The sequence below is a fragment of the Streptomyces hyaluromycini genome (assembly GCF_002217755.1).
GTDB classification, from domain to species: domain Bacteria; phylum Actinomycetota; class Actinomycetes; order Streptomycetales; family Streptomycetaceae; genus Streptomyces; species Streptomyces hyaluromycini.
The window spans coordinates 911906-969576 of record NZ_BCFL01000018.1; the positions used below are offsets into that span (position 1 = coordinate 911906).

44 protein-coding genes and 1 pseudogene (1 of these 45 cut by a window edge) are annotated in these 57671 nt (G+C 73.3%); 22 read left to right on the plus strand and 23 right to left on the minus strand.

From position 1 onward, the window contains the following. Nucleotides 1-80: 80 nt before the first annotated feature. Genes SSP29_RS55715 through SSP29_RS17140 form a run of 3 tightly spaced genes read left to right on the plus strand, consistent with a single transcriptional unit; the run spans nucleotide 81 to nucleotide 3329 of the window. Nucleotides 81-704, plus strand: coding sequence for a toxin-antitoxin system, toxin component family protein (locus SSP29_RS55715; RefSeq protein WP_089101492.1), 624 nt, complete (start codon nucleotides 81-83; stop codon nucleotides 702-704). Further along, nucleotides 701-1942, plus strand: a complete 1242-nt coding sequence (locus SSP29_RS17135; protein WP_089101493.1) for an MAB_1171c family putative transporter — start codon at nucleotides 701-703, stop codon at nucleotides 1940-1942. Before SSP29_RS55715 ends, SSP29_RS17135 begins: the two co-directional genes overlap by 4 nt. After that, nucleotides 1935-3329 carry an NAD(P)/FAD-dependent oxidoreductase gene (locus SSP29_RS17140; protein WP_089101494.1) on the plus strand — a complete coding sequence of 465 codons (1395 nt, stop codon included), beginning with the start codon at nucleotides 1935-1937 and terminating at the stop codon, nucleotides 3327-3329. The genes SSP29_RS17135 and SSP29_RS17140 overlap by 8 nt, the downstream gene beginning before the upstream one ends. 116 nt (nucleotides 3330-3445) lie before the next feature. Here the strand turns inward: SSP29_RS17140 and SSP29_RS17145 are convergent, their stop codons facing one another. Next, nucleotides 3446-4297 carry an SMP-30/gluconolactonase/LRE family protein gene (locus tag SSP29_RS17145; protein ID WP_089101495.1) on the minus strand — a complete coding sequence of 284 codons (852 nt, stop codon included), beginning with the start codon at nucleotides 4295-4297 and terminating at the stop codon, nucleotides 3446-3448. Continuing rightward, nucleotides 4294-5067, minus strand: coding sequence for an IclR family transcriptional regulator (locus tag SSP29_RS17150; RefSeq protein ID WP_089101496.1), 774 nt, complete (start codon nucleotides 5065-5067; stop codon nucleotides 4294-4296). The genes SSP29_RS17145 and SSP29_RS17150 overlap by 4 nt, the downstream gene beginning before the upstream one ends. Nucleotides 5068-5265: 198 nt before the next feature. Here SSP29_RS17150 and SSP29_RS17155 point away from each other — a divergent pair, with 198 nt between their 5' ends. Further along, nucleotides 5266-5820, plus strand: coding sequence for a hypothetical protein (locus tag SSP29_RS17155; RefSeq protein ID WP_150134341.1), 555 nt, complete (start codon nucleotides 5266-5268; stop codon nucleotides 5818-5820). Here SSP29_RS17155 and SSP29_RS17160 read toward each other — a convergent pair. Continuing rightward, nucleotides 5801-6706 (minus strand): ATP-grasp domain-containing protein, encoded by a 906-nt coding sequence (locus SSP29_RS17160; RefSeq protein ID WP_089101498.1) that lies wholly within the window; start codon nucleotides 6704-6706, stop codon nucleotides 5801-5803. The genes SSP29_RS17155 and SSP29_RS17160 overlap by 20 nt on opposite strands. A 136-nt stretch (nucleotides 6707-6842) precedes the next feature. On the opposite strand from SSP29_RS17160, the gene SSP29_RS17165 reads away from it, so the two are divergent. The 6 genes from SSP29_RS17165 to SSP29_RS17190 all read left to right on the plus strand — a co-directional run bounded on the left by SSP29_RS17165 (nucleotide 6843) and on the right by SSP29_RS17190 (nucleotide 13548). Beyond that, nucleotides 6843-7922: a MerR family transcriptional regulator gene (locus SSP29_RS17165; protein WP_089101499.1), complete on the plus strand. Its 1080-nt coding sequence runs from the start codon at nucleotides 6843-6845 to the stop codon at nucleotides 7920-7922. 207 nt (nucleotides 7923-8129) lie between these two features. Then, entirely contained in the window at nucleotides 8130-8741 is a 612-nt protein-coding gene (locus tag SSP29_RS17170; protein WP_089101500.1) for a class I SAM-dependent methyltransferase, read from the plus strand. Between the two features lie 114 nt (nucleotides 8742-8855). Further along, nucleotides 8856-10298, plus strand: coding sequence for an acyl-CoA synthetase (locus SSP29_RS17175; RefSeq protein WP_089101501.1), 1443 nt, complete (start codon nucleotides 8856-8858; stop codon nucleotides 10296-10298). Next, complete coding sequence (locus SSP29_RS17180; RefSeq protein WP_089101502.1) at nucleotides 10291-11694, plus strand: carboxyl transferase domain-containing protein; 1404 nt, start codon at nucleotides 10291-10293, stop codon at nucleotides 11692-11694. The genes SSP29_RS17175 and SSP29_RS17180 overlap by 8 nt, the downstream gene beginning before the upstream one ends. A 157-nt stretch (nucleotides 11695-11851) precedes the next feature. Further along, entirely contained in the window at nucleotides 11852-12889 is a 1038-nt protein-coding gene (locus SSP29_RS17185; RefSeq protein ID WP_089101503.1) for a rod shape-determining protein, read from the plus strand. Between the two features lie 122 nt (nucleotides 12890-13011). Next, the gene (locus SSP29_RS17190; RefSeq protein ID WP_150134345.1) at nucleotides 13012-13548 is read left to right on the plus strand and encodes a hypothetical protein; all 537 of its coding nucleotides are present in this window, start codon (nucleotides 13012-13014) and stop codon (nucleotides 13546-13548) included. Nucleotides 13549-13590: 42 nt separating this feature from the next. Here the strand turns inward: SSP29_RS17190 and SSP29_RS17195 are convergent, their stop codons facing one another. Then, the gene (locus tag SSP29_RS17195) at nucleotides 13591-14472 is read right to left on the minus strand and encodes a DUF4231 domain-containing protein (protein WP_438363795.1); all 882 of its coding nucleotides are present in this window, start codon (nucleotides 14470-14472) and stop codon (nucleotides 13591-13593) included. A gap of 547 nt (nucleotides 14473-15019) precedes the next feature. Between SSP29_RS17195 and fxsBH the strand changes: the two genes are divergently transcribed. The 3 genes and pseudogenes from fxsBH to SSP29_RS58470 all read left to right on the plus strand — a co-directional run bounded on the left by fxsBH (nucleotide 15020) and on the right by SSP29_RS58470 (nucleotide 18231). Then, complete coding sequence (gene fxsBH / locus SSP29_RS17200) at nucleotides 15020-17143, plus strand: radical SAM/SPASM protein FxsBH, inactivated beta-hydroxylase extension form (protein WP_245883128.1); 2124 nt, start codon at nucleotides 15020-15022, stop codon at nucleotides 17141-17143. A gap of 349 nt (nucleotides 17144-17492) precedes the next feature. After that, nucleotides 17493-18026: pseudogene (locus SSP29_RS55720) on the plus strand (KGGVGR-motif variant AAA ATPase); the annotation flags it as partial. A gap of 31 nt (nucleotides 18027-18057) precedes the next feature. Beyond that, complete coding sequence (locus SSP29_RS58470; protein WP_167449914.1) at nucleotides 18058-18231, plus strand: hypothetical protein; 174 nt, start codon at nucleotides 18058-18060, stop codon at nucleotides 18229-18231. A 318-nt stretch (nucleotides 18232-18549) separates the two neighbouring features. Here SSP29_RS58470 and SSP29_RS58475 read toward each other — a convergent pair whose 3' ends face one another. Then, entirely contained in the window at nucleotides 18550-18690 is a 141-nt protein-coding gene (locus SSP29_RS58475; RefSeq protein ID WP_167449929.1) for a hypothetical protein, read from the minus strand. 74 nt (nucleotides 18691-18764) lie between these two features. Here SSP29_RS58475 and SSP29_RS17210 point away from each other — a divergent pair, with 74 nt between their 5' ends. Then, nucleotides 18765-19928, plus strand: a complete 1164-nt coding sequence (locus tag SSP29_RS17210) for an FG-GAP repeat domain-containing protein (protein ID WP_089101506.1) — start codon at nucleotides 18765-18767, stop codon at nucleotides 19926-19928. A 9-nt stretch (nucleotides 19929-19937) separates the two neighbouring features. On the opposite strand, the gene SSP29_RS17215 is transcribed toward SSP29_RS17210, so the two are convergent. The 4 genes from SSP29_RS17215 to SSP29_RS52330 form a co-directional block, all read right to left on the minus strand. Continuing rightward, nucleotides 19938-21734 (minus strand): HEXXH motif domain-containing protein, encoded by a 1797-nt coding sequence (locus SSP29_RS17215; protein WP_167449930.1) that lies wholly within the window; start codon nucleotides 21732-21734, stop codon nucleotides 19938-19940. Nucleotides 21735-21756: 22 nt separating this feature from the next. Further along, nucleotides 21757-21927, minus strand: coding sequence for a hypothetical protein (locus tag SSP29_RS58480; RefSeq protein WP_167449931.1), 171 nt, complete (start codon nucleotides 21925-21927; stop codon nucleotides 21757-21759). An 85-nt stretch (nucleotides 21928-22012) separates the two neighbouring features. Continuing rightward, on the minus strand, nucleotides 22013-23122 hold the full coding sequence (locus SSP29_RS17220; protein ID WP_089101508.1) for an effector-associated domain 2-containing protein: 1110 nt from the start codon (nucleotides 23120-23122) through the stop codon (nucleotides 22013-22015). Continuing rightward, nucleotides 23119-24177, minus strand: a complete 1059-nt coding sequence (locus SSP29_RS52330) for an RBBP9/YdeN family alpha/beta hydrolase (RefSeq protein ID WP_150134346.1) — start codon at nucleotides 24175-24177, stop codon at nucleotides 23119-23121. The genes SSP29_RS17220 and SSP29_RS52330 overlap by 4 nt, the downstream gene beginning before the upstream one ends. 294 nt (nucleotides 24178-24471) lie before the next feature. Here SSP29_RS52330 and SSP29_RS17230 point away from each other — a divergent pair, with 294 nt between their 5' ends. After that, nucleotides 24472-25812, plus strand: coding sequence for a cation:proton antiporter (locus tag SSP29_RS17230; RefSeq protein ID WP_167449932.1), 1341 nt, complete (start codon nucleotides 24472-24474; stop codon nucleotides 25810-25812). Between the two features lie 84 nt (nucleotides 25813-25896). On the opposite strand, the gene fxsT is transcribed toward SSP29_RS17230, so the two are convergent. From fxsT to SSP29_RS17250, 4 genes are read right to left on the minus strand one after another with little or no spacing between them, the layout of a single operon-like run. After that, nucleotides 25897-30450 carry an FxSxx-COOH system tetratricopeptide repeat protein gene (gene fxsT, locus SSP29_RS60905; RefSeq protein ID WP_089101510.1) on the minus strand — a complete coding sequence of 1518 codons (4554 nt, stop codon included), beginning with the start codon at nucleotides 30448-30450 and terminating at the stop codon, nucleotides 25897-25899. Beyond that, complete coding sequence (locus SSP29_RS17240; RefSeq protein WP_089101511.1) at nucleotides 30450-31568, minus strand: AAA family ATPase; 1119 nt, start codon at nucleotides 31566-31568, stop codon at nucleotides 30450-30452. Before SSP29_RS17240 ends, fxsT begins: the two co-directional genes overlap by 1 nt. Then, a complete protein-coding gene (locus SSP29_RS17245) occupies nucleotides 31565-33211 on the minus strand; it encodes a VMAP-C domain-containing protein (RefSeq protein ID WP_368669241.1) in 1647 nt (548 codons plus the stop codon). Before SSP29_RS17245 ends, SSP29_RS17240 begins: the two co-directional genes overlap by 4 nt. Before the next feature lie 3 nt (nucleotides 33212-33214). Next, nucleotides 33215-33766, minus strand: coding sequence for a hypothetical protein (locus tag SSP29_RS17250; protein WP_089101513.1), 552 nt, complete (start codon nucleotides 33764-33766; stop codon nucleotides 33215-33217). A gap of 128 nt (nucleotides 33767-33894) precedes the next feature. Here SSP29_RS17250 and SSP29_RS17255 point away from each other — a divergent pair, with 128 nt between their 5' ends. After that, entirely contained in the window at nucleotides 33895-35619 is a 1725-nt protein-coding gene (locus SSP29_RS17255; protein WP_150134347.1) for a dolichyl-phosphate-mannose--protein mannosyltransferase, read from the plus strand. A gap of 28 nt (nucleotides 35620-35647) precedes the next feature. Here SSP29_RS17255 and SSP29_RS17260 read toward each other — a convergent pair whose 3' ends face one another. Beyond that, nucleotides 35648-36967, minus strand: coding sequence for an alpha/beta hydrolase (locus tag SSP29_RS17260; protein ID WP_089101514.1), 1320 nt, complete (start codon nucleotides 36965-36967; stop codon nucleotides 35648-35650). 196 nt (nucleotides 36968-37163) lie between these two features. On the opposite strand from SSP29_RS17260, the gene SSP29_RS17265 reads away from it, so the two are divergent. Together SSP29_RS17265 and SSP29_RS17270 are read left to right on the plus strand one after the other, a co-directional pair. Continuing rightward, nucleotides 37164-40187: a helix-turn-helix transcriptional regulator gene (locus SSP29_RS17265; protein ID WP_150134348.1), complete on the plus strand. Its 3024-nt coding sequence runs from the start codon at nucleotides 37164-37166 to the stop codon at nucleotides 40185-40187. Nucleotides 40188-40326: 139 nt separating this feature from the next. Then, nucleotides 40327-41952: a S53 family peptidase gene (locus SSP29_RS17270; protein ID WP_089101515.1), complete on the plus strand. Its 1626-nt coding sequence runs from the start codon at nucleotides 40327-40329 to the stop codon at nucleotides 41950-41952. A 104-nt stretch (nucleotides 41953-42056) separates the two neighbouring features. Here SSP29_RS17270 and SSP29_RS17275 read toward each other — a convergent pair whose 3' ends face one another. Together SSP29_RS17275 and SSP29_RS17280 are read right to left on the minus strand one after the other, a co-directional pair. After that, the gene (locus tag SSP29_RS17275; RefSeq protein ID WP_089101516.1) at nucleotides 42057-42857 is read right to left on the minus strand and encodes a hypothetical protein; all 801 of its coding nucleotides are present in this window, start codon (nucleotides 42855-42857) and stop codon (nucleotides 42057-42059) included. Nucleotides 42858-43042: 185 nt separating this feature from the next. Further along, nucleotides 43043-44929, minus strand: a complete 1887-nt coding sequence (locus tag SSP29_RS17280; protein WP_089101517.1) for a hypothetical protein — start codon at nucleotides 44927-44929, stop codon at nucleotides 43043-43045. A 431-nt stretch (nucleotides 44930-45360) separates the two neighbouring features. Here SSP29_RS17280 and SSP29_RS52530 point away from each other — a divergent pair, with 431 nt between their 5' ends. Then, nucleotides 45361-45828: a hypothetical protein gene (locus tag SSP29_RS52530; protein WP_145968907.1), complete on the plus strand. Its 468-nt coding sequence runs from the start codon at nucleotides 45361-45363 to the stop codon at nucleotides 45826-45828. Beyond that, the gene (locus tag SSP29_RS17285) at nucleotides 45815-48616 is read left to right on the plus strand and encodes a tetratricopeptide repeat protein (RefSeq protein WP_089101518.1); all 2802 of its coding nucleotides are present in this window, start codon (nucleotides 45815-45817) and stop codon (nucleotides 48614-48616) included. Before SSP29_RS52530 ends, SSP29_RS17285 begins: the two co-directional genes overlap by 14 nt. Nucleotides 48617-48645: 29 nt before the next feature. Here the strand turns inward: SSP29_RS17285 and SSP29_RS17290 are convergent, their stop codons facing one another. Further along, the gene (locus tag SSP29_RS17290; RefSeq protein WP_089101519.1) at nucleotides 48646-49617 is read right to left on the minus strand and encodes an alpha/beta hydrolase family protein; all 972 of its coding nucleotides are present in this window, start codon (nucleotides 49615-49617) and stop codon (nucleotides 48646-48648) included. Between the two features lie 191 nt (nucleotides 49618-49808). Next, nucleotides 49809-50918 carry a PP2C family protein-serine/threonine phosphatase gene (locus SSP29_RS17295; RefSeq protein WP_089101520.1) on the minus strand — a complete coding sequence of 370 codons (1110 nt, stop codon included), beginning with the start codon at nucleotides 50916-50918 and terminating at the stop codon, nucleotides 49809-49811. 208 nt (nucleotides 50919-51126) lie between these two features. On the opposite strand from SSP29_RS17295, the gene SSP29_RS17300 reads away from it, so the two are divergent. Then, nucleotides 51127-52059 carry an alpha/beta hydrolase gene (locus SSP29_RS17300; RefSeq protein ID WP_167449933.1) on the plus strand — a complete coding sequence of 311 codons (933 nt, stop codon included), beginning with the start codon at nucleotides 51127-51129 and terminating at the stop codon, nucleotides 52057-52059. Here SSP29_RS17300 and SSP29_RS17305 read toward each other — a convergent pair. Beyond that, nucleotides 52048-53010 (minus strand): helix-turn-helix transcriptional regulator, encoded by a 963-nt coding sequence (locus SSP29_RS17305; RefSeq protein ID WP_089101522.1) that lies wholly within the window; start codon nucleotides 53008-53010, stop codon nucleotides 52048-52050. The two genes, SSP29_RS17300 and SSP29_RS17305, sit on opposite strands and share 12 nt — an antisense overlap. Before the next feature lie 208 nt (nucleotides 53011-53218). Between SSP29_RS17305 and SSP29_RS17310 the strand changes: the two genes are divergently transcribed. Beyond that, nucleotides 53219-54253, plus strand: a complete 1035-nt coding sequence (locus tag SSP29_RS17310) for a zinc-binding dehydrogenase (protein ID WP_089101523.1) — start codon at nucleotides 53219-53221, stop codon at nucleotides 54251-54253. A gap of 10 nt (nucleotides 54254-54263) precedes the next feature. On the opposite strand, the gene SSP29_RS17315 is transcribed toward SSP29_RS17310, so the two are convergent. The 4 genes from SSP29_RS17315 to SSP29_RS17330 form a co-directional block, all read right to left on the minus strand. Further along, a complete protein-coding gene (locus SSP29_RS17315) occupies nucleotides 54264-55160 on the minus strand; it encodes a helix-turn-helix transcriptional regulator (protein ID WP_089101665.1) in 897 nt (298 codons plus the stop codon). A gap of 131 nt (nucleotides 55161-55291) precedes the next feature. Further along, entirely contained in the window at nucleotides 55292-56182 is an 891-nt protein-coding gene (locus tag SSP29_RS17320) for a COG4705 family protein (RefSeq protein WP_245883115.1), read from the minus strand. A 214-nt stretch (nucleotides 56183-56396) separates the two neighbouring features. After that, nucleotides 56397-57479: a sensor histidine kinase gene (locus SSP29_RS17325; protein ID WP_150134351.1), complete on the minus strand. Its 1083-nt coding sequence runs from the start codon at nucleotides 57477-57479 to the stop codon at nucleotides 56397-56399. A 5-nt stretch (nucleotides 57480-57484) separates the two neighbouring features. Further along, nucleotides 57485-57671 carry the 3' portion of a response regulator transcription factor gene (locus SSP29_RS17330; protein WP_089101524.1) on the minus strand. Its footprint extends 542 nt past the window's final position, so only the last 187 of its 729 coding nucleotides appear in the window; its start codon lies beyond the right edge, outside the window; the stop codon is at nucleotides 57485-57487.

Sequence of the window (57671 nt, forward strand, 5' to 3'; positions counted from 1 at the left end):
ACTGGCGCCCCCGGACGCGTAGTCTCGGACGGGCCGACGCAGCGCGGTGACCGCCGTCGGGGCGGTGCGAAGGGGGAGCGATGGACTTGGCCGGCGCGCGGCACCGGTGGGCCCGGATCGCCGCGAGGCTGCGGCGCTCCCGGCCGGACACGGGGGCACGACGCCCCCGGCCGACCTCGGAGATGCGCCGGCTCGCCGCCGGCCTCACCGCCGCCGTCCGCGCCAGACCCCGGACGCCCGCCGACGTACGGGAGTTGTGCGGGGCGCTGTGCGCGGAGATGAGCCTCAGACGCGAGGGCCGGCCCGTCGAGCTGCGTTTCGAGCGGTTCCCCGACGGGATCGAGGTCACCGGACTGTGGGTGGAGTTCCAGGACTTCGACCTGGTGATCGTCGAGGAGCGGGCCGAGGCCGTCCAGCAACTGGTCATCCTGGGCCATGAGCTGTGGCACATGCACGCGCGTCACGCGCATCATCACGCGGCCGCGGCGAACGCCTTCGCCGGGCGGCCGGGCTGGGACTCCGTCGCCCTGACCGTGGCCGCCCGCAACGGCTCCCGGGAGGCCGACGAGGCCGAGGCCGACGACTTCGGGCACCGGCTCGCGGCCGCACTCCGGTCCTTCCTGCCCGGACGGGGCGGCGAGGCTCCGCCCGATCCGGTGCAGCGGTCCCTCGGCTACCGCGGGCACGGTGGAGCGGCACGGTGACGCCAACCTCGTCCGCGCTGGAACCCGCGCGGTTCCTCAGCGACTTCTACATCTCCTTCTGGATCCCCACCGCGGTGCTGACCACCGCCCTGGTGATCAAGCTGCCCACCATCATCCGACTCTGGCGCGACCCGCTGCTGCGCGCGGTCGGCGGCCTGCTGCTGCTCGCCTGCGGGGTGTTCGTGTTCTGCACCCCGTCGACGATCGCCGCCGTGAACCGGTGGACCGGCGTCCCCAACATCTCGGCGCCCTGGTGCTATTCGTTGATCACGGCGTTCTGCGGCTCCTGTCTGCTGCTGATCATCGCCTGGCGCAACGGCCTCTCCGACCGCTCGGCCGCCACCCGGCGGGCGATGCGCTGGGTGGTCGCCGTCTACTCCGGGGTGATCGCCGCCCTGTGGCTGCTCTTCGCGCTCGCCGACGCGCCCGTGGAGCGACTACAGGACCTGGACACGTACTACGCCAACACCCCGTTCATGCGCGAGGAGATCCTGCTCTACCTCGTCGCCCACTCGATCGCCTGCTTGATCACCTCATGGCTGATCTGGAACTGGGTACGCACCGAGGGCCTCGACGCCTGGCTGCGCTGGGGACTGAAACTGCTCGGCGTCGGCTACGTCCTGAACCTGATGTTCGACGCGGTCAAGCTGGTCGCGGTCGGCGCCCGTTGGTGCGGCCGCGATCTGGACTGGCTCAGCACCGACCTGGCCCCGCCCGTCGCTGCCCTGTCCGCGATCAACATCGCTGTCGGCTTCATCCTCCCGCACGCCGGCCAGTACCTGCACGACCGCTGGCGGGTCCGGCTCGCCCACCGCGAGCTGCGGCCGCTGTACCAGCTGACCCGGACCGTGCATGGCGACGGCGTCCCCTTCGTCCTCCGCGCCACGCCCGAGCTGCGGCTGACCAGGCGCGAGACCTTCATCCGGGACGTCCTTCTGCCCCTCACCCGGCACATCGACGGGGACCTCGCCCGGCGCTCCTACGACGCCGCGGTCGACCTCGGCCACCCGCCCGACCGGGCCCGGGCGCTGGCCTCCGCGGTCAGCATCCTGGACGCCGTCGACACCCGGGGCCACACCCCTGAGCCCGCCGACACGGCCGGCGGCCCGGACGCCACCCACCTCCTCAAGGAGATCGGGGCGGTGTCCCAAGTCCTGCGCCACCCCGACGAGATCGAGGCGGTCCGCATGCGTGCGGCCGTCACAGCCATCCCCGCAGAGAGCGCCGTCCATGAGTAATCGCACCGCCGTCGTCCTCGGCGGCTCCCTCGCCGGCCTGCTGGCTGCCCACGCCCTCGTGCCGTTCGCGGACCGGGTCGTGGTCGTCGAACGGGACGCACTGTCCGCCGGCCCCGAGCCGCGCAAGGGGCTCCCGCAAGCCCGGCACGTCCACCACCTGTGGTCCGGCGGGGCACGCGCCCTGGAGGGGCTGCTGCCCGGCACTGTCGAGCGGCTGCGGGCGGCGGGCGTGCGGCGGCTGCCGGTGACCACGGACATGGTGGCGCTGTCCCCGCAGGGCTGGTTCCGGCGCTGGGACGAGTCGGCGTTCGTGCTGCCGTGCAGCCGGGACCTGCTGGACTCGGTGGTACGCGAGCAGGTGCTGGCCGACGACCGGATCGAACTGCTGGCACGCACCGAGGCGGTGGCGCTGACCGGCACGCACCTCGCGGTGACAGGGGTACGGCTACGAGCGCTCGACGGCGGCGAGGAGCGGGAGCTGGCCGCCGGGCTGGTCGTCGACGCGACCGGCCGCGGCTCCCGCACGCCGGCCTGGCTGACCGAACTCGGGCTGCCCGCACCCGCGTTCCGCGAGGTCGACTCCGGTATCGCCTACGCCAGCCGGCTGTTCCGGGCCCCGGAGGAGGCCACCCGGACCAGTTTCCCCATCGTCCACCTCCAGGGCAGCCCGCAGGGCAGCCGTCCGGGCCGCGGCGGCGTCCTGATGCCGATCGAGAACGGCCGGTGGCTGGTCACCCTGTACGGCCGCCGGGACGGCGCACCGGGCGCGGACGCCGACGACTTCCTGAGGTACGCCCGGGAGGAACTGGCCCACCCCGTCATCGCTGAACTCCTCACGAACGCCCAACCGTTGACCGGAGTCACGGTGACGCGCACGACGGCCAACCGGCGCCACTTCTACGAGCGCATGCAGGCCTGGCCGGAGAACCTCGTCGTACTCGGTGACGCGGTGTGCGCGCTGAATCCGGTGTACGGGCACGGGATGTCGGTGGCAGCGCAAGGGGCGCTGGCGGTAAGAAATGTGATCCAGCGTCAGGGCTGGGCCTCACCCGGACTCGCTTCCTCGCTCCAGAAGGCGGTGAGTCGGCCGGTGCGGGCGGCGTGGGATCTGTCGACGGGGCTGGACGTGTTCTACCCAGGCGCGACGGAGGGTGGGCCGACGCTGCGGGAGCGGTTGGCGCAGGCGTACGTGGGGCGACTGATGTACACGGCGACCGGGAACGGGCGGATCGCGCGGCGGGTGACGGATGTGACGGCGCTGGAGCGGGGGGCGGAGGTGTTGATGGCGCCGAGTGTGGTGCTGGCGACGGTGATGGGGCCGCTGAAACCGGCTTTGACCGGACCTCCGTTGACCGCGGAGGAGCTGAAGGCGGCGGGGGTTCTGTAGCGCCGGCAGGCTGCCGCCGCGAGGCACGGCGGGCGAAGCGCCCCGCAAGGGGCGCGGGGAACTGCGCGACCAGCCCCCCACGCACCCGCAGACGAAGAACGACCCCCAGGCAACCGCTAGCCTTGGAACGCCGGTTGGGCCACGCCCTTCCCGGCGCCCGGGATCACCAGCAGGGAACCCGCCGTCGGATGCGGCCGCTCCAGCCCCACCCGAGCCGTGGTGACGTACAGGTCCGTCAGATCGGCGCCCCCGAACGCGCAGGCCGTCGTCAGCGATGCCGGCAGGCTGATCACACGGTCCAGCTCGCCGTCAGGCGTGTAGCGGCGTACCGCTCCCCCACCCCACAGCGCCACCCACACACAACCGTCCGCGTCGACCGTCAGACCGTCGGGGAAGCCGGCGCTCTCCTCGATCGTCACCAACGGGCGGCGGTCGACCGGGAGTCCGTCGGTGTAGTCGAAGACGTCCACCCGGCGGGTCGGCGTGTCGACGTAGTAGACGCGACGGCCGTCCGGGCTCCAGCCCGTGCCGTTGCTGACCGTGACGTCCGGCAGCAGCGTCGTCACCGTGCCGTCGGGCGACACCCGGGAGAGCGTGCCGCCCCCGGTCGTCTCGTCGTAGCGCATCGTGCCGGCCCACAGGGAGCCGTCGGGGGCGACGGCCGCGTCGTTGGCACGGCGGCCGGGGACCGGCTCCCGGTGCAGCCAGCGGAACGTGTCGTCCGGGTCGAGGAGGCCGACGCCGTCCCGGAGGTTGAGGACCAGGCCGCCGCCCGCGCGCGGCTTGACCGCGCCGACGTGCTGTTCGGTGGTGCGGATCGTGCGGTGGCCGGTGGCGGGGTCGTACGTGTGGACCCGGGAACCGAGGACGTCGATCCATATCAGGCGGCCGGTCGCCGGGTCCCACGTCGGGCCCTCGCCGAGCGTCGCCTCCGCCGCGACCGCGACCTCGTACACCGTCGTCGTCATGCCACGCTCCGGTGGCCGAGGCGCTCGGAGAGTTCGGCGGCGCCCTTGGCCGCGAGCTGCTCCAGCTCGTCCCGGCGCTCGTCGCTCCAGCGGATCATCGGGACGGAGATGGACAGCGCCGCGACGACCTGGCCGGTGCGGTCGCGGACCGGCGCGGCGACACAGGACACGTCGGGGTTGGACTCACGGCTCTCCACGGCGATGCCGCGCGCGCGGATCCCGTCGAGGGCCTCGCGCAGGGCGCCCGGCTCGGTGATGCTGTTCGGGGTCATCGCGACGAGGTCGGCGTCGTCCGGGATGCGCGCGGTCAGCTCCGGCTCCGGCAGCGAGGCCAGCAGCATCTTGCCGACCGAGGTGCAGTGGGCGGGCAGCCGGCGGCCGGCGGCGGAGACCATGCGGACCGCGTGCGTGGAGTCGACCTTGGCGATGTAGATGACGTCGGTGCCTTCGAGGATCGCCACGTGGACGGTCTCGTCGCAGGTCTCGGCGACGGACCGGGCGACCTGCTGGCCCTCGGCGGCGAGGTCGAGCTGCTCGGCGTACCGGCTGCCGAGCTGGTACGGACGGACACCGAGCCGGTAACGTCCGGGCTGTCCGGGTACGGGCACGATGTACGACCGCGCGGAGAGCGTGGTCACCAGCTCGTGCACGGTGGTCCGCGGCAACTGGAGTTTGCGCACTATGTCGGGGGCGGAGAGAGTCCCGTCCCCGTCGAGGAAGAGCTCAAGAATGTCGAGAGCCCGGGTCACGGCAGGCACGAGGCGTCCCACGTCCGGCCCCCTCCCTTGGGTCTAGGCGCCAGATATCGGTGCGGCGCGCGTCGAAGCTGCGGAGCCGTTCGAGATATCAACAGGCGATCGGCATGACGAACACAGGCTAACCATCGGGGATTCCGCGGGCAATGGCCGGGAACCAGCCGCACTCAAGCACGTGCACCACATGTGCACCACATGTGCACCATGGGTGCCATGCAACTGGACTTCCAGCTGGTGCTGCTGCGCCGCATGGCCGACCACAACCCGGACCTGGTCGAGGACGCCCGGCGCACGCTGGGCGCGTCGATCGCGGACATGCGGGAGGCCAACAAGCGCTGGCAGGCGATGGCCCGCTCGCCCCGGTCCCGCTCGGCCGCGGCCCGCTACCGCTCGGTCCTCGGCCCGCCCGAGTCGGAGACGAAGCGGACCGTGGGCGACCTGGAGTGCACGGCCTGGCAGTGGCCGCTCCCCCTCTGGCCCACCCTCCGCTTCGAGGTCATGGTCGCCCCCGGCGGCGCGGTCTGGAACGAGTGGCTGGTCCGCGCCCCCGGCGCCCCGGCACCGAGACTGGAGACCTTCGACGACCTGACCCCCTGGTCCTGCACGGTAGACGAGGCCGCCCGCGCCTTCGCCCCCGCCCGCCCCCTGGAGGGCACGGCCCCGACCCGCTGGGGGCTCGCCTTCAAGGTGCCCGACGGCCGTCAGGTGGTCGCCGAGTTCACCTGGGGGCTGCTGCAGCGCACCGCGGTCATCGACGGGCCGCGCTGAGGATCGCCGCCGCCACCCCGGCCACCGAGCCGGGGTGCAGGAACAGGAACAGGTTCGGCTCGACCAGCTCCAGCTCCATCACCTGCGGCTGCCCGTCCGCCCCGTCGACCAGGTCCACCCGGGCGTACAGCAGCTCGGGCGACTCCGGTACGGCGGCCAACGCGCGCTCCGCCACCGCGAGTTCGGCCGGGGTCGGGGTCCACCTCCGCAGCTCCGGGTGGGCGACCTTGTCCGCGTCGTACGCCGTGCCCGGCGTGAGCACGGCCCGCTTGCGGCTGGCGTGCATCAGCCGCCCGCCGAAGAACTGCAGCGCCCGCTCCCCGCTGACGTCGATGCCGGAGACGTACGGCTGGACCATCGCGGTCAGCCCCTCCTCGTGCATCCGGGCCAGGTGCCGTACGGCCGTCCCGTGCTCGGCGGGCGTGTAGCGGGCGGCGAACCGGGCACCGGCGCCGAAGGTGGGCTTGACGACGAAGTCGCGGTCGGCGGGCAGCTCGGCAGCCGGGCCGTCGGGGGCCGGGCCGCCGGGGGCCGGGTCGCCGGGGGCCAGATACCGGGTCGGCACGACCGGCACACCGGCCGCCGCGAGATCACCGAGATACCGCTTGTCGGCGTTCCACCGCACGACCTCCGCCGGATTCGCGATCCGGGTCGCCTTCCCCACCCGCTCCACCCACGGCAGGAACTCGTCGGTGCGCCAGCTGTAGTCCCAGGTGGAGCGGATGACGACCAGGTCGTGGTCGCCCCACTCCGCCTCGGGGTCGTCCCACGGGCGGGCCACGGCCTCGGCCCCGGCGTCGGCCAGCGCCCGCAGCAGTACCGGCAGGTCCCGGTCCTTGCTCGGTTCCGCGCCGGGGTCGTAGGTGGCGAGGGCTATGCGGGGCACGGCGGGGGCTCCCTTGGCTGTCGACGGCTGCGTTCCTTCGGCAGGCTAACGGGAACGCCGTTGACCTTCACCTTCGGTGAAGCCCCAGCATCGGTGGCGGACGTCGAGGAACGCGAGGTACGGGCATGGAGACGGCATGGAGTGGCTGACCATCGGGGCCTTCGCGAGGGCCTGCCGGCTGTCGCCGAAGGCGTTGCGGCTGTACGACGAGCTGGACCTGCTGAAGCCCGCCCGGGTCGACCCGGAGACCGGCTACCGGTACTACGCCGACGCGCAGCTGGAACGCGCCCGGCTGGTGGCCTGGCTGCGGCGGCTGGGCATGCCGCTGGCGCGGATCCGCGAGGTGTGCGCGCTGCCCGCCGGCCCGGCCGCCCGGGAGGTGCGGGCGTACTGGGCCCGCGTCGAGGCGGAGACCGCCGTACGGCGGGACCTGGCCGCGTTCCTCGTCGACCACCTGTCCGGAGAATCGAGAAGGGACACGACGAAGATGCTGGAATTGCGTTACGCCGCCCACTCGGACCGGGGGCATGTCCGGCCGTCCAACCAGGACACCGTGTACGCGGGGCGCCGGCTGCTGGCCGTCGCCGACGGGTGCGGGCCGGCCGGGGAGTCGGCCAGTGCCGCCGCCGTGGCCGCGCTGAAGTCCCTGGAGGACGCGGAGCTCTCCGCGGGGAACGTGCTGAATCTCCTGGAGGACGCGGTGCGTTCGGCGGGCGAGGCCGTGCGGGAGGTGGCGGAGGGAAGTACGGAGGTCGGTACGACGCTCACCGCGCTGCTGTGGACCGGGTCCCGGCTGGCCCTCGCGCACATCGGGGACTCGCGGGCGTATCTGCTGCGGGACGGGGAGCTGTTCCGGATCACGCACGACCACAGCGTGGTGCAGTCGCTGATCGACGAGGGCCGGCTGACGCCGGAAGAGGCCGAGAGCCATCCGCAGCGGATGCTGCTGGCGAAAGCCCTGCCGGGTGACACCGCCGACACCCCGGACCTGAAACTGCACGAGGCCCGGGCCGGCGACCGGTACCTGCTCTGCTCGGACGGCCTGACCAGGGCGGTCTCCGACGAACGGATCCGGGAGCTGCTGAGCGGGGGCGAGCCGGCGGACGCGGTGCGGGTGCTGGTGGAGGCGGCCAACGCGGCGGGCGGCGACGACAACGTGAGCGCGGTCGCAGCCGACGTCGTCCCGCCCACCCGCCCACCCGTCTCGGTCGGATAAGAGGCTGGGGAAAAGCCGGATCCGATCAGGGCAGAGGGCATGACGGGGAGGCGCCGGTCTCGGTCGGCTGCAAGGCCCGGTACGGGCCGGGACAAGCCCCGGGGCGGGCCGGGACAAGGCCCGGGGCGGACAGAAAGGGAGAACGCCGCATCCGGGGTCGGGCCGTCCGGGCCCCCGGCCCCCGCTCCGCTCGGTAGAAAGTCGGCCATGACACTTCACGGCACCGACGCCCACGCCGGTCTCCCCGGTCTCCCGCCCCTCGTCCGGCGTGCCCTCGATGCCGCCCGGGAGCTGTCCTTCCCGTACTCCTGCCGGCCCGAGCAGGGGCGGTTGCTCCAGGTTCTGGCCGGCGGGGCCGGCGGGGGCGGCGGGCGGATCGGGGAGACCGGGACCGGGGCGGGGGTGGGGCTCGCGTGGCTGGCATCGGGGGCCCGGGCCGGTGTGCGGATCTTCAGCGTGGAGCGGGAGCCGGAGCGGGCCCGGGCGGCCGCCGAGGTGTTCCGCGACCGGCCCGACACCACCGTGGTCCACGGGGACTGGCAGGACATCGCGGCGTACGGGCCCTTCGAGCTGCTCGTGCTCGACGGGGGCGGGCAGGGGAAGGTGCCCGGGGACCCGGCCGCCGACGTCGAGCGGCTGCTGGTCCCCGGCGGCACGGTCGTCGTCGACGACTTCACCCCCTCCGACCGGTGGCCGCCCCGGTTCGGCGGGGACGTCGACCGGGCACGGCTGCACTGGCTGGAGCATCCGGCGCTGCGGGCGGTGGAGGTGCGGCTCGCGCCCGATCTCTGCGCGGTCGTCGGGACACGGCGCCGATGAGGGCCCGGCAGTGTGATCAAGGTCGTGGTGCGGAGCGCGAGTGGGGTGCCCCCGGAGGGTGGCGGCTGGTGTAGGAAGGGGCTGTCGAGGTTCCCATCGGTGAGGAGTCGTCGCGTGTCCCTTCTGTTTCCGGCCCTGGTGGACGGTCCGGGCGAGCAAGTGGCCCTGCGGTTCGGTGCACGGTCGTTGACGTACGGGCAGCTCGCCGCCGCGGCCGGCGCCGTCGCGGGCCGGGTCGGGGACGCCGACCGGGTCGCGGTGTGGGCGACGCCGGAACTGGAGACGGCCGTCGCCGTCGTCGGCACCCTGCTCGCCGGCCGGGCCGCCGTACCGCTCAACCCCAAGTCGGGCGGGAAGGAACTCGCGCACATCCTCTCCGACAGCGCGCCGGCCGCCGTCCTGGCCGCGCCCGGTGCCGAACTCCCCGCCGCGCTCGCCGGGTTGCCGCGGATCGACGTGGACCCGCAGGCGGCGGGCCCGCTGCCCGAGGACGGCACCACGGAGTCCGACCCGGCCCTCGTCGTCTACACCTCCGGCACCACCGGCCCGCCCAAGGGCGCGGTCATCCCGCGCCGGGCGCTCGCCGCCACCCTGGACGCGCTCGCCGACGCCTGGCAGTGGACCGGGGAGGACGTCCTCGTCCACGGCCTGCCGCTCTTCCATGTGCACGGGCTCGTGCTGGGGATCCTCGGGCCGCTGCGCCGCGGCGGCTCGGTCCGGCACCTCGGGCGCTTCGACACCGACGGGGTCACCCGCGAGCTGAACGACGGCGCGACCATGCTCTTCGGCGTCCCCACCATGTACCACCGCATCGCCGAAGCCCTGCCCGCCGACCCCGAGTTGGCGAAGGCGCTCGGCCGGGCCCGGCTGCTGGTCTCCGGCTCGGCCGCGCTGCCCGTCCACGACCACGAGCGGATCGCGGCCGCGACCGGACGGCGGGTCGTCGAGCGGTACGGCATGACGGAGACCCTGATGAACACCAGCGTCCGGGCCGACGGGGAGGCGCGGGCGGGGACCGTGGGGGTACCGCTGCCCGGGGTGGAGCTGCGGCTGGTGGAGGAGGACGGGACGGCGATCGCCACGTTCGACGGGGAGACCGTCGGGGAGATCCAGGTGCGCGGCCCGAACCTGTTCACCGAGTACCTCAACCGGCCCGACGCCACCGCCGCCGCCTTCACCGCCGACGGCTGGTTCCGCACCGGTGACATGGCGGTGCGGGAGCCGGACGGCTATGTGCGGATCGTCGGGCGCAAGGCCACCGACCTGATCAAGAGCGGGGGTTACAAGATCGGGGCCGGGGAGATCGAGAACGCGCTGCTGGAGCATCCGGGGGTGCGGGAGGCCGCGGTCACCGGGGAGCCGGACGCGGACCTGGGCGAGCGGATCGTCGCCTGGATCGTCCCGGCCGACCCGCAGGCACCGCCGTCCGCCGAGGAGTTGGCGAACCACGTCGCCGCGCGGCTCGCCCCGCACAAGCGGCCCCGCGTCGTCCACTACCTGGACGCCCTCCCCCGCAACGACATGGGGAAGATCATGAAGCGGGCCCTCGGTGCCTGAGCCGACACCCGGACCGGCATCCGGACCGGCATCCGGGCCCGCACCCGAGCGGCTCTCCGCCCGGCAGGTCCTCGGCCTCGTCACCGACCCCGGTACCTTCGCCGAACTCCCGCACCCGGCACGGCAGTCGCCGCCCGACGGCCCGCTCGGCTGGCAGGGGTACGACGCCTCGCGCGCCCGCGCCGCCGAGCGCACCGGCGAGGAGGAGTCCGTCGTCGTCGGCACCGCGCAGGTCGAGGGCACGGCGGCCGTACTGATCGCGTTCGAGTTCGGCTTCCTCGGCGGCTCGCTCGGCGAGCGGACCGGGGACCGGCTGGAGGCGGCGTACGTCCATGCCCGCGCCCACCGGCTCCCGGTCGTGCCGCTGGTCGCCACCGGCGGCAGCCGGATGCAGGAGGGCATGCTCGCCCTCTCCCAACTCCAGCGGGTGGCACGCCAGTCGGCGCTCACCCGGGAGGCGGGGCTGCCGCAGATCGCGGTGCTGCGCGACCCGACGACCGGCGGCGGCTGGGCCACCCTGGGCGCCGGCGCCGATGTCGTCCTGGCCCTGCCCGGCGCCCAGGTGGGCTTCGCCGGCGCCCGGGTCCGCCCGCCGGACGCCGATCCGGCCGCGTACACGGCCGAGGCGCAGTTCGCGGCCGGGGCGGCCGACGCCCTGGTGCCCCTGGAGGATCTGAAGGCGTCGCTCGGGCTGTGGCTGCGGCTGCTGACCGCCCCCGCCCCGATACCCGCCGACCCGCCGGCCGCCCTCGGCACCACCGCGCTGCCGGCCACCGGCTGGGAGGCCGTCCGGCGCGCCCGCGCCCCGCGCCGCCCGCGCGCCGGCGCCTACCTGGACGCGTACTTCACCCGCCGGGTCGCCCTCGTCGGCGACCGGTGCGGCGGGGCGGATCCGGACGGGATGCTGTGCGGCTTCGGCGAGCGGGACGGCCGTACGGTCGCCTTCGCCGCGCAGACCGGGACGGCGACCAGGCCCGCGGGGTACCGCACCGCCGCCCGCCTGATACGGCTCGCGGACCGGCTGGGGATCCCCGTGCTGACCCTCGTGGACACCCCGGGCGCCGCGAACGACGCCGAGGCGGAACGGCAGGGCGCCGGGGCCGCGATCGCGGAGCTCTTCGGCGAGGTCGCGGCGGCCCGGACGCCGATCACCACCCTCGTCATCGGCGAGGGTGGCTCGGGCGGGGCGCTGGCGCTGGCCGCGCCCGGCAGCACCTGGGCCACCCCGGACAGCTACTTCTCCGTCATCGCACCGGAACTGGCGGCGGCGATCCTGAAGCGCTCCCCGGAGGAGACCGAGACCACCGCCGGCCAACTGCGCATCCGGCCCCAGGACCTGGTGGAGCTGGGGGTGGTCCGGGGCATCGTGGGCCCTTCCCCGGACGGACCCGCCTGAGGCCGTCCGCTCTCCGCTGCGGCGAAACCCCCCGTTCAGCCGCGCCCCGCCCGGACCCTCCCCGCAGGCGCGCCGCTGCGATCCCCCGGAGGATGCGAAGCAGGCCGCCGACCGGCGGTGCCACCCCACACGGCCCGCGCACTCGGGAGGATCTGCCGTGACCGTCAGTCTGGAGCAGTTGCGCCGCTGCCATTTCGCCGTCGATCTGGGGGCCTCCCGCACCCGGGTGTACGTGAAGGGCATGGGCCTGGTCGTCGACCAGCCGTCCGTCGCCGCCATGAACACCCGCACCGGTGCCCTGATCGCGGTCGGCGAGTTCGCGCAGAAGATGACGGGCCGTACCCCCGACTACATCCGTGTCGTGAAGCCCATCTCCGGCGGGACCGTCGTCGACATCGAGATCGCCCAGCGCATGCTGCGCCACCTGCTCGGCGACAAGATCCGCCGGTCCCTGCGCCGCAAGGCCCGGCTGCGGGCGGCGGCCTGCGCCCCGCACGACGCCGACCCGCTGGCCCAGCGGGCGATCATCGAGACGCTGGTGGGGCTGGGGGCGAGGCGGGTGGAGCTGGTCGACACGCTGATCGCCGCGGCGGTGGGGTGCGGGCTGCCGGTGGAGCGGCCCGAGGCCAGCATGATCCTCGTCTGCGGGGCCGCCGCCACCCAGGTGGCCGTGCTGTCGCTGGGGTCGATCGTGTGCGCCGAGCGGCTGCCCGTCGGCGGTGAGGCCGTGGACAACGCGATCGTGCAGCACCTGCGGCACGAGCACGAGCTGATGCTGCCGAACCAGTCGGTCCGCCCCCTGGAGCTGGCCCTGGACGGCAACGGCCTCACCCCGTACGGCCCGGCCTCCACCGAGATCCACGGGCGGGACGTGACCACCGGGCTGGCCCGCAGCGTGCGGGTCGACACCGCCGCCGTACGCGATGCCATCCAGACGCCCCTCATGTCCGTCCTGGACGGGATCGGCAAGGTGCTGCGGGACTGCCCGCCCGACCTGGTCGCCGATCTCGCCGACCGCGGGATCATGATGGTCGGCGGCTCGGCGCTGCTCCCCGGCTTCGACCAGCTGCTGCGGGAGGCCACCGGTATGCCGGTGCACATCGCGGAGCGGCCGGACGTGTGCGCCGTCCAGGGCATCGGGGCGATGCTGGAGGGCCGGATCGAGCCGCTGGTACTGGATCCGCTGGCCGCCTGAACACCCGTTCGTCCCTCGCCGCTGTCCCGACGGCCGGACGCCGTGAGCCGATGCGCCCCCTGTGCTCCTTGTCACCCCTGGATTAGGCTGGACTCACTGTTGGTGACGGGAGGGGACGTTCCGTGACAACCGATATCACCGAGTATCTCGACGAGGCGGCAGCGGCCCCCCGCCTCACCGTCACCCGTGTCGGCGTGACCGGACACCGTGCGCTCCCCCCGTCCGTCCTGCCCCTCGTCCGCTCGGCCCTGCGGAGTCAGTTCAGCCGCAGCGACGTGGCGTGGGAGGCCCTCAGCTGCCTCGCGGCCGGCGCCGACCAGCTGTTCGCGGACATCGCCCTGGCCCACGGCGTCCCGGTGACGGCCGTGATCCCCGGCATGGACTACGAGGCCCACCTGGGCGACGAGCAGGCCCGGAGCACGTACCGCAGGATCCTGCGGTCCTGTGCGAACCGCGTCGACCTGCCCCGCGAGGCGACGCACGAGCAGGCCTACTTCGCGGCGGGCTGCTGGATCGTGGACCACTCCGACCACCTGATCGCCGTATGGGACGGCCGCCCGGCGCGCGGCCCGGGCGGCACCGGCGACGTGGTGGCCTACGCACGGCGCAGGGGGGTGCCGGTGACGGTGCTGTGGCAGACGGGGCTACGGCGGGACTGACCCGAGCCGGCCCGCCGGTCGCGGCGCCGCCATGAGAGGGCGTCAGGCGCCGAAGCGCACCAGCCACTCCGTGTGCGCCGGGGACATCAGTCGCTCCGTCTCCCCCACCGCCTCGGCCCAGCCCGCCTCGGTCACCGTCGTGGCCATGGCGATCCGGGCGGTCTCCAGGTCCTGTTCGATGAGGGAGTGGGCGTGCGTCAGCGGGCCGTGCCGTCGCACCTCCTGCCAGGCGACACCCGCCGCGGCGGCCGCGCTGAGCAGCCCCGCGAGGTCGGCGCCGCCGAGCAGGCCGACGGTCCGCAGCAGGGCGGCCGCGAGGGCGAACAGGGTCAGTGCCGCGGTGACGGAGGACCAGCGGGCGGCGGCGCGATGCGCGCGGACGGACCGGTTCTTGTACCAGACGGCCTGTTCCAGGAGCCGGTCGCGCAGGTAGAGGTCCCGGCGGGCCGCGTAGGACTTGGCCCGCTCGGCGCGCATCCGCGGTGTGATCTGCCCTCCGCCCCGTTCCCCGGGGTCGCTGCGGGAGTCCTCCCAGCCGCATTTGCGCAGCTCGCGCAGGCGTTCCTCGACGCGCTCCGCGAAGAGCGCGTCCGGGTCGGCGACATGGGAGTGGAAGGGCCCGCCGTGCACCATGTACTGCCAGGCCAGCGACTTCAGCAGCTCGGCGGCCGCCCGGTGCGCCTGCCAGTGGGTCCGGGAGCGACGGCGCGAGGTGCTCAGGCCCAGGGCTATCGTCAGCCCGTACAGCACGGCGGCGAGCACGGTCATGAAGTGCCCTGACGCCTGCTCGGTCAGGACGGCGGCCGTGGTGGCCAGCAGGAGCAGCAGCAGATGCGTACGCACCGCCCGGAACGAGTCACTCTGATGGTGCAACGCCCACTGGTCGCTCACCTGGAACAGCGGCGGCAGGTCCTGTGCGCCCACCGTGGTGCCCGGTATGGGAGAGATAGCGGCCCCCATGACGCCCCCCGAATTCACCGCGCGCCCCCGAAGGCTTGCGCGCGCCCCCGAAAAACAGACTTCCAGAATCAATGAGGACGGAAAGCCGCTCCGGGTACAAGAGGTTCGCCAGGCCTTCCTGGTATAGGGTCCGCGTCAGCATGGCCAGACTGGTCCAAGGTTCGTAAATCCCTTGTACCGAAGAGGAGTTGCGACCCCGACAGTCACTGGCACAACAGCAGCTTCACTTATCCGAACCGGAGCCGCCATCATGATCCTTTCGGTGAAGTCAGTCAGCCGTCCTTCCCCCGCCCCCACCTGCACTTCAAGGCGTACGCGCCTTGCGGACATCGGACCGTGCACGGCGGCCGCCGCACGTACCGTGAGCCGCGTGACCAGCCTGAACGGCCACCGTCTGGACCGACCCGTCACGTTCAACTCGGCCTGCTGAGCGAGGAGGGCTGACGTGAGGCAGCGCGCCGACGGGGCAGCAACAGCCGCTGGACGCCGAAGGCTTCCCGGCAGCCCACCTCTGAGACAGCTGGTCCTCAAGATCCACAGCAGGTGTGACCTGCGCTGTGACCACTGTTACGTGTACCAGCACGCCGACCAGAGCTGGCGGAACCGCCCGACCTTCATCCGCCCGGAGACCGTGCGCGCCGTCGCCGACCGGCTGGCCGAGTACGCCCGCTCGCGGGCCCTGGAGTCCGTCTCGGTGATCCTGCACGGCGGCGAGCCGCTGCTGGTCGGCCCGGCCCGGCTGCGGGACATCTGCGCGGAACTGACCAGCACCCTCTCCCCGCTGACCGCGCTCGACCTGCGCATGCACACCAACGCGGTCACCCTGAACCGACGGCACCTGGACGTCTGCCGGGAGTTCGGGGTCCGGGTCAGCGTGTCGCTCGACGGCGACCGCGCGGCCAACGACCGGCACCGGCTGGACCACAGGGGCCGCAGCAGCCACGACCGCGTGCTCCGCGGCATCCGGCTGCTCCAGGAGCCCGAGTACCGCCACCTGTTCAGCGGGGTGCTGTGCACGGTGGACGTCGCGAACGACCCGGTCGCCGTGCACGACGCCCTCGCCGAACTGGCCCCGCCGCGGATCGACTACCTGCTTCCGCACTCCACCTGGGACTCCCCGCCGCCCAACCCGGCCCAGGCCGCCACGCCGTACGCCGACTGGCTGCTCGCGGTCTTCGACCGCTGGGAGCAGCAGGGCCGCCCGATGCCGGTACGGACCTTCGAGTCGGTGCTCAGCACGCTGCGTGGCGGGCCGCCCCTGACCGAGGCCCTGGGGCTGGCGCCGAACGACCTGGCCGTGATCGAGACGGACGGCGCCTTCGAGCAGGCCGACTGGCTCAAGACCGCCTACGCGGGCGCTCCGGAGACGGGGTACGACGTCTTCCGGCACGGCTTCGCGGAGTTCGCCGCGCACCCCGGTGTCCGGGCGCGGCAGACGGGCGTCGACGGGCTCAGCGACACCTGCCGCCGCTGCCCGGTGGTGCGGTCCTGCGGCGGCGGCCTGTACGGGCACCGGTACAGCTCCGGGAACGGCTTCGACAACCCCAGCGTCTTCTGCGGCGATCTGCGCTCCCTGGTCGAGGGCATCGCCGACCGGGTGACCGACCGCTCCTTCTCGCCCGCGGTGCTGGACACGGCCCGACTCGCCTGGGCCCAGCTGGAGTTGGACCGGCTGCTGCTGCGCCGGGCGCAGGAGCACCTTGCGTCCGAGCCGGACTGGGCGGACGCCTGGCGGCTGCTGCTGGCCCTGGACGCCGACCCCGGCACCGCCCCGCACCTGGACGAGGTGCTGGCGCACCCCTACGTGCGCACCAGCCTGCAGCGCTCCCTGCACGACCCCGCCGACACGGCCCGGTTCATGGCACTGGCCGCCGCCGCGGCCCTGCGGGCGGGGGTACCGGCCACGCTGTCCTGGGACCAGCCCGGCACCCGGCTGCACCTGCCCACCTGGGGCACCTACCGCCTGGACGCCCCCGGCCGCATCGAGGTCACCGTGGCACCGGACGCCTTCCGGGTACGCGGCGGCGGGCACGCCCCGGATCCCGACGGGACCTGGGTCGGGATCGACGGGGGCCCTGCCTCCGCGCGCTGGCGCCCGCTGGGCCGGCTGCTGGCCCAGGACGGCCCGCTGGTCGACGACGCGGACCCCTACCGCGACTGCTATCCCGTCGCCGTCGCCCCGCCACTGATGTGCGGCGAGTTCCCGGAGCGGCTGAGCCGGGCCTACGAGCTACTGGCGAAGGAGGCACCGCGCCGGCACTCCGACCCGGACGTGTTCCGCCCCACCGTCCTCACCCCGCTGGAGGCGGGCAGCGGTCTGGTCCTCGGCGCCCACGGGTTCGGGGCGCTGGGCGTCGCGGTCGACGTGACACCCGAGGAGTTCGCCCGGGAGCTCCCGCGCATCGGCCGCCGGGCCCGCCTCACCGCCCTGCGCGAGACGGCCGACCTGCACCGGCCGGGCAGCCCCGCGGGCGCCCTGCTGGACCTGGCGGACGAGGAACTCGGCCGGGAGGAGTACGACAGGGCGGCCGGCGCCCTCACCGCGCTCACCCTGCTGCCGGCGGACGAGCTGACCGAGACCGGTGCCGTGCTGCTGGCCCGCATGTGGTCGCAGTGGGCGGACCGTCCCGCCTGAACGCGCAAGGATCCACATGTCCAGATATGACGGCTCTTTGTCCTGATAGCAACCAACCGCATGGCGTGCGGTCGGGCACATTGTTGGTTCCGGTCGTAGGGCACCGTCGGCGGAGCAGGCCGACGGCTTGTCAGCGGACAGGGGGATGCGTGGGCGCCGGCGAACGGGTGGAGGATCGATTTCCGGACCACCGGCCCTGTTTCCTCCTGTCGTACGCCCGCACTCCGCGGCGAAGCCCGGACAGCGACGACCCGGACCACACCAGACCCAGGCACTTCCCCAACCCCCGTCCGGCGGACCGGTGTCCGCCGTCCGGCCCGGGGGCGGGAGACGACCCCGGAGGAGAGGCATGACGGCCGCAAGGGACGGACGCGTCATCACCTTCTACTCGTACAAGGGCGGCACCGGACGGACGATGGCGCTGGCCAACGTGGCGTGGATCCTCGCCGCCAACGGCTAACGGGTCCTCGCCGTGGACTGGGACCTGGAAGCCCCGGGGCTGGATCGCTTCTTCCACCCGTTCCTGGATCCCAACGTGCTCTCCGCCACCGCGGGCGTCACCGACATCCTCCAGGACTACGCCTGGGCGGCGACCGACGGCATCAGCCGCACCGGCCTCTGGTACCTGGAGTTCGCGGACGTCGAGCAGCACGCGGTCTCGCTCTCCCCCGAACGGCAGGGACTCGCCTTCGGGCACGGCGGCTCACTCGACTTCCTCTCCGCGGGCCGCCGGTTCCGCGCCGACTCGGGCACGGCGTCGTCGCTTGAGTGGGACAACTTCTACGACCGCCTCGACGGCGGCATGTTCCTTGAGGCGCTGCGCGACAGCATGAAACGGTCCTACGACTACGTCCTGATCGACTCGCGCACCGGCCGGCCGGACGGGCACGCTGCGGTGCGCGAAGTCGCTCGCGGTGTCACTGCGCCGGGCGGGCGAGCGGGAGAAGCACAGCGCCGACGTGCTGCGCGAGGAAGCCGTCCGGCGGCTGGAAGGGCTGCGCCGACAACTCGGCGAGAACAACGGCATCACCCGCTTCGCGCTGGAGGAACGGCGGGTGTACCGGAACCTGGAGCCGCCGGCCGCGTGAGCGCACGCGGCGGATCAGCGCGCGAACCGCCACCGCACGCGGGTGCGGGCCGCGGCCGGTGCGGGTCGCCCGTGCGCCCGTGCTCCGTACGGCGATCCGGGTTCCCTAGTACGGCAGGATGCGCCCGGAAGGCGTCCTGCGGTCGATTTCCTGCCCGCGGGGAGCGGGCCGACGAACAACGCGTACGCGGATCCGACCGTCCATGACGCCCTCCTCTTGCCGAGCCCTGACCGGTACCTGCTGTCCGGTAGGAGGGCTCTGCCCCGCACATGGCTGGTCCAAGCCTGGTGCGGGGCAGCAAAGTTGGCGAGCGCCTGCTCAGCGGGGTCCCGGCCGTGGCCCGCGCAGGAACAGGGCGCTGGTGAGGATGCCGAGGACGACGAGGGCGGCACCGCCGGGCAGCATCACCGCGCCGGTGGCATACCCGGCGAAACCACGGTCCGGTAACACGTGAATCACAGGCGGTGCCCCTAGGTTCCGGTGCCCATGACAGACACCTTCTGCACGTCTCACGGAAGGACATCCCTCCGGTCATGAGCAAACACAGGAACCGCCGGGCCGCGCGCATCGTGGCCTTCGCAGCCGCCGGTGCCCTGACGGTCGCCGCGGGCGTCACCGCCGTGGCGTCGGCGAGCCAGCCGGCCACGGCGACCGCAACCACCTGCTCCTTCACCCGGTCCGACACCTCGGCGAGCACCGGGGACAACCCCCGGCACGTGGTGACCGGTGACCTCGACGGCGACGGGAACGCCGACGTGGTCGCCGCCGACAACTCCGCCGACTCGGTCTCCGTCCTGCTCGGCAACGGCGACGGCACCTTCGGCGCGGCCACGGACTACTCCGTGGGCGACGCGCCGTACCAGACCGTCATCGCCGACTTCGACGCCGACGGCAACCCGGACCTCGCCACCGCCGACTTCGACGGCGGCACGGTGAGCGTCCTGCTCGGCACCGGGAACGGCGCCTTCGGGACGGCCACGCAGTACACGGTCGGCTCGGGCGCCCGCGCGCTGGTCGCCGGCGACGTCGACGGGGACGGCGACCTGGACGTCGCGGTGGCCGAGGAGTCCGCCGGGCGCGTCAACCTGCTGCTGGGCGACGGTGAAGGTGCGTTCACCGTCTCCTCGCAGACGGTGACCGTGACCCGGCCGCACGGGCTGGTCCTCACCGACTTCGACGGCGACGGCGACCTGGACATCGCCACCGCGAGCGTCGCCACCGCCGGGGGCGTGAGCGTGGCCCTCGGCAACGGCGACGGGACCTTCGGCGACGTCACCGCGTACAGCAGCGTGCAGCGGCTGTACTCGCTCACCGAGGGCGACTTCGACGGGGACGGCACCACCGACCTGGCCGCCGTCAGCAACGGCTCCGACACCCTGGAGATCTACGCCGGGAACGGCGACGGCACCTTCCAGGACCCCGTCGACCACACCACCTCCGCCCTGCCGGTCGCCGTCGACGCGGCCGACGTCAACGGCGACGACATCCCCGACGTCCTGGTCTCGTCCCTCAACGGCAACTCGGTCGGTGTCTGGACCGGCACCGCGGGCGGCTCGCTGAGCGAGCTGACCGAACTGCCGGCGGACGGCGCCTACGCGGCGGCCGCCGCCGACGTGACGTCCGACGGCACGACGGACCTGGTGGTGGCGAGCAGCAGCGACGACGCGGTGGACGTCTTCACCGGCTCCTGCGACTGAGCACCCGTCTCAGGCGGCCGTTCCGGCGGCCAGCCAGAGCGCGACGTCGCGCGGGTCGGCGGCCGTGCCGGCCATGCGCAGTTCGCGGTGCACCGCGCGGGGCAGTTCGGGGCGGTGCAGCAGCGGGCGGGCGGCGAGGGCGAGGACGAGGCCGGTCCATGCCTCGGGGTCCTCGGGGTCGCCCGCCAGCAGGCGGGCGTAGGCGTCGAAGGCGTCGGGGTCCCCGGCGACCAGGGCGCGGTCGGCGGCGGACGGCACGGGCCAGTCGCCGGTGTCCGGCACGCCGAGGCGCTGCCGGACCAGTCCGTTGCGGGCCTGCGACCAGGGCGCGGCGAGGTCGGGGACGACGGTGGACGCGGCGACGTGCGCGTCCACCGCGGCACCGGCGGCGAAGGCCCGGGCCAGGGCGCGGACGTCGTCCGGGGCGGGGGCCAGGTGCCGGACCCGCCAGCCGGTGCGGTGGTCGGTGGCCGCGAATTCGGCCAGGGCGACGATGTCCGGCCGGATCCGGTCGTCCGACCACCAGGCGGGCAGCCGTGCGGCCATGCCCCGCAGGAAGCGGCGGCCGTGCGCGGTCAGGGCGGGATCGGCCCCGAGGGTGTGAACGGCCTCCTGGGTCTGCCGCCTGCGCAGGGCGAACTCGAATTCCACCCGGGGCCGTTCGTCCTGCGGCGCGTGGTCCAGGTACCTGCTCCAGAAGTCGGTGATGCCCAGGAAGGCGTAGGCGCCCTGGAGCAGCCCCCGCAGCGGACGCGGGTCGTTGCGCCAGGGGGCGTAGTGCCGCTCGGTCCCGCTGTCCTGCTCCAGCGTCAGCAGATGGATCAGGGCGCCCAGTTTGGTGTGCTGGAACTCGTGGACCAACGTGACCGCGAAAGTGGCCGGGTCCGGCGGCAGCGAGGAGAGCAGACCGCCGAAGGCGTCGCCGGAGGAGGCGCTCGACACCGTCCAGGGCCGTGTCGGCCGGACCTCCGCGACCGTACGCAGTCCCTCCGCCATGGCGGCGGCCGTGCTCGGATCGCTGGCCACGAGCAGGTCCAGGGCCAGACCGAACCGTTCCTGCCAGCGGGCGAGCTCGTCCTTGCCGAGGCGCTGCGGAGGCAGCGGTTCGCTCAGTTCCCGGTAGGGGTCGATGTCGTCCAGCCAGACGGTCACCGGCCGGCCCGCCGCGTCGGCCCGCAGCGTGCGCAGTCCCTGCCAGCCGGGGGCGTCGCCGTCGGGAGTCCCGAGCGGCTCGGGCGGCCCCACGCGGGCACCGTGCGGGTCGACCTTCAGCCGCCCGGCCTCCACCACCGCATCCGCCGTCCCCCACCGCGGGCGGTCCGGCAGGCGGGCCAGCCCGAGGGTGGGGAACATCGCGGCTCCGTCCCGCAACGGCACCGTGGTCCGCAATGGCAGTCCCGTGCGCAGCGCGGCGACGGCGCACACCGCGTACAGATGGCCGAGGTCGGTCCACAAAGGTCCGTCGCCCCAGGCTGTGAGCCTGAGCCGGCGCAGGCTGTGCCCCAGCCAGACGCCGATCTGCGGGTGCAGCAAGAGCTCCCCGAAGTCCTCCGGGGCGCGCTGCTGAGCCACCGTCAGGGTGTCCCACGCGGTGTCCACGGGCGGCAGCGGGCCCAGTGCACCGGGGGTTGCGGCGATGGCGTCGAGCAGGGCCCTCAGCAGCAGGAGCCGCCTGCTGTACTCGGTGCTCCGCAGGAAACGAACCGTCTCCGGACCTCCCCGGCCCGCGGCCAGGTCGTCCAGGTGAGCCAAGGGGATGACATGGTGAGCGGCGTGGGCGCGAGCCGAGCGACCGTCCTGCTGCACATGGCTCCTTCCGCGGGGTTCGTCAGTCGACCCGCCTGGTTGGGTTCTCACCGCCCGCGAAGTTGACCCTCGGCTGTTCGACCTGGCGCAGCAACCGGTCCAGTGCGCGCGCATGGACGTCCGGGCTCTGCGACCTGAGGCCGGAGAGGGCGATCTCACTGAGATCGGGCAGTTCGGACTTCACAGATTCCATGGGCGTGTTCATGCGCCATCCCCCTCGGAGCGTCCACCCGTTGACTTCATGATGACGCATGGCCCAGATGTCGGGAAGGCCGTGATCAGGCCGGTGAGCCTCCTGATCCGGGGTTCAGCCGGCGGGCCGCCCAGTCCTTCAGCTCGCGCTGCGCCAGCGAGCCCGGGTCGAGTACGCCGAGCGCCTCGACGAGGGCGGCCAGGCCGCCCGGGTGCAGACGGCAGGTGCGGACGATGCTGATGATGTCGGCCCTGGCCGCTCCCAGCCGGGGGATGGCACCGGCCAGGTCGACGGGCAGCATGCCGATGACAAGCTGGCGCTGGTCGCGGTCGGCCAGGGCGGGCCATCCGGCCAGCAGTGCGACGAGTTCGGACAGGGCCGCGTCCGGCACCGGTTCCTCCCGGCGCCGGGCGGCGGGGAAGTCGTAGTGGCGTACGTCGCCGGCCCCGGACCGGTACCAGAGCGAGGTGGGCCGCTGTCCCCCCTCGGTGAACCGTCCGATCACGGTGTCCGCCAGTGCGCCCATGTCCGGTGGCCAGTTCTCGTCGTCCGAGGCCTCCAGCTCGGCCAGCACGGCCCGGGAGAACGCCCCGGTCCGCAGCACGGGGTCGTTGGCCGCTCGCTGCCCCGGCCCGGAGGCCAGCAGCACGAACTGCTCCCGGCCCGGCAACCGGTCGCCGCGGGACGGGAGTTCGGCGGGCAGTGAGCGGACGAAACCCAGGTCCTCGACGAAGGTCTGGCAGGAGTCCACCAGCCAGATCTGGCGCCGGAAGCCGGGCAGCGCGTCGGTGGTGAGGGTGGTCAGCCAGGCGTCCAGGTCGAGGTTGCGCTTGTCGTCGGCCGTGGCGTCGGCGTAGAAGAGCCTGCGGTGTCCCTGCGGGTCGGTGACCCCGTGGCCGCCCCAGACGACGAACAGCAGATCGCCCTCCAGCGCGGGCAGCCGGCGCGTCAGCACCTCCTGCACGGCCTCCCGCCCGGCGGGCCCGGCGGGCACGTCCACCTCGGGTCCGCCCGTCCCCGGCAGGGCGCCCAGCAGCAGGGAGATGTGGGCCGCGGGCACGCCGCGGCCGCGCAGCCAGGCGGTGAAGCGGCGGGCGTCGGCGGCCGGGCCCGGCAGGTCCCAGGACGGGCCGGCGGCGTAGCGTTCCACGCCGACGACGACGGCGTGGGTCCGGTCCGGGCGGACGGCGGTCACGGCAGCTCCCCGGCCAGCACGCGGTACAGCTCGGGGTTGCTCCAGTAGGCGCTGTGGGAGAGCGGGAAGGGCTGGCGGCTGTCGAGGGCGATGTCCGCGACCCGGCCGGGGAAGACGCCGGCGCCGAGGTAGCTGAGCAGGTCCCGCCGGTCGTAGACGTTCAGCCAGCGCGGCACGTGGGCGGGCAGCGGGCTGCCGGGCTCCAGGCTGGGCAGGGCCCCCAGTTCGTACAGGAACGGGGCCTGCGAGCCGACGGTCACCAGCAGCGCGACCTGCGGCAGCGGCCGCAGCACCAGCAGGTCCAGCGCGGCTATGCCGCCGAGGCTGTGGGCGAGCAGCACGACCGGCGGCTCCGCCGCGAGCACCGCCTGCGCGACGGCCTCGCGGATCGGGCCGCCGCGGGCCAGGTAGAGCAGCACGTCCCCGGCGGCCGGATGGGCCGCGTCGGTGAGCGCCGAACGCCGTTTGACCGCCTGCGCGGAGGCCAGGCCGAGGGCCAGCCGGCCCGTCAGCCGTTTGATCCGCCGGGTCACCGGGCCGCGGTGGGTGCCGGGTTCGTCCCCGGTGCCGGAGGGCCCGGGGAGCAGGGCGGCGATCCGGGCGACCGCCTCGTCGCGGGCGGTGCCGTCGAGGGCCGGGGCCGGTCCCTGCCGCCCGGTCCGGCGGCGCACCGCCTCGGCCGCGAAGGCCCGGGCCAGTTCGGTGGTTCCGGCACCCTCGACGGGGGCGCGGAGGAAGCGGCGGCAGTCGTCGGTGGTCAGTACGGCGGCCACGGCGGCGGCGAAGTCCTCCGCGATGCCCGCCGCGTCCAGCAGCCGGCGCAGCCGGTCGTCCGCGGTGAGCGCCGGGGCCGCCGCTGCGAGGGCCTCGCCCGGCGGCCGGGCGCCGGGGGCCGACTCGGTTCTCCCCGTGGTCTCCGCGGTGAGCAGGCGCAGTTCGAGCAGCGGGTCCAGATAAAGAAGCCCCCAGAATTCGACGTCCTCGTCGAAGGCCTCCTCCGGTGCGCCGGGGGCGCCCGCGTGCGGTACTTCACGCCCGGTCCCGTACCCCGGCACGGAAATACCGTTCGAATGCAGTACCGATCCGGCAGTTCCTCCCCAATAGCAGGAAGATATGCGGACTTCGGGCCGTAACGGCCGCAGTCCTTCCCGTACGACTTCCACAGTTCCGCTGAATCCCGGCTCGCGCACGCCGGTGCCGTGTACGAATAAGACCGTCGTCACCGTCGACCCCCCGCCCCAGAACGGCATATTCCAAGCGCCCGCAACAATAGGTCAGTTGCCCCCTCACCGGCTACACTGCGTGTGTACAACGCCACAGGGTGCGGCACTTGCCGAAGGGGGATGCCGGTGAGCATCGACTCCACTGTCTCTCATGTCGTCGCAGCTCTCGCGCTGGTGATCACAGCGTCCTCGGCCCTGGGAGCGGCCGCCCGCAAGCTGCGCCAGCCTTCCGTCATCGGGCAGTTATTCGCCGGCATCGCCCTCGGCCCCAGCCTGCTGGGCCTGGCCCCGGGAGGAGCGTACGAAACCCTCTTCCCGGACCAGATCAAGCCAATTCTCACTTCCCTGGCACAAGTCGCACTGGTGCTCTTCCTGTTCGCGGTCGGTTATGAACTCGACCTCGGCCAGCTGCGTAATCGCGGCGCGGTGACCGCGGTCTCGCTGAGCGGGTTCGCGATTCCCATGCTTATCGGAGCCGGCATCGTTCTGCTGTATTCCGGAGGTTTCCGCTCCGCGAACGGCGGGCATCCGATCGACGCGACATTCACCCTCTATATGGCGGTCGCCCTGTCCATCACGGCGGTTCCCGTGCTGGCGAGCATCATCCGGGACCAGGGACTGGCCGGCACCCGCCCCGCCACGATCGCGATGGCCGCCGCCGGTGTCATCGACGCGCTGAGCTGGCCGGTGCTGGCCGTCGCCCTGATCGGCGGCGAGGACGGCTCGCTGCGGGCCTGGAGCCTCAAGGTGGCGCTGCTGGCGGCGTACGTGCTGGTGATGTTCGTCGTCGTACGGCCCGTGCTGAAGTGGTGGATGCACCGGCCCGGCGCCCTGATGACCAATCACGTCCCCGTCGCCGCCGCGCTGGCGCTGGCCTCGGCCTGGGCCACCAGCGCGCTCGGACTGCATGTGATCTTCGGTGCGCTGCTGGCCGGCATCATCATGCCCCGCCAGTCCGACGGCGCCCCGGACAGCCAGGTGCTGCGTCCGCTCCAGGAGACCGGCGGCCTGCTGCTGCCGGTGTTCTTCACGATCTCCGGGATGTCGGTCCAGCTGAACGGACTGCACGCCTCCGACCTGGTGCTGCTGCTGGTGATATGCGCCGCCGCGATGGTGGGCAAGGTGACCGCCGGCGCCCTGTCGGCCCGGGGCGGTGCCCGGCTGCCCTGGCGTGACTCCCTGCTGATCGGTGTGCTGCTCAACACCCGGGGGCTCACCGAACTCATCGTGCTCAACGTGGGGTTGCAGGCCGGAGTGATCGGCCCCCGGCTGTATGCGCTGCTGGTCGTGATGGCGCTCCTCACCACGGCGGCCACCGGGCCGCTGATCGGCCCGCTGTACCGTCCCGCCGACGCGTCGCCGGCCGGGCCCGTCGGCACCGGCCCCGACGACGAACAGACGCCCGAGCAGACGCCGGGCCCCGGACAGGCCCCCGCCGTGGACGCCGAGCCGACGCCACAGCCGTAGCGCCGGCCGCAGCGCCGCTGCCCCGGTCGAGCCGTCCGGGCCCTGAGCCCGGCCGGCGGCCCCTGGCTCTGGCTCTGGCTCTGGCTAGAACGGCACCGGGGCGATGTCCACCTCGGCCCGCTGGCTGCTCGCGGCGGCGGTGGTCGCCGGGTGGCTCTCGCCCAGCGTCCGGCGGAACCGGGTCAGGGTGTCGGTGTGCAGCACCGTGGCCTCGTCCACACGGTCCAGCGCGCGCAGGTCCAGAGCCACGTTGTTGGCGCAGGCCAGGGTGGTCGGGTGGTCAGGGCCGAGGTCGCGGCTGAGGATCTCCAGGTTCTGCCGGTCCAGTTCCAGGGCTTCCGTGTGGCGCTCCAGCGCGCTGTGGTGGTTGGCCATGCCGAGGGCCGTGGTCACGGTGAGGATGTGCTCGTCCCCCAGCGACGCGTGCATGCCGCGCAACGCCGCGTCCAGGTGTTCCTCGGCGGCTTCGAGACGGCCCAGATGGCGCAGGGTGATGGCCACGTTCGTACGGGCCGACAAGGTGTAGGGATGGGTGGCGCCGAGGGTGGCCGTGTAGCGCTCGACGGTCGCCTCGCCCAGTTCCACGGAACGCGTCAGCTGGCCGTCCTGCCGGAGGTCGACGACCAGGTTGGCCGCACAGGCGATGGCGTCCGGGTGGTCGGCGCCGTAACGGCTCTCGAACTTCGACAGCGCCAGCTCACCGAGTTGCAGCGCGCCGTCGTGGTCTCCGGCGCGCCGGCGGCATACCGAGAGCACACGGGCGCAGCCGATGCTGGCGGGGTTGTCCTCGCCGTAGTTCGCGACGTAGCGGGCGTAGACGTCCTCCTGGTGGACGACTGCTGCGAGGTAGTCGCCGGTCTCGCGGATGTCGAGGGAGAGCGCGCTCAGGGTGTTCAGGGTGTTGAGGTGGTTCTCGCCGAGTGCGAGGGCGCGCTGCTGGGCCGTCTCCGTGTCGCGTTCGCGCGCCTCCTGGTAGAGGCCCATCAGGCGCAGAGCGACGCCCAGGTTGTGGGCCGCGCGCAGGGTGGACGGGTCGTCGTCGCCGAAGGCCCGCAGCGAGCGCGTGAAGACCGACCGGCTGATCTCCAGCGCCTGGGCCAGCTCGGCCCTCAGCCACAGCCCGCTGGTCAGCTGGATGAGGGCGTCCAGGGTGCCCTCGTCGTCCTCGCCCGCGATCCGGATGTACGTGTCCGCGGTGCGCTGCATCATCTCGGCGGCTTCCTCGTACTCGCCGATCCGGCGCAGCAGGAAGGCCAGCCACTTCGCCATCTCCAGGGTCTGCTGGTCCTCGGCGCCGAACTTCCGGGTCCATACGTCCATCGCCTCGCGGGCCATGGAGACCGCACCGTCGTGGTCGCCCCAGATGAAGAGGAACTCCACCACGTCCCGGATCAGGCCGCGCACCCACGGCGAGTCGCACTCCACGGCCCGCGAGACCACGATGTGCGGCAGCAGTTGCTGATAGCGCGGCCACAGTTCGCGCGAGCCGGGGCTGTTGGGGTTGGCGTCGGCGAGCAGCAGGTGTGCGCCGTGCCGCATGTCCGCCTGCTGCTGCGGGGACATGCGGTTGACCAGCACCGCCTGGACCAGGCGGTGCAGCTGGATGGTGTCGTGCCGGTGCTCGATGCGGGCCAGGGCGTAGACGTTGATCTCCCGGATGGCCCGGCCGAGCCGGATCGGGTGGCGCAGGGCTTCGTCGATCTCGGGGGCGATGGTGCTCCGCGAGTTGTTGAAGAGGGTCCGCGAGATCGGCTCGGGGGCGAAGAAGGAACAGACCTGGAGGAGCTGGAGCGCCGCGGGGTTGCGCTGTTCGAGCTGGCGCAGCGAGACGTCCCAGGCGGCGGCCACCGACATGGGGTAGTCCGGCGACGGGACGAGTTCGAGCATCAGCTCGGCGATCTTCTCCCGGATCAGCCCGAGGTACTCGTCGACGGCCATGCCGGTGACGGCCTGCCAGGCCGCGGCCTGTTCGATGGCGAGGGGCAGGTCGCCCAGCTCCTGGGCGAGCAGGTCGGCGTCAGCGTCGCTCAGGTCACGGGCCCGGCGGCGCAGCAGCGCCTTGCTCTCCTCACGGGTGAAGACGTCCACGGAGAGGGTCCTGGCCACCCGGTCCCACTCCTGGTTCCGGGAGGTGATGAGGATCTTTCCGGTGCCGCCGGTCGGGAAGTAGGGGCGTACGGCCTCGACGTTCTCGGCGTTGTCGAACACCAGGAGCCAGCGGTCGTACGGCTCGCCCCGGCGCAGGGCCTCGCGCACCGCCGGGACCGCGCGGTTGGCCTCCGCGCCCACGTTCAGGCCGAGCCGGTGGGCGAGTTCGGTGAGCGCGGTCAGGATCATCGTCGGCTGTTCGGAAGGGATCCACCAGATCACGTCGTACTCGGCGGTGTGCCGGTACACGTACTCGATGGCGATCTGGGATTTCCCGACACCGCCCATGCCGTGCAGGGTGTGCGGCAGCACCGCCGAGGTGTCGCCCGTCAGCAACTGCTCGTGCACCTGTGCGAGGAGTTCCTCCCGGCCGGTGAAATTGGGGTTGTTCGGCGGCACGTTGCCCCAGACCACCGGTACGGAGGCACGCTGCGGGACCTGCCGTGACTGCGGTGCGGCCGGCCCCGGGACCGTCCTGCCGGGTGCCGAGAGGCCGGCGCCCGGCTGCCCGTCGGCGCTCGGAACGGGAATCTCCCGCACTGGAGTCCCGCTCGCGGATCCTTCCGCTGCGTGCTGGTACTCACTGGCAGTGGTGTCGGTCATGTCCGGGCCGCCCAAGTCTGAATTTACAACATTTTTATTACGGATATCGTGGCTTATTTGCCGCGAATTCTCATTGATCGACGCACCCGACGGCGCCCCTTCCAGAGCCGCGCTGACCCGGCGGGCGCGCAGCAGATAGGGCCCCGACAGGGCGCGCAGCACGGCCAGCTCGACACGCAGGAACGGCAGGCTCTCCGCCGTCACTTGTGGAACCGGCTCCTCCTCCGGGGCGAGCAGCGCACCGGGCAGGCCGCGGGCCGCCTCGAACCGGTCGCCGTAGAACTCGGACACCGAACTCACCACCCGGGCCGTGTCCGCGCGCATCGCGCCCGCCAGCAGCGCCTCACGCGCGCCGTCGACGAACTCCAGCGGCACGGGGGCGGCGGCGCTGCGCGCCGCGGCCGGCGCCGGCTGCTCCAGCAGACCGCTCAGAAAGAGCTCGGCCAGATGGGCCGGCTGTGCCTCGGGCACCAGCCGGCGCTGTACGTCCCGCACCAGGCGGGGTTCCAGGATCGCGGCGGCCAGATGGGTGGCCAGCCGGAAGGCGGTGGGGGTGGCATGGCTGCGGAAGCGCCGGATGCGCTCCTGCACCGAGGGCGCCGGGATGACGACCGGCGGCTCGTCGACGTCCTCCTCGGGCACGTCGGGCGCGCCCAGTAACAGCACCGGGGCCTCGAACCGGTCGGGCTCCGTACCGGCCACCAGGGCGGCCCAGCGGCCCAGCCACCGGGCGTCCAGCTCCAGCATCGGGACCGCCGCCGTCCAGCTCGCGGGCGGCGGGTCGAACGGGTCGCGCCACTCGGCCGGGAAGTCCACGGCCAGTTCGGTGGTGCGGGCCCCCGCGCGGGGGCTGCGCAGCCGCGCCTGCCGGGGCACCAGCGCGGTGCGGTGCCAGTCCCGCTGGGACAGCAGATGCACCACCGCCACCGGTCCGGCCGCCGCCCACAGCTCCAGCGCCTGCCGGCCGGCCGGGGTCCGCCACAGCGGTCCCAGGCCGTCGGTCAGGACCAGGACGATCCGGCGGCCGGTACGGTCCACCAGCTCGCCGGGGACACCGAGGACGTCGTGCTCCGGGTACGGCCCGCGCAGCACCGCCTCCGGCCCCCGCGGGGTCTCCCGCAGGCCGAGCCGGCGCACCCGCACGTCCCGGAAGGCGCCCAGCCGCTCCGCCACGGCGGTGAACTCGGCGACCGTCTGCTCCCAGATGACCATGGTCGCGTGGTCGTCCACCACCAGCACCAGATCGAAGCGGCGCTCGTCCGCCGACCGGGTGTAGGGCACCCACAGGCCGTCCTCGGCGGCGCGTTCGGCGGTGGTCTCCTCGTCCAGTTCGACCTCGAACGCCGAGGGCACCAGCTGCTTCAGCGGCCGCAGCGCACGGGTGATGCCCGCCGCGTCCCGCAGATCCGGCACGGCCCCGACCGGTCCGGCCGCCTCGGCCGTCCCGGTCCGCAGCCGCCGGGCCGCCCGCTCCCGTGCGGTTCCGTTCCCGGGACCCTCCGGCCCGGCGGGGCGCAACGGCAGGATCAGCACCTCGGCCAGGTCACCGGGCGGCTCCCGCACCGCGCCGTCGGCGGCCTCGCCCGTCGTTCCGTCACCGGTCTCCGCCGTCGTACCGCCGACGGCACCGTTCGTCGCACCACCGGCGGAACCGCCCGTACCGCCCGTCGTGCTCCCGCCGGTACCGCCCGTACCGCCCGTACCGCCGGACGTCGGCGGCCCGCCGGGGGGTTCGGGCAGGCCGGAGAGCTCCGACAGCGCGGTCGGCCGGGGCTGCGGCGGGCGGTCCGACGCCGGCAGCCGTGCCGCCAGCGTCTGGTACGCGTGCAGCCAGAGGCCCTCCGCCACTTCGAAGGCCTCCGGACAGGCACGCGAGTCCTCGTCCATCAGGGCGCCCCCGACAACTCACGCCAGAGCGCCTCCAGCAGCTCGCCCCAGGACTCTTCGTCCTCCCGGACCCCGGCCGTCCGCAGGAACACGGCGTTGAGCAACTGGTCGGTGGCCAGCCCGCCGCTCTGCCGGCTGCGTTCCACGAACGCCCGGATCATCTCGTCGTGCCGGCCCTCCTGGTCCCGGAAGTGCGCGGCGATCATGGCGGCCAGCTGGTCCTCGCGGGGCGGGGAGACGTCCAGCCGGACGCAGCGCCGCAGGAAGGCGGGCGGGAACTGCCGTTCGCCGTTGCTGGTGATGACGACGAACGGGAAGGCCCGGCACCGGACCCGGCCGTCCGTCACCGTGACCGTGGTGTCCGGGTCGTCGGTGAACACCCGCGCCGAGCTCTCGTGATGGCGGGCGCGGACCAGTTCCGGGATGTCGTAGGAGCCGTTCTCCAGCACATGGAGGAGGTCGCTGGGCAGGTCGATGTCGCTCTTGTCCAGCTCGTCGATGAGCAGGACGCGGGGCAGTTCGTACGGGAGCAGGGCGGTGCCCAGCGGGCCGAGCCGCACGAAGTCCCCGATCCGTGCCCCGGTGCCGCCCTCCGGTGCCGCCGGCGGGGTTCCGTCCGCCGCCTCCGGGGTGCCGTCGCCCAACGGGGCGGCCGGGCCCCGTCCGAGGGACGCCTGGGCGCGGCCGATGGCGTCGTACTCGTACAGTCCGGCGCGCAGGGTGCTGCGCGAGGTGATCCCCCAGTGCAGCACCCGGCCCAGGCCCAGTTCGCGCGCGACCAGATAGGCCAGCGTGGACTTCCCGATGCCGGGGCGGCCGGTCACCAGCAGCGGCCTGCGCAGCAGCAGAGCCGTGTTGATCATGTCGATGTCGTGCGGGTCCTGCCGGGAGGTGGTGCGGCCCACGCTGCCGAGCCGGCGGTCGGTCTCCGCGCTCTCGGCCGGTACGGGCGGCAGCACCGGGCCGCCGTCGAAGGCCCGCCAGCCGGGCGGCGGGGGCAGCACGTCGGCGAGACGGATGTCGGGCAGCGGCTGCCCGGTGCCGCGGTAGATCCACCAACTGCGGCTGACCGGACCGCCGTTGCGGCTGCCGTCCACCGGGTGCTGGGCGCGGCTCATGAGGTCCCCTCGTCGTTGTGTCCGCCGCGCACGCTCCCGGGCTCCGACGCCGGGTGTTCGGACCAGTCCACCATCCGGTTCGGGTTGTCGAGGAGCACCGCGAGGTGACGTCCTGAGTGCGCATCGCGTTGCCCCGCGGCGGCGGTGGCCGCTTCGGTGCGCAACTGCCGGACGCGTTCCGGCAGTTCGGCGGCCGTTCCCTTCAGCAGCTTGTCGACCCGTTTCCTGAAGTCGCCCGGGGGTGTGGGCCGGCGGTCCCAGACGGCCAGCGGCACGCCGGCCCGCAGCGCGGCTTCGAGCGCTTCCTGGCGGCCCTCGGGCCCGGTCAGCGGAGGCGCGTTGAGCGCGACCGACACCAGCCGCTCGTCGGCGGCGAGGGTGCTGTTCCACCGCACGGGGTCGTGGCCGCGCTCGCCCGTCGTGTCCCAGTGGCACAGGATCCGCGGGCCGGCCGTCATCTGCTGCCAGCGGTTGCGCCAGCGCCGGTGGTACCGCCGGGCCCGCATCCGCTCCAGGCTGCGCAGCGCCACCGGGAAGTCCAGGCACAGCGCGGTGGCGGAGGACGAGTGCGAGGCCATCGGCAGCCATTCCACGGGGTGGTTCAGCAGCTGCAGCGGCAGCACGAACTCGAGTACCGGCCTGCCGGGGTGCTCGCCCCAGTCCTCCTCGACGCTCTCGACCAACTGCTCCACCGCGGCCTCGACTTCGCCCAAGGCCACGATCTGGTCCTCTCCCCGCTCCGGCCGCCACGAGCCCGGACGCCGCTGCCGCCAGTGGGACAGCAGATACTCGTCCGGGCTCATCCCGTGCTTGCTCAACTGGACAACGAGACAGGCGGGAGCCGGTTCCGCCACCCCCCGAGTGATCTGCGAGCGGAGGGTTTCAAGAGGCTCCACCAGGTCAAGCCGGGTGCCCTGCTCGTCGTTCCAGCTGCGCAGGCCGTCGACGAGCTGCCGGTCGGCACCGGACGCCGCACCTGCCGCGATCGCGTGCTCCACCAGGACCAGCACGGGAAGCAGGCCGTCGGGGCGGGCGTTGGCGTCGGCCAGGAAGTCGAAGGCCTCCTGGAGGGTGGCGACCGGGCGGGCCGGGAGCGGCAGGTCACCGGCCGCCGCGTACAGCAGGCCCTGCGGGTCGGGATGCGGTAAGCGGCTCAACAGCGAGCGGGCTCTGCGGAATTCGGCTTCCGGCAGGACCGCCAGAACCGGTGAGGCGGAGACGAGCTCGACGATCCTCAGTACCGGAATCGAGCCGGGGTCGTACTCCTGAAGGGTGTCCACCAGTACGGAAAGTCCGGAGGGCTTCCGCCAGCAGGCTTGGAAGATCTCCAGTATGTCGTGCCGCTTCCGGCTGTGTCGCCGGACGTTGGCCAACTCGGGTAACCGGCCCGCCAGCATGTCGATCAAGAGATCGCGCCCTCCCGGTGCATCGAGTCCCGACACCGCGCACATCTGCTCTATCAGCTCATGCTCGAATCCCGCTGCATGGCCGCCGTTTCTCCCACTCAACAAGCTTCCCCCCGTCACGACTCCGGCGCCCCTCAACTCCCTCCCGTTACAGGGCAGTCCGGGTGCCGCAGCCCTGCGTCCAGGGTATGGCCCAGGCCTTACACGTGGCCACCCCGGAACGGCAATCACAGGCATCCGCTAGACGGTCACACGGGCGTAGACCAAGGGCGCGGCCGCCTCGCTCTCGTCGACCGTCAGCAGGGCCGATCCGGCCGTGTCGCCCCGCTCGGGGAGGTCCGCGTACAGGCCGGCGAGGTGTCCCTCGGTTCCGATCCTCCAGGGCAGCCCGACGGAGTCGATGTCGTCCTGGTCCAGGACGGCGTCACCGGCCGCCAGGTCCCCGGTGGCCTTGTCCAGGGCGGCCAGGAACTTCTCCAGGCCTGCGGGGGTGGTGCGGAAGCGCAGGTAGAGGTCCTGGCCGCTGTCCGCGCTGCCGTCGCCGGGCACGACGAGGTAGGCGGCCTGCCGGGCCCCGGCCGGCACCGCGAGCCGGAAGGTCCTCAGGAGCGCGGCGCCGGGAACGCCGTGCTTCTCCTGCGGGGCCTTCGGCAGCGCCTCGTCCGTGAACCCGAAGAGCCCGAGCGGTGCCGCGAGGATCGCCCCGGCGGCCGCCAGGAACACACAGCAGGCCACCACCAGGAGCGCGACGGGCAGCCGCCGTTCGCGCTCCGGGCGCGTCATGTCCGCCATCACGGCTCCTCTCTCGTGTTCTCTCTCGTGTTCTCTCTCGTGTTTCGCTTCGTGATCTCTCCCCTGTCCTGCCCCACCGTAGGGCTGCCGCTTCGCGGTCGGACGCGGGCACCGCCTAAGGTCGTCCGGTGACGAACAGCAGCGCGACGCGTTCCCACGACCTCGACGGCATACGTCCGGCGCCGGTGTCCCCCGGGTGGCGGGACCGGCTGCGCAGGTCCGGTCACGCCGGGGCCCCGCACACCGGCGTCCGGGAACGCCTGGTCCCGCCCTTCCCCGAGCCCGCCGCCCACCTCTGGCAACTCCTGGGCCTCGGCCCGGCCCGGGCACAGCGCCTCGCGAAGGCGACGGAGTGGCTGGGCCCGCTGCTCGTCACCGCGCTGGCCGGCGCCCTCCGCTTCTGGCGCCTCGGCCGGCCGCGCGGCCTCATCTTCGACGAGACGTACTACGCCAAGGACTCCTGGGCGCTGCTGCACCTCGGGTACGAGGGCACCTGGCCGGACCGCAAGATCGCCGACCCGGAGATCCTGGCGCACCCCCAGGTGATCCCGCTCTCCGACACCGGCTCCTTCGTCGCGCACCCGCCGACGGGCAAGTGGGTGATCTCCGCCGGCGAGTGGCTGTTCGGCCTCGACCCCGTCGGCTGGCGCTTCATGACGGCGTTGCTGGGCACCCTGTCGGTGTTCATGCTGTGCCGCATCGGCCGCCGCCTGTTCCGTTCGACGTTCCTGGGCTGTCTGGCCGGGGCGCTGATGGCGGTGGACGGCCTGCACCTGGTGATGAGCCGCACCGCCCTGCTCGACCTCGTCGTCATGTTCTTCGTGCTGGCGGCGTTCGGCTGTCTGCTGATCGACCGGGACCGGGCCCGGGCCCGGCTCGCGGCGGCCCTGCCGGCCGACGCGGAGGGCCGGGTGCGCCCGGACGCCGACACCGGCGACCGGGCCGGAACGGGCCCGCGGCCCTGGCGCCTCGCGGCCGGCGTCCTCCTCGGCCTGGCCGCCTCGACCAAGTGGAACGGACTGTACGTCCTGGTCTTCTTCGTGGTCCTGACGCTGCTGTGGGACGTCGGCGCCCGCCGCGTCGCCGGGGCCCGCCATCCGTACCGGGCGGTGCTGCGCCGGGATCTCGCCGGGTCGGTCCTCTCCCTGGTGCCGACCGCCCTGGTGACCTACCTGGTGGCCTGGACCGGCTGGTTCCTGTCCGACGACGGCTGGGGCCGGCACTGGGCGGACGGCCGCGGCGGCACCTGGTCGTGGATACCGGCCCCGCTGCGCAGCTTCTGGCACTACGAGTACCTCGTGTACCAGTTCAACGTGAACCTGCACGCGCCGCACAAGTACCAGTCGAACCCCTGGAGCTGGCTGGTCCTCGGCCGTCCCGTGCTGTTCGCCTACGACTCCCCGGAGCCCGGCCAGGACGGCTGTTCCACGGCGTCCGCCTGCACCCGCACGGTCCTCGCCCTGGGCACCCCGCTGCTGTGGTGGTCGGCCTGCCTCGCCCTCGGCTACCTGCTCTACCGCTGGGCCCTGCGCCGCGACTGGCGGGCCGGCGCGATCCTCTGCGCGGTGGCGGCCGGATACCTGCCCTGGTTCCTCTACCAGGACCGTACGGTCTTCTCCTTCTACGCCGTGGTCTTCGTGCCGTACCTGTGCCTGGCCGTCGCGATGATGCTGGGTGCCGTGCTGGGCCCGCCGGGCGCGGACCGCCGGCGCCGCACCCGGGGCGCGGTGGCCGCGGGGGTGCTGGTGCTCCTCATCGCCTGGAACTTCGTCTACTTCTATCCGGTCTACACCGGGCAGACGATTCCCTACAGCGGCTGGCAGTCCAGGATGTGGCTCGACACCTGGATCTGAGTTCCGGCGCGGTGCGGCGGCCGGCGTCTCAGCGGTGTGCCGTGGCCGTGGGGCTGGGCACCGGGCCCTCCGCGCGCAGCGAGCGGTGGCCGGGGCCGGGAGCGGGGCGAGGAGTGGGCCTGCCCGCTGCCTCGGTCACCGGCTTCTTGGCGTGGTGCCGGGGCACGACGTCCTGGGGGAAGGTCAGCTGGTCGTTCATCCACTTCAGGGCGGCGGGCATCTCCCGTACCCAGGTGGGGAAGTTGTGGCTGCCGTTCTCGGGGAGGATGGAGACGACCCGCATGGGCGCCCTGACGGCCTTGATGAAGGCCTCGGTCTGCGCGTAGCCCTTCTCGCCGTGCTTGCTGTTGGCGACCAGGACGGAGACCTGGGGCACCGGCAGGTGCTTCAGCCGCCACATCAGGTCGTGACCGTCGATCCGGGCCTGGCGGCCGGGACCGCTGCCGAAGAGGTTGCCGGTGGTGGGGTCGTCCTTGACCTGGTAGTCGGGCGACAGGGCGGCGGCCGTGGTGTAGACGCCGGGGTCGCGCATGGTGAGCTGGAGGGCGCAACTGCCGCCCGAGGAGTACCCCATGACGCCCCAGGAGTTCGCGTCGTGGCCGGCCCGGTAGACGGACTTGATCGCCTCCGGGAGGTCCTTGGCGAGGAATGTCTCGGTCTGCGGTCCGCCGGGGACGTCCACGCACTCGGTGTCGCGCGGCGGGGCGACGGTGGGCCGGATCATCACCATGATCGTCGGCTGCATCTGGCCCTTGCGCTGCAGTTCGCCGGCGGTCTGCGAGACCCGCAGGTGCTGGGCGAGGTTGAAGATGCTGCCCGGGTAGCCGCTGAGCGCGACGATCACCGGGAAGCGCATGCGGTGGTACGCCTTCTGGAAGTACTGCGGCGGCAGATAGACGAAGGCCGGGTCGACCACGCCGGTGCGCCGGCCGATGATCTTCACCGACTCCACCCGGCCGACGGCTGCGGCGGGCCCGCTCGGCAGCCCGCTGACCCTGCTCAACTGCTGGTCCCCGGCGGGCTGTACGAGCGACGCCCCGCGGACGCTGCTTATGCCGTTCACCGAGCCGCCGCCGTTCCCGCCGGCCGCCTGGGTCACCCCGACCGGAGCGGTGTCGACGTTGCCGAGCAGCTCGTTCCAGGAGCCGAAGAACTGGTACGACGAGTTCACCGCGCACGCGAACGCCGCGACGATCGTCACCTGTGTCACCGCGATGCCCCCGAGCCGCCCCAGCACGTGCCACGGTCCCGGCTTGGCGAACCGCGGCCACAGCCAGACCAGCAGCGCCACACACAGGGCGGCCAGTGCCACCAGCGCGTATACGGTCGTTCGACTGGTCAAACCCATGTCACTCAGTCCCTGTTTTCCCTGCCCGTGCCTCGTTGCTTCCGCACAGGAGGAGGGCGGAAGAGCCTTCCGCGTTCCGTAACGAGGGATTCAGGAAGAAGACATGACCTGTTACGCCATGTCGGGCAAGGGGGCCGCCGTCGAGAGGTGACGGACGTCATTGACACACCGGATCACCGGAGGTTGTCATGAACACATGCAACTGACCGGGCGCCGAGCGCTTCTCGACGCCGCCCGGGTCCAGGCGGCGGCCCGCCCCGGACTGCTCCTCCACGGCCCCGCCGGCATCGGCAAGTCCACGCTCGTGGCAGCCCTCGCGGCGGACCCCGCCGCCGGCACCGTACTGCACTGCTCGCCCGCCGAGGAGGACGCCCGGCTGCCCTTCGCGGGGCTCGTCGACCTGTTCGCACGGGTCCCGGAGAACTGCCTGGAGACCCTGGCGCCGCAGCCTCGGACCGCCCTGCGGACAGCCCTGTTGCGCGGCGGCGGCCCGGCGGACGACCGCGGCCTGCTCGCCGTACGCGTCGCCGTCCTCGACGCGCTGCGCGCCCTGGCCGCCGCCGGTCCCGTCCTGCTGGTCGTCGACGGCCTGCAGTGGCTCGACGGACCGACCGCCGCGGTCCTCGCCTTCGCCGTACGCAGGCTCGACGACCCCGGCATCCGGATGCTCGCCGCCGAGCGGGTGGCGGACGGCGGCCAGCCCGAGCGGCTGCGCTGCTGCCCGCCGGGCACCGTCGAACTCCCCGTGCCGCCCCTGACGGACGGCGAGACGGCCCGCCTGGTCCGCGCCGACCTCGGCGCCGACCTGCCCCCGGGCGTGCTGCGGGCGGTCCAGCAGGCCGCCGCCGGGAACCCGTACTACGCACGGGAGTTGGGCCGCGCCGCACTGCGCGCCCCGGTGCCCGCCGGGTCCGGCACGCTGCCGCCGGTGCCTCCGGGACTGCGCACCCTCCTGCTGGAGCAGGCCCGTTCGCTCCCGGAGCCGGTACGGCGCACCCTCCTCGTGGCGAGCGCCGCCGCCCGCCCCAGCCTCACCCTGCTGCGCGCCACCGGGCTCCCGGACCCGGCCGCGGCCCTCGCGGAGACGGAACGGCTCGGCATCGCGGCGGCCGACGCCGACGGGGTCGTACGCTTCCGGCATCCCGTGCTCCGGGCCGCCGTGCACGCCGACGCCTCCGAGGACGGCCGGCGGCAGGCGCACGCGCTGCTGGCCCGCGCGGTGACCGAGCCCGTGGAGCGGGCCCGCCATCTCGCGCTCTCCCACCCGTACGAGGACGAGGCCACGGCCCGCACCCTGATGTCGGCGGCCGGGTCCGCGCGCCTCGACGGCGCCCCCGGCACCGCCTTCGAACTGGCCGTCCTCGCCGCCCGCCGCACCCCGGCCGGCCATCCGGCGGACCGCGCCGAACGGCTGCTGGCCGCCGCCGAGTACGCCTGCGACGCCGGACGCACCGAGGAGGCGGGCGAGGCCGCCGGGGCCGTGCTCGCCCGGTCGGGCTCGGCGGCGCAGCGGGTGCGGGCCCGCCTGGTCCTGCTGCGCGGCGCCGGGCAGGCGCTGGAGGGCGCCGAGGACCTGATCGCGGACGGTCTGCGGGACGCGGACGGCGATCCGCGCTCCGAGGCCCGGCTGCACCACTGGGCCGCCGTACGGGGCCTGCTGTGCGGGGAGTTGACGGAGGCGGCCGGGCATGCCCGGCGGGCCGCGCGGCAGGCGGGCGCGGCCGGCGACACCGAGACCCGGATCGACGCGCTCGCCACCCTGGCCCGGGTGCGGTCCCTGGCCGGGGACCCGGTCGCCGCCGACGCCGCACTGACGGAGGCGCTGGCCCTGGTCGGCGGCGGTTCGGCAGCGGCAGCGCCCCATAGGGGCGCGAGGCCCCATCCGATATGCGGCTGCCGCCGCGTGGGCGCGACCAGCCACGACGAAGCCGCAGCCGACAAACGGCAGATCGCGGCACCCCCAGATATCGCGGCGCTCCCAGCGGAGCGCTCCGGCGGCCCGGAGAGCCGGCGGCTGATCCGGATGCGGGCGATCCTCGCCCTGGACTCCGACCGGGTGACCGAGGCCCGCGACCAGGTCCTCCCGCTGCTCGCGGCGACCGGTGAGCCCGCGGGGGCAGAGGAGACCGTCGCGACCCTGGTGGCGCTGACCCGCATCCAGGTGCGCGCCGGGCACTGCCGGGAGGCGCTGCGCACCGCGGCCCGCTGCTCCCGGGCCCTGGCCCAGGCGGCTCCGGCCCTGTACGCGGCGGCACTCGCCGCGACCGCGGGCGCCACCGCCGACGAGGCCCGGCAGTTGGCCGCACAGGCGGTCCGCGCCTCGGAGGCGGACGGCGACCGGCTGTTCCTGCTGCGCGCGCTCGCGGTCCTCGGGCAGGCCGAACTGCTCGGCGGCGATCCGCGCGGGGCGGCCGCCGCCGTCGAGGCGCTGCAACGCGTCAGGGAACTCGGCGAGGCCATGTGCGCCGCCGACCCGCCGCTGCTGCACTGGTACGGCGACCTGGCCGAGGCCCTGGTCGCGCTGGGCGAGACGGACGCGGCGGGGGCGGTGCTCCGCGACGCCCGGGCGCGCGTGCCGCAGGGCGCGCCCGGCAGCGTACTGGCGGCCCTGGAACGGGCGGAGGGGCTGTGCGAGGCGGGCCTCGGCCGGGCGCGGGAAGGGGCGGTACGGCTGCGCACCGCCGTCGAGCGGCTGCGCCCGCTGCCGCTCCCCGTCGACCTGGTACGCACCCTGATCGCACTCGGTACGGTCGAGCGCCGCGCCCGCCGCCGGAACGCCGCCCGGGAGGCGCTCGCCGAGGCCCTGGAGACGGCGACCCGGATCGGCGCGGCCCCGCTCGCGGCCCGGGCCAGGGACGAACTGGCCCGGCTGGCGGCCGGGGAGCGCGGCGGCGAGACGGGCGCGGGCGGACCCGAACTCACGCCCGCGGAGGCGCGGATCGCCGAACTGGTCGGCGGCGGGGCGACCAACAGGGAGGTCGCCGCGGAGCTGTTCATCAGCGTCAAGACGGTGGAGGGGGCGCTGTCCCGGGTCTACCGCAAGTTCGGCGTCCGCTCCCGCACCGCGCTCGCCCACGCGATGGCGGTCGCCGTCATCGCCGCCGGCGCGGCGGTGGTGGACACCGGCGACGACGACCGGCCCGGGCCCGCCGCCCAGACGGTGGCGGTGAGTCAGGCGGCGCGTGCCCGTCTCCCCCGCCCGCTCGACACACGCCGTTGACGTGACATCCGCAGTTAACACGTAACGCAAGGGTTCCCCCGCTTACGGGGGCGGGGCCGGAGTTCCTACGGTGATCACGTTCCGTTTCCGGGACGGCTCAACTCCCCACCCCCCACTCTCCACTCCTCGGAGGACCCCAGTGAAGTCACGCCTGAAGCTGCTCGGCCTGGTCGCCGCGCCGGCCCTGGTCACGGCGGTCGTCCCCGCCGCCTTCGCGGCCGACGCCCCGCACACCGCCCGGGCCGCCGTCGCCGGCGACGTCCTGCCCGGCCTGAAGCACAACGCCGCCCGCACCGGCAAGGTGGCCGCCGGCAAGCGGATATCCGTGGCGATCAGCCTGGCTCCCCGGGGCGGTACGGCGCTCGACACCTTCGTGGCGAAGGTCAGCGACCCCCACTCGGCCTCCTACGGGCACTACCTGACGAAGAGCCAGTTCGCGGCCCGCTTCGGCCGGACCGACGCCGAGGTCAAGAAGCTGAAGGACTACCTGCGTTCGCAGGGCGTCACCGTCGGCAAGGTGCACTCCGGCAACCTGCTGGTCGACGCCAGCGGCACCGCCGCCCAGCTCCAGAAGGCCTTCGGCACCCAGCTGTCGACCTGGAAGGACGCCGCCTCGGGCCGCTCCTTCTACGCCAACGACAGCGCGCCGACGCTCCCGTCCTCCCTCGCCTCCATCGTCAGCGACGTGGCCGGCCTCAACAACCGCGTCCAGCTGCACCACCAGGCGACCCCGCACACCGTCTCCCCGCACGACGGCCCCGGCGGCGGCTACACCCCGGCCCAGCTCAAGGGCGGCTACAACGTCTCCGGCACGTACACCGGCAGCGGCCAGAAGATCGCGCTCCTGGAGTTCGACGGCTTCCAGCAGTCCAACATCACCAAGTACGACACCAACTACAGCCTCGGCTCGCCCACCCCGACCGTGTCCAAGGTGGACGGCGGCTCCGGTTCGCTCGGCGACGGCCAGGTCGAGGTCGAGCTGGACATCGAGGTCCTGCACGCGATCGCCCCGAAGGCGAACGTGACGGTCTTCGAGGGCCCCAACTCCGACGCCGGCGAGGTCGACACGTACCAGGCCATCGTCGACAGCGGCATCGCGACCACCTCGATCAGCTGGGGCGCCGCGGAGTCGGCCCGCACCACCTCCAACATCAACGCCGTGGACGCGGTCTTCAAGACGGGCGCCGCCGAGGGCCTCGGCTTCTACGCGGCCTCCGGCGACGACGGCTCCGACGACGCGGGCGACGGCGGCACCTCCGTCGACTACCCGGCCAGCGACCCGTACGTCACGGGCGTCGGCGGCACCAAGCTGACCGTCACCTCGGCCAACGCCTTCAGCAAGGAGGTGGCCTGGTCCGGCGGCGGTGGCGGCAAGTCCACCGTCTTCAAGATCCCGAGCTGGCAGACGGCCGTCCAGAAGAGCGCGGGCGGCGGCTACCGCCAGGTCCCGGACGTCTCGGCGCACGCCAACCCGAGCCCCGGTGTCTCCATCTACTCGCAGGGCTCCTGGTCCTCGGTCGGCGGCACCAGCGCGGCGGCCCCCGAGTGGGCGGCGTTCGCGGCCCTCTACAACCAGCAGGCCGCGGCGGCCGGCAAGGCCAACCTCGGCTTCGCCAACCCCGCCCTCTACACGGCGAGCGGCACCGGCTTCCACGACATCACCAGCGGCAGCAACGGCGCCTACTCCGCGGCCACCGGCTGGGACTTCACCACGGGCTGGGGCTCGTACAACGCCTCGACCCTGGCGGCGAAGCTCCTCGGCTGACGCCACGCCCCTGAGCCACCCGCCCCTGCGCGCACCGGGAACCGCCCGGCCCGCGCGGGGGCGGTCTCGTTCTCACCTGACGTCGTTCTCACCTGACGTCGTTCTCACCTGACGTCGACGAAGTCCCCGGCCGCCGTGGCCGGGCCGGTGGTGGCGGTGCCGGCGAAGACGAAGCGGAAGTAGCCGTCGGCCTTGGCCTTGGCGGTGGTCTTCAGCGCTCCGGCGCTGCCGCTGGTGACGGTCTTCAGGGTGGTGTAGGCGGAGCTGCCCTTCTTGCGGAACTGCAGCTTGACCGGCTGCCCCTGGTAGCCGGTGTAGCTGCCGCTCGACCAGCTCGCGCGGGTCAGCCTGCCGGTGACCGTGACGGTCCTGCCCTTCTTCACCGGCTCGGGCGAGGCGTTCACCGTGACCTTGGCCAGCCGCTTGACCGAGGCGGTGCCCGCGACGTCGATCTCCGTCCAGTCGTCGGTGCGGTCCTGCGCCCCGGCGAGCACGTTCCAGGTACCGGCGAGGCCGTTGTGGTCGAGGTCCCGGGCGGCGTCGACGGCGATGCTCACCTTGCAGTCGGCGGTGGTGGGGTCGGCGATGGCCGGCACCTCGCACGTACCCGCCGGGTACGCCCCCAGGATGCCGTCCTCGTCGTCGGTGTTCGGGCCGTGCCACAGGTAGGCCCAGGACGCGACGACGCCGTCCGGGTCCGTGGCCGTCCAGGTGATCGTGACGGTCTTCTTGGTGGTGAGGCCGAGCACGATGTCCTTGCCGCCGTTGACGACGACGTGCGAGAACACCGTGTCGCCGGCCGCGGCCCGGTCCGCCGCCTGGGCGGCTGCCGGAAGCAGCGACGCGGACAGGGCGGAAAGGCCGGTGGCAAGGGATACGGCGGCGACGGCCGGGCGGATGCGCATGGAGTCCCCTTTCGGGATCGACGGCTCGCCATCTCCGTACGGCGAGTCCTGATGCTGCGTCACACCGCCTAGACATGTGGGAGACCGTCACGGTTGCCCCATTGTTCCGACTGTGTTCACAGAGTCGGCCGGGTCCCGCCGCTCCGCCCCGGCCCCGCTCCGCTCCGCCCCGGCCCCGCCCCGGATCAGGATCTGCGCAGGACCCGGTTGGCTCCCGCCACGATCGTGGTCGCGAGCACCCAGCCCACGCTGACCAGGGCGACCACCACCCATTGCATGGCGCCGTGGGAGCTGTACGAGCGCTCCTGCCCGAAGTCGACCACCGGAAGCAGCAGGTCGAGGGTGTACACGGCCGGCTGGAAGTCCGGCGGTGTGCCGTCGCCGTAGGGCAGCGGCGGCCAGGTCGCGAACAGTACGCTGCCGACGGTGAAGAAGACCGCGAGCAGCAGCACCGCGCGCAGCGGCCGGTACCCGTAGCCGACGGTGAGGTCCTGCAGGAGGCTCCAGATCCGGGCGGGCCGGGCCAGGGTGGCCCGCCTGCGGCGCTGTTTGGCGAGCAGGACGAGGCGTGCGTCGGCGTCGCGGCCGTGGCGCCGGTAGTTGGCGGCCAGTTGCTCGTAGGGCTGCGGTGCGAAGCCGGCCGGGTCGCGGTCGAGCCAGGTCAGCCGCTGCCGGCCGGTCAGCGCGGGCTGGGCACTGTCGTAGGCGAGGCCCTCCAGGACCAGGGAGCCGGGCCAGCCGGCCGGGTCGTCGCGCAGCACGCCCACCCGGGTGTGGCTGAGGTCGACGATGCCGCGCGGTGCCTCGCGGGGCTTCAGTGTCAGGTCGGCGGCCGCGGACCGCCGGCAGATCAGGGCGCGCTCCCCCGCCGGGACGTCCAGCACGGCGTTCTCGAAACAGAGCTTGGCCCGTACGGTGATGCTGCTGAGGGAGATCCGGCCGTGCGCGGTCAGCCCGTCGCAGCAGTTGAACTCCGCCCCCACCTCTATGCCGTTGGCCCGCAGCGCGGCGGCTCCGGCGCGGCCGGTCAGCTCGGCGCCCTCGAAGAGGGCCGAGCCGCCGACCCGGGCGTCGCAGAGGTCCACCGTGCCCTGCGAGACGAAGCCGGCCCGGCAGTCGAGGTCGCCGCCGACATGCAGGCGGTGGGCCCTGAGCGCGGTGCCGTCCGGATGGTGCAGCCGGGCCCGCCGCAGCACGACGCTGCCCCGCACCGAGGTGTCCCGCATGTCCACGCTCCCCCGCACGGTGAGCCCGGAGCCGGCCTGTATGTCGCCGCCGACCGAGGCGCAGAGTAGCTGCAGTGCGGGTTCACCGCCGGGTGCGTCCGGGCCGGTCAGAGTGGCGTCCTCCAGGTACAGCGAACCGCCTATCGAGGCGCCGTAGAGGTTGATCGCCCCGTCGCTGGAGAACCCCCGGTCGAGGTAGAGGCCGCCGCCCACGGTCAGTTCGGGGGCCTGGAGGCAGGCCCGGTCCCCCTGGAGCCGGGCCCCGCGGAAGCCGAGCGTGTCCTGCACCCGGGAGCTCATGAGCCGGATCGGCCCGGTGCACACCAGTCCGGTCGCCGAGAGGTGCTCCTCGACGGCGAGCGACTGCGCGTCGACGGCCGCCGTGCCGTCGGGCGCGTGCACCGTCGAGCGGTCGAGCAGCAGGTGCGTACCGACGGTCAGGGAACGGAGGTTCAGGGTGCCGTCGAGGGTGCACCCCACGATCTCGCACTCCTGGCCCACCCGCGCCCCGACCGCGCTCAGCCCCGGCAGGGCGCAGTCCTTCAGCTGGAGCACGCCGAACTGCCCGCCGTCGAGGCACGGCACCTCGTCGAAGCGACAGGAGTCGAGGCGTATCGCGCCCTGGACGGCCGCCTCGGCCAGATCGAGCGTGCCGGTGATCCGGGCACCGCGCAGCCGGAGCCGGGCCAGCCGCCCCCGCACGGGACGCGGCGCGGCGACGAGCAGCCACCGCAGGGCCTCGGCCCGCACCTCCGGCACGTCCTCGCACCACTCGCCGTGCCGGTACGCCTCCCACAGCCGGCGCTCGTGCACCTCCCAGCCGTCCGGCGGGCCGTCGTCCGACACTCTGTGATCCCCCTTCACACACGTTCCCGCCGAGTTCCCGCGAGCAGCGGCGAAGCAGGACGTTGCTACCCGACGGATACGGAGATCACGCCTGTGAACCACCCTGACGGTGCGGGCCCTTGGGACTGCCGGGGCCGGGGCCGTCGCGGTCGTCTGCGGGTCCGTGGGGGCTGGTCGCGCAGTTCCTCCCCCAGCCTTCGGCCGGGGGTACCCCCAGCGCCCCTTCCGGGGCGCTGAAGTGCCGCGCCCCGCAGGGGCGCGGGGAACTGCGCGCTCAGCCACAGCGACGCCGCAGACGACCGCGACGGCCACCGTCCCACCGAGCGAGTTACCCCAAGACGCCGGCTCTGTCCGTGCTTTCCGTGTTTTGCCCCCGGCGGGTCGTTGGTCGCTGTACCTCTGGCAGCACGCGTCGAGGCAAGGGGGGACGCATGCAACGCGCTGGGCGTTGGGTCGTCGCGGTGTGCGTGGGGGCCGGTTCGTTCGTGGTCTGTCTGTGGGCGGCGCGGGCCGCGTCGTTCGGCTTCCTGCCCCGTGCGGAGGCCGACCGGTGGGTGGTGGCCACGGCGTTCGCGACGACGGTGGCCGCGCTGGTCGGGACGGCGGCCGGCTGGTGGGCGGGGGCGGGGCAGGAGGAACCCCCGGACGGCCGCCCCCCGGAAGCCGCGGACGGGGCAGGGGCAGGCCGGCGGCCGGCGGTGCGGCAGAGCGCCACGGCGTCGGACGACGCCCAGGTCACGCAGGTCGCGGGAGACCGGCGCCCCGGCTCCGGCGCCTCCGCGGAACGCCCCGGCAGGCTGGCCCAGCGCGCCAGGGCGGCGGGCCGGGCCCGGATCACCCAGGTCGGCGGGAACGACGGGACCGACGGGACGGCAGGTCCCGGGCATGGTGACCGGTAGGAGCAGGGCCGGGCGGGCGCAGGCCGCCGCGGCATCCGGGCACGGCCACGTCATCCAGATCACCGGCACCGGCAACCACGTCTGCGCGTCGGGCGTCGGGGACCCGTCGCCGGTGCTGCAGCTCCCGGCGGAGCCGGTGCATCTGGCCGGCCGGGAGAAGGAGGCCGAGGCCGTACTCGCGCTGCTCGCCCCCGCGTCCCGCGGCCGGCCCGACGCCGCCGTCTCGTTGCTCTCCGGGCTCCCCGGCATCGGCAAGACCGCCCTGGCCCTCCATGTCGCCCACCGGGCCGTGGCCCGGGGCTGGTTTCCCGGCGGCGCGGTCTTCCTGCACCTGCGGGGCTACGATCCGGCCGGGCCGGTCGGCGCCGACGAGGCGGTCGGCGCGCTGGCGCGGGCGCTGTGCGTGGACGACGCGAGGACACCGGACGAGCAGACGGGGCTCTGCCAGGCCGCGCTGAACCGGCTCGCGGACGAGGGCAGGGCGGTCCTGCTGATCGCCGACGACGCGGCCGACGCCGCACAGATCGAACGCCTCGTCCCGGCCCGCTCCGCACACCGGCTGCTGGTGACCTCCCGTCACCTGCTCACCAGTCCCGCCTTCCAGCCCCGGCTGATCGGCCTGGACGAGCTGACGCCGCAGGGCGCCGCCGACCTGGTCGCCGAGGCGCTGCGGCACGCCCGGCCCGACGATCCGCGTCCGGCGCGGGAGGCCGGCGCGCTCGCCGAACTCGCCGGACTCTGCGGGCACCATCCGCTCGCCCTGCAGATCGCCGCGTGCCTGCTCACCACCGACGCGGGCCGGTCCGTCGCCGCGCTCGCCGCCGACCTGGCCGACGCCCGGACCCGCCTCGACGTGCTGTGCTTCGAGGACGGCGGGCACACGACGGCGGTCCAGGCGGCGTTCCACCTGTCGTACCAGCGGTTGTCGCCGCCCCACCGCCAGCTGTTCCGGCAACTCGCCCTCAGTCCGGGCCCGGACATCGGCACGGACGCCGCGGCGGCACTCGCGGGACGGTCCCGGGGCCGGACCCGGGACTCGCTGGCCGCGCTCGCCCGGGCCGGGCTGCTGGCGGAGCAACCGCAGAGCTCGGGACGCTGGCGGATGCACGACCTGCTCCGTGTCTACGCGGCCGCGCTGGTCGAGAGGGACAGCCCGAAGTGGCGGAACGCGGCCTTCACGCGGCTGCTGACGCACTGTGGGCAGCTCGCGCGGGCGGCGGACGCGCATCGGCACGCCCACGACGACGAACCGTTGCCGGGAGAGTTCCCGGACCGGGCGCACGCCATGCGCTGGCTGGAGGCGGAACGGGCGAACCTGGTGGCGCTCATCGCCCGGGCCGCGGCCACCGGACATGCGCGCGCGGTGCTGGAACTGGAGGAGCACATACGTCTGTTCCTGCTGGAGCGGAGCCGGCACGCCGCCGACGCCGTGACCGCCGCGCAGCTCGCCGTCGCCTGCGCCCGCGCGATCGGCCACACCTGCTGCGAGGCCACTGCCCTGGGGCACCTCAGCCAGGCCCTCGGCGACTCGGGACGGCTCCCCGAGGCGGTGGCGGCCGCCACCGGGAGCCTGGACATCGCCCGGGCCCGCGGCGACCGGGAGCGGCAGATCACTGCACTGCTCAACCTCGGCGGCGCGCTCCGCCAGGCCGAGCGGTTCGAGGAGGCCACCGAGGCCCATACCGAGAGTCTGGCCCTCTGCGAGGAACTCGGCGACCGGGGCCGGATCGGCACGGCGCTCGTCGGTCTTGCCGACACGCTGTGCGACCGCGACGAGTACGAGGAGGCCGCCGGCCTGTTCACCGAGGCCGTACGGCACTTCGCCAAGACCGGCGACTGGCATGCCGAGGGCCTCAACCTCATTCGTCTCGGGGACACGTTGTTCGCGATGAAGAGGACCGAGGACGCCGTCGACGCGCACCGCCGCGCCCTCGCCGTCTACCAGGAGCGCGGCGACGAACACCACCAGGCCATCGCCATGCAGCACCTGTGGGCGGTGAGCGAGATGAGCCCGGAGGAGGCGGTGGACAACTACGAGAAGGTCGTGGCCATCTGCCACAAGGTGTGCGACCGCCCGCTGGAGGCCCTGGCTCTGAAGGCCCTGGCCGGCAGGCTCCAGCGGCTCGGCCGGTACGACGAGGCCGTCACGGCCCACCGCAGGGCGGCGGCCATCCACGAGGAGCGCGACGAGGAGAGCCAGCTGATCCGCGTGCTGCACGACCTGGGCACCGCCCTGTGCGCGGCCGGCCGTCTCGCCGAGGCCGTCGAGGTGCACGAACGGGAGATCGCGCTGTTCCGGACCCGCGGTGACCGGCACGAGGAGGCCGAGGCGCTGGAACGCCTCGCCGCGGCGCTGCGGCGCGGGCGCCGGCGATCGCAGGCGACGGAAGCCTCCGCGGCGGCGATCGGCCTCTACCGCGAACTGGAGGACACGTGGTGCGAGCGGAGGACACTGGGCGACGTGGGCCTGCCGGTCCGGGACACGCCACGGGCCGACCGGGTCATGGCCGATTACCACTGGGTCCTGGCCGGCCTGCCGGAGGACGACGCGCCCGGCCGGCAGAGCCGGATCCTGTTGGCCCTCATCTTCGCGCAGCGGCGGGCGTGGCGCGTCATCGGCATGTTCTGGTCGGTGGCGAGTCTGGCCAGGATCGTATGGCGGAACGACCGGGCCGCGGAGCAGTTCGTCGAGGACTCCCACCGGCTGACGAAGGCCTGGCTCCGCCTCGTCCGCCCCGACGCCGCCCTCGCCGCCCTGCGGAACCGGTACCGCCGGCCGACCGCCTGAGCCCGGCCCCCTCCCCTTCCGCCGGCGGCCTACTTGCACTCGACCCGTCCGGCCGGGGCGGTCCCGGTCGTCAGTGCCTCGCACGCCGCCTGCCAGGCGTGGCGGTCGGCCCGCAGCTGGGTGCGCAGATAGGCCGCGGTGAGGTGCCCGAGGGCGGCGACGCGCCCGGGGTTCTCGTCGGTGGTCTCGTCGGCGTCGTATCCGGAGATGCCGCCGAGCAGGTGCTCGGCGTCGAACAGGGTGAGCAGGGTCTTGGGGGTGGGAGCGAGGCGGTAGGGGTCGGCGTGCCAGTCGGGGCCGATGTCGGTGAAGTGCCGGGAGTCGTCCTTGTCGCCGACGACGACCAGGGTGGGTGTGGTCATCGTGGAGAAGTCGGTGGTGTGGAAGAACGGCACCTTGTCGGCCATCGGTCCGTTGAGGATGTCGCCGCCTGTGCCGGGCGCCGCCAGCAGTACACCCGCCTTGATCCGGGGCTCGCTCAGGTCCGCCTCCGTCCCGGTGTCGGGGTCGGTGATCCGGGCGCCCAGCAGCAGGCTCGCGGTGTGTCCGCCGAGGGAGTGCCCGGCGACCGCGATCCTGTCGTGGTCGAGGCGCCCGGCGAGCCCCGGCACGGTGTTCTCGATCTCGTCGAGCCGGTCGAGGACATGGCTCATGTCCTCGGCGCGTGAGCGCCAGAAGAAGGGGCCTCCGGGGGCACCGGCGAGTCGCCGGCCCAGGGTCCGGGAGCTGAGGTGGGTGGGCTGGACGACGGTGAATCCGGCTGCCGCCCAGAGGTTGGCGAGGGGTGCGTACCCGTTCAGCGAGGAGAGGTTGTTGGAGCCGCCGTGACCGTGTGAGAACAGGACGACGGGCAGGCCGGTCCCGGTCGCGGGCACGGAGACACGGACCTGGAGCTCCACGGGCCGTCCGGGCACGGAGAGCGTCACCGGGCTGTACGACAGCACGGGAGCGGGCGGGCCGAAGGTGCCGTTGGTGTCGGTGGTGTCGGTGGATGCACTCATGGCGAGCGGTTCCCTTCTTCGTCCTGCACATCGGCGGCCAGGCGAGCCCGGCCACGGCCAGCACAAACGGAACACTGTCCCGATTACTATCCGGAACAGCGTCCCGTTTTGTCAAGCGGCACCGGCAGAAGAGGCGTCAGCAGAGCAGAATCAAGAACCAGATCGCGCTCGCCCTCGATGGCGGGCCGGGTTCACAGGCGCACGATGACCAGGGCGGTGTCGTCGGTGGCGTCACCGGGCGGGAGCAGGTCGACGAGCACGGCGTCGGCGAGCGCTTCGGGATCGTCTGCCCGGTGGCGGACCAGGGAGTCGGCGAGCCGGGCGAGGCCGGTGTCGATGTCCTCGCCGCGGCGTTCGATCAGACCGTCGGTGTAGAGCACGAGGACGGCGCCCTCGCGGAAGGCCGCGACCGCCTGGGTCCGGGGGCCGTGTTGAGGCCGGGCTGCCAGCGGCGGGTCGGTGGCCTGGTCCAGGAACTCGACGGACCCGTCCCGCTGCAGGAGTGCCGGTGGGGGGTGGCCGGCGCTGCTGTAGGTGATGGTGTCGTTCTCCCAGTCGATGAATGCCGTGGCCACGGTGGTGTTCTCGGCGCCGTCGACGGTGCGGGCGTACAGCCCGAGGACCTCCAGGGCGCGGGCAGGACCTTCGGGGACGAGGGAGGCGGCGGTGAGGGCACTGCGCAGCTGTCCCATGACGCCGGCCGCGGACAGGCCGTGGCCGACGACGTCGCCGACGGCGACGGCGATGCGGTCGCCGGGCAGGTCGACCAGGTCGTACCAGTCGCCGGCCACATTGAGGGCTTCGGCGGCGGGCCGGTAGCGGACGGCCGCCGGGTGCCGGCCGACCGGACGAGGAGCGGGCAGCATGGCTTCTTGCAGGGCGAGCGCGACTTCCCGGGCGCGGATGAGTTCGCTGACGTCCTCCAGCCGGTGCAGCAGCAGCGTCACCCGACCGTCGGCTCCGAACACGGGAATGTTGGTCACGTTGAAATACCGCTCGTGCCATACCCCGGGCTGGTCGGGGTCCTCCCTGTCGAAGCGCTGCAGCGCCACGACACTGCGCTCACCGGTCTCCACCGCCCGGCGCAGTGACGCCAGGACTCTGAGCAGGAGCGGCTCGGCGGAGTCGTTCTCGGGATTGTCCTCGGGCAGGAAGCGACCGATCACCTGCTCGCGGGGCAGGCCCCGGAGGCGCAGGAACTCCGCGTTGGCGTCCGCGAAGATCAGCTGCGGAGTCACCAGCGCCGCCGCCCCGGGAAGAGCCTGGAACACCGCCGCGTAGTCGACCGCCCGTTCTCCCATGATTTTCCCGCTTACCGCGCCGTGCTCTGTCTTTTCACGATACGACCTGCGCCGCAGGCGTGTGGGGTGCCCTGTCACAGCACGGATCGGCACTCCACGCCACCGTGGGGCCTGCCACTCGCAGGCCGAGGCGGCGAGGTTGGAGACCGTTCGCTCCGTCGGCCACACCACGCACGGCAGAGAAACCCGGAACGAAGAGGACCTGGAAATGGACCGAGTGACTTTTCAGAACAAGGGCAACACGGTGGTCGGCAACCTGTTCAGGCCGGACGGCTTCGAGCAGGGCACGGCGTACCCCGCGATCGTGGTGACCCACCCCTTCGGCGCCGTCAAGGAGCAGGTCTCCACGACGTACACGAAGCTGCTGGCCGAACAGGGATTCGTCACCCTGGTCTTCGACGCCTCCTACCAGGGTGAGAGCGGCGGCGAGCCGCACTTCTCGGAGTTCCCCTCAACGCGTGTCGAGGACATCCGCTGCGCGGTGGACTTCCTGAGCGTCCACCCCGACGTGGACCCGGAGCGCATCGGCGCCCTCGGCATCTGTGCGGGCGGCGGCTACACGGTCAACGTGTCGCAGACCGAGATGCGGATCAAGGCCGTCGCGGGCGTGAGCACCTTCGACATCGGCTCCGCGCGCCGCGACGGCGTCGGCCCCCTCGGCAGGCAGTCGGAGGAGTACCGCACCGGCCTCCTCAAGCGGTCGGGCCAGGCCCGCACGCGCGAGGCGGCCGGCGGGCAGGTCGAGATGTTCTCCCTGATCAGCGACAACCCCAGGTTCGACATGAACGACCCGTCCACCATCCCCCTGATGTACCAGGAGGGGTACACGTACTACTCCGAGATCGACCCCAACCCCCGGTTCATGGGCACGTTCGCCCTCTCCAGTCTCAGCCGGCAGATGGCGTTCTTCCCGTTCGAGGGCATCGAGCTGATCTCCCCGCGCCCGCTGCTGCTGATCGCCGGCTCGGAGGCCGACACGCTCTACATGAGCCAGGACGCCATCGGGCGGGCGAAGGAGCCGAAGGAGCTCGTCGTCCTCGACGGCGCCAGTCACATCGACCTGTACTGGAGGCCCGAGTACGTCCCGCAGGTCGCCGGCAAGCTCGCCGAGTTCTTCAGGAAGCACCTGTCAGCCCTGTGAGCGAGGCGGGGCGCACGCCGACGGCTCGTCCGGTGCGGTCGCCGGCCGTGCCTCCCGGGGCGGCCGGGTGCCGTGCTCGACCGGCCTGTCCGCGGTCAGGTCCAGGAGGACGAGCGCGTCATGGGCCGGGGTGCCGGGCTCGGCGTGGTAGGTGACCAGGCGGTGACCGGGAGTGCCCTCCAGGTGCATCCCCTGGTAGCCGAGAGTGAGGGTTCCGACGTCGGGGTGGTGGTAGGTCTTGCGGCCGAACGCATGCGCCTTGACGTCGTAACGCTCCCACAGGCGGGCGAAGTCCGGGCTCTTGAGCAGGAGTTCGCCGACGAGCGCGGCAAGGTCGGGTGCGTCGGGGTCGGTGCCGGCCAGGGCGCGGAGGCGGGCGACGCAGCCGCGCAGGGTGTGCTCCCGGTCGGCGAAGAGTTCGCGGGCGGCGGGGTGCAGGAAGGCGTAGCGGGCGAGGTTGCGCTGTGTGACCGGCCAGTCCTCGATGCCCGCGAACAACGCCAGCCCGGCGGGGTTCCAGGCCAGCAGGTCGTTGGTGCGGCCGGCGACGTACGCGGGGCCCGGGCGAAGGCTCTCCAGCAGTAGCGTGACGGCGGGCCGCACGGTCCTGCCGGGCGCGACGGGAGGTTCGGGCGCTGTCCTGGCGGCACGGACGGCGAGGCTGCGCAGGTGCTCGCGTTCGTCCTCCATGAGCAGGAGGACGCGGGCGAGTGCGTCGATGACGGACGGGCTGGGACGGGTCTCCCTGCCGCGCTCCAGCCGGGCGTAGTAGTCGATGCTGACCCCGGCCAGGGTGGCCAGCTCCTCGCGGCGCAGCCCCGGGGTGCGGCGCAGTCCGGCGCCGGGGGACAGTCCCGCCTCGGCGGGGGTCACCTGGGCCCGGCGAGCCCGCAGGTAGCGCCCCAGCTCGGTGCCGCCACCGGCAGGCTGCTGCTGCTGCTCACGTGTCATACCGTCCAGTCTGCCGGGCCTGTGACCTGCGCGGCAGGCGCGTGGGGTGCCCTGTCACAGCACGGAACGCCACTGCCGGGCACGACGCGGCCTGCCACGCGGCGCAGCGGGCGGGCAGGCTGGGCCAGGTCGCGGGTCTCCCTTTCGCCGGCCCCGTGGCCCGGAACTCCGTCCCCCCTCAGATTCAGGCGAGATCGGAAAGATTCTCATGCGAGCAACAGTGATGTACGGCGCCCGCGACGTCCGCGTGGAGGACGTCCCGGACCCGAGGATCCAGCACCCCACCGACGCGGTCGTCCGGGTGGTCCTGGCCTGTGTCTGCGGCAGCGACCTGTGGCCGTACGCCTCCATGCCGGCCACGGAAGAGGGCCGGCGCATGGGACACGAGTTCCTCGGCATCGTGGAGGAGACCGGCTCCGAGGTGTCCGGGGTGAAGGCCGGTGACCTGGTGGTCGCGCCCTTCCTGTGGGCGGACAACACCTGCGTCTTCTGCAGGGAAGGTCTGCACGTGGTCTGTCCGCACGGCGGCCAGTGGGGCCCGAACGGGGTCGACGGCGGCCAGGGCGAGGCGGTCCGCGTCCCACAGGCCCAGGGCACCCTGGTCAGGCTTCCGGTGGCCGAGGACTCCGCCCTCCTGCCCTCCCTGCTGAGCCTCTCCGACGTGCTGTGCACCGGCCACCACAGCGCGGTCAAGGCAGGAGTCGACGAGCGCACCACCGTCACCGTGATCGGCGACGGCGCGGTCGGCCTGTCCGCCGTCCTGGCCGCCAGGCGGCTCGGAGCCGAGCGGATCATCCTGATGGGCCGGCACAAGGACCGCACCGACCTGGGCGTCGAGTTCGGGGCCACCGAGGTCGTCGCCGAGCGCGGCGAGGAAGGCATCGCCCGGGTGCGGGAACTGACCGGCGGCATGGGCACCCACGCCGTGCTCGAATGCGTCGGCGCGCTGTCGGCCCTGGAGACGGGCCTCGGCGTGGTCCGGCCCGGCGGCGCGATCAGCCGGGTCGGCGTGCCGCAGTACGGCGAGATCCCCTTCGGGTTCCTGGACTTCGCGAAGAACGTCACCCTCACCGGCGGCGTGGCCCCGGCCCGCGCCTACATGGAGGAACTGCTGCCCGACATCCTGGAGGGGAGGATCGAGCCGGGCCGCGTCTTCGACCGCACCGTGGACCTGGACGGCACCCCCGACGCCTACCGCGCGATGGCCGGCCGGGAGGCGCTGAAGGTCCTGATCAAGCCCTGACGGACGGGGGTCAGCCCTGCTGCTCGCCGGCGGATCGCGCGGCGGCCCCGGCGCCGGCCCCGTCGAGGAGGAGCATCTTGTCGTGGTCGGGGGTGCCGGGTTCGGCGAAGAACACGACGAGGCGGTCGCCGGGGGTGCCGTCGAGCTGCATGGACTGGTAGCCGAGGGTGAGGTCGCCGGCCTCCGGGTGGCGGAAGGTCTTGTCGCCGCGCGGGTGCGGCTGCACGTCGTAGTCCGTCCAACGGCGCACGAACTCCGGGCTTTCCCGCATGAGTTCGTCGATGAGCGGGGCCAGGCCGGGCGTGTCCGGTTCGGTGCCGGCCAGGGCGCGGACGCGGCCGACGCAGGTGCGGACCTGCTCGTCCCAGTCGGCGAACAGCTTCGGCGCGTGCGGGTCCAGGAAGAGGTAGCGCAGGGCGTTGCGCCGCTCTGCCGGCCACTCCTGCGTCCCCGCGAACAGGCGGACCGAGCCGGGGTTGCCGGCGAGGATGTCCATGGTGCGGCTGATCACGTACGCGGGGTTGGGCCGCAGGCTCTCCAGCATCAGCTCGATGCCGGGCCGCACGGTCCGTTCGGATGCGGCCGGCGGTCCCGGCGCGGACCTTCTGTCGGCCCGCTCGGCGAGATCGCGCAGATGCCGGTGCTCGTGCGCGTCCAGCCGGAGGGCACGGGCGAGGGCGTCGACGACGGCAGGACTGGGGTTGGTCTCCTGGCCGCGCTCCAAGCGCGCGTAGTAGTCGATGCTGATCCCGGCCAGCGTGGCCAGCTCCTCGCGGCGCAGCCCCGGCGTGCGCCGCAGCCCGGCGCCCGTCGCCAGACCGACGTCCTTGGGCGTCACCCGGCTCCGGCGGGTGCGAAGGAAGACTCCCAGCCCGCTGCCGCCGGCGTTCCGCTGCTCACGCGCCATGTGGTCCAGTATGCAGCCGGAGTCATCGCCCGATCTGCCGTCCTCTCCGGTGTTCAGGCCGGCGGTCCGGACGGTGTACACGGTCCGGACCCGGGCGCTCCGCCTGCTCGCGCGCCGACGGGGATGCGTCGTCAGGAAGCCTGCCGGCTGCCCTGCTCCGACGCGGTGACGTTCCGGCGGGAGCCGGTCTTCTTCCGCTCCTCCAGATGGGCGTATCCCATCAGGCCGACCAGGATCGCCAGGAGCACGGCCGAGGAGCCGGCCGTTCCGAGGTCGAGCCCGCCCTTGGCGACGGGTTTGGTGAGAAAGTCACCGGCCGTGGCCCCGAGCGGCCGGGTGAGGACGAAGGCGACCCAGAACAGTACGACGTTGGGCACCGCGGGCACCCGCATCAGGACCAGCAGCACGGCGAGCAGTCCGGAGATCAGGAGGGCGCCGCCCGCGTAACCGAGTCCGGAGCTGTCGGACAGGAAGTCGCCCATCGAGGTGCCCAGGGTGTTGGAGACCAGGATCGCCGACCAGAACAGCGCCTCCCCGCGGAAGGAGACGATGTCGCGGATGACGAAGGTCATCCCGGTGTACTTCCAGACGGCGAAGATGGCGATCAGGATCGAGACCAGGATCGCGGCGCCGACGGGGTATCCCAGTCCGAGGCCCTGTGGCCCCCAGCCGAGCGACGAGGCTCCGCCGGAGAGGTAGCTCGTGTCACGGTTCATGAAGTCGGACATGGTGGTCCCGGCCATGCTGGTGGACAGGATGACCGTCCAGTAGAAGAACGGGTTGTAGCGCAGGGACCTGAGCTGGACGACCAGTGTGACCACGAAGATGAGGAAGAGCAGGACCGTCGTGACGAAGTAGCCGAGCTTGAGCGTCTGGGCGAACAGGTCACCGGCAGTCTCGCCGAGGGTCGTGGCGGCGGTCTTCATGACCCAGAAAGCCAGGGTCACCTCCGGCAGTTTCTTCATCACGGACCTGCCGGTGCCGGTGACATCCGGCTCGGTGAGGACTTCGGTTTCGTTCAAGGTCGGACTCCTTGTCGTCATGGCGCCGGGTCACCTGCCCAAACCCGTCTTCGCCACGGCTCACGGTTTGTCGCCCGCCAGACAACCGGCGCGGGATAAGTCATGTGCCACTCGCGGGGTGAAGCTTCCGTGAAGCAGCCCTGTCAGACCGCTGTGCCGCCCTGCGGGGACGGAAGGGACGGTGAGGACGGTGCGGGACGGGCGGGCCCCACGCTCACATCGGCACTACGGGTATGCGCAGGGTGAACGTGGCGCCGTTGCCCGGTCCGGGCGACGACGCGGTGACGTCTCCGCCGTGGGCGCGGGCGATGCCCCGGGCGATGGTCAGTCCGATGCCGCTGCCGCCGGCCGGAGCGGGCCGGCCAGGGTGCTCAAGGCGTTCGAAGCGGCTGAAGATCCGGTTCAGGTCGCCGGCGGTGATGCCGAGGCCGTCGTCCGTGACGAGGACGAGGACGTCGGGTGGCGCGTCCGGGCCGGTGCCCGCGTCGCTGCGGACGGAGATCGATACGTGCCCGTCGTGGTCGCACGCGGCCAGGGCGTTGCCGAGCAGGTTCACGAGTACCTGGGCGATGCGGTCGGGGTCGCAGGAGGCGACGGCCGGGGTGTCCGCCGCGATGGTGAGGGCGACCCGCTGATCGTCGTACTGGGGGCGCAGTCGTTCGGCGGTAGCCCGGGCCAGTGCGGCGACGTCGGAGGGCTTGCGGTGGAGGGCGAAGGCTCCCTCCTCCACCCGGGACAGGCTGGACAGGTCGGAGGCCAGCCGGCGCAGCCGGTCCAGATCGTCGGTGAGCGAGGCGAACATCGCGTCGTCCGGCGCGAAGATGCCGTCGGCCATGCCCTCGATCTGGCCGCGCAGGATGGTGATGGGGGTCTTCATCTCGTGGGCGACCTCGGAGACCAGCCGGGCGCGGCGCCGCTCGGTGTCCGCGAGTGCGGCCGCCAGCGTGTTCACGTCCGCGACCAGCGCGGCGAGGCCCGGTTCGCTGGGCAGGTCGAGGACGTGGTCGTAGCGTCCCTCGGCGAGCCGGTGGGTGGCGGCTCGCACGGTGTCCAGGGGGCGCACCAGGAACCGGGACATCACGACCGCCGCGACGACGGCCGCGGCCGCCCCGCTCCACAGGCCCATCGCGTCGGGGTCCAGGTAGTCGTGTGCGGGGCCGTTCATCAGTTCCCTGGTTCCCGACATCGCCCCGACCGCCACGAGCACGACCGTGACATGGGAGAGCACCAGGCGGGTGCGCAGCGACAGGCGGGCGTGGAACCTGCGCCACCGGGTCCGCCACCGGGCCGGTCGCACGGGGTTCACGTCCTTCCGCCGCGCGGGTGATCACGGCCGACGAACCGGTAGCCGACGTTGCGGACGGTACCCACGAACCGGGGCGCGTTGGCGTCGTCGCAGAGCGCGCGGCGCAGCGTCCGGATGTGCACGTCCACGACTCGTTCGTCGCCGAAGAAGTCCTCGCCCCACACCTGGGCCAGCAGACCGCGC

Coding starts and splice junctions, on each gene's coding strand:
- SSP29_RS17170 (WP_089101500.1), top strand. CDS start 8,130: ATGACACTTCACGGCACCGACGCCCACGCCGGTCTCCCCGGTCTCCCG.
- SSP29_RS17275 (WP_089101516.1), bottom strand. CDS start 42,857: ATGCGCATCCGCCCGGCCGTCGCCGCCGTATCCCTTGCCACCGGCCTT.
- SSP29_RS17240 (WP_089101511.1), bottom strand. CDS start 31,568: ATGAGCCGCGCCCAGCACCCGGTGGACGGCAGCCGCAACGGCGGTCCG.
- SSP29_RS17210 (WP_089101506.1), top strand. CDS start 18,765: ATGAGCAAACACAGGAACCGCCGGGCCGCGCGCATCGTGGCCTTCGCA.
- fxsT (WP_089101510.1), bottom strand. CDS start 30,450: ATGGACGAGGACTCGCGTGCCTGTCCGGAGGCCTTCGAAGTGGCGGAG.
- SSP29_RS17140 (WP_089101494.1), top strand. CDS start 1,935: ATGAGTAATCGCACCGCCGTCGTCCTCGGCGGCTCCCTCGCCGGCCTG.
- SSP29_RS52530 (WP_145968907.1), top strand. CDS start 45,361: ATGCAACGCGCTGGGCGTTGGGTCGTCGCGGTGTGCGTGGGGGCCGGT.
- SSP29_RS17145 (WP_089101495.1), bottom strand. CDS start 4,297: ATGACGACGACGGTGTACGAGGTCGCGGTCGCGGCGGAGGCGACGCTC.
- SSP29_RS17305 (WP_089101522.1), bottom strand. CDS start 53,010: ATGACACGTGAGCAGCAGCAGCAGCCTGCCGGTGGCGGCACCGAGCTG.
- SSP29_RS17245 (WP_368669241.1), bottom strand. CDS start 33,211: ATGCCTGTGATTGCCGTTCCGGGGTGGCCACGTGTAAGGCCTGGGCCA.
- SSP29_RS17290 (WP_089101519.1), bottom strand. CDS start 49,617: ATGAGTGCATCCACCGACACCACCGACACCAACGGCACCTTCGGCCCG.
- SSP29_RS17285 (WP_089101518.1), top strand. CDS start 45,815: ATGGTGACCGGTAGGAGCAGGGCCGGGCGGGCGCAGGCCGCCGCGGCA.
- SSP29_RS58480 (WP_167449931.1), bottom strand. CDS start 21,927: ATGGAATCTGTGAAGTCCGAACTGCCCGATCTCAGTGAGATCGCCCTC.
- SSP29_RS17250 (WP_089101513.1), bottom strand. CDS start 33,766: ATGGCGGACATGACGCGCCCGGAGCGCGAACGGCGGCTGCCCGTCGCG.
- SSP29_RS17155 (WP_150134341.1), top strand. CDS start 5,266: ATGCAACTGGACTTCCAGCTGGTGCTGCTGCGCCGCATGGCCGACCAC.
- SSP29_RS17265 (WP_150134348.1), top strand. CDS start 37,164: ATGCAACTGACCGGGCGCCGAGCGCTTCTCGACGCCGCCCGGGTCCAG.
- SSP29_RS17300 (WP_167449933.1), top strand. CDS start 51,127: ATGGACCGAGTGACTTTTCAGAACAAGGGCAACACGGTGGTCGGCAAC.
- SSP29_RS55715 (WP_089101492.1), top strand. CDS start 81: ATGGACTTGGCCGGCGCGCGGCACCGGTGGGCCCGGATCGCCGCGAGG.
- SSP29_RS17260 (WP_089101514.1), bottom strand. CDS start 36,967: ATGGGTTTGACCAGTCGAACGACCGTATACGCGCTGGTGGCACTGGCC.
- SSP29_RS17165 (WP_089101499.1), top strand. CDS start 6,843: ATGGAGTGGCTGACCATCGGGGCCTTCGCGAGGGCCTGCCGGCTGTCG.
- SSP29_RS17310 (WP_089101523.1), top strand. CDS start 53,219: ATGCGAGCAACAGTGATGTACGGCGCCCGCGACGTCCGCGTGGAGGAC.
- SSP29_RS17315 (WP_089101665.1), bottom strand. CDS start 55,160: ATGGCGCGTGAGCAGCGGAACGCCGGCGGCAGCGGGCTGGGAGTCTTC.
- SSP29_RS17295 (WP_089101520.1), bottom strand. CDS start 50,918: ATGGGAGAACGGGCGGTCGACTACGCGGCGGTGTTCCAGGCTCTTCCC.